This is a genomic window from Streptomyces sp. NPDC057950 (assembly GCF_042887295.1).
Classification (GTDB): Bacteria; Actinomycetota; Actinomycetes; order Streptomycetales; family Streptomycetaceae; genus Streptomyces; species Streptomyces kaempferi.
The window spans coordinates 740,757-798,427 of sequence record NZ_JBHVPP010000001.1 but is presented as its reverse complement, the minus strand read 5'-3'; the positions used below and the strand labels follow the sequence as shown (position 1 = coordinate 798,427).

41 protein-coding genes and 3 pseudogenes (2 of these 44 cut by a window edge) are annotated in these 57,671 nt (G+C 69.7%); 16 read left to right on the top strand and 28 right to left on the bottom strand.

The genetic code is table 11. The features are described 5' to 3' along the window. Together ACFVTC_RS03515 and ACFVTC_RS03510 are read left to right on the top strand one after the other, a co-directional pair. Window positions 1–1,074 carry the 3' portion of an N-acetylmuramoyl-L-alanine amidase gene (locus ACFVTC_RS03515; protein ID WP_390123456.1) on the top strand. The gene continues 906 nt to the left of window position 1, outside the view, so only the last 1,074 of its 1,980 coding nucleotides appear in the window; its start codon lies off the left edge, out of view; it ends in the stop codon at window positions 1,072–1,074. Window positions 1,075–1,307: 233 nt separating this feature from the next. Further along, on the top strand, window positions 1,308–2,327 hold the full coding sequence (locus ACFVTC_RS03510) for an LLM class flavin-dependent oxidoreductase (RefSeq protein ID WP_390123454.1): 1,020 nt from the start codon (window positions 1,308–1,310) through the stop codon (window positions 2,325–2,327). 57 nt (window positions 2,328–2,384) lie between these two features. Here the strand turns inward: ACFVTC_RS03510 and ACFVTC_RS03505 are convergent, their stop codons facing one another. Together ACFVTC_RS03505 and ACFVTC_RS03500 are read right to left on the bottom strand one after the other, a co-directional pair. Continuing rightward, window positions 2,385–2,882, bottom strand: coding sequence for a hypothetical protein (locus tag ACFVTC_RS03505; RefSeq protein WP_390123452.1), 498 nt, complete (start codon window positions 2,880–2,882; stop codon window positions 2,385–2,387). 58 nt (window positions 2,883–2,940) lie between these two features. Beyond that, the gene (locus ACFVTC_RS03500; RefSeq protein ID WP_390123450.1) at window positions 2,941–5,832 is read right to left on the bottom strand and encodes an ATP-binding protein; all 2,892 of its coding nucleotides are present in this window, start codon (window positions 5,830–5,832) and stop codon (window positions 2,941–2,943) included. 608 nt (window positions 5,833–6,440) lie between these two features. On the opposite strand from ACFVTC_RS03500, the gene ACFVTC_RS03495 reads away from it, so the two are divergent. Genes ACFVTC_RS03495 through ACFVTC_RS03480 form a run of 4 tightly spaced genes read left to right on the top strand, consistent with a single transcriptional unit; the run spans window position 6,441 to window position 8,012 of the window. Continuing rightward, complete coding sequence (locus ACFVTC_RS03495; protein ID WP_390123448.1) at window positions 6,441–6,563, top strand: 4-oxalocrotonate tautomerase family protein; 123 nt, start codon at window positions 6,441–6,443, stop codon at window positions 6,561–6,563. Continuing rightward, on the top strand, window positions 6,524–6,637 hold the full coding sequence (locus ACFVTC_RS03490) for a 4-oxalocrotonate tautomerase family protein (RefSeq protein WP_390123781.1): 114 nt from the start codon (window positions 6,524–6,526) through the stop codon (window positions 6,635–6,637). The genes ACFVTC_RS03495 and ACFVTC_RS03490 overlap by 40 nt, the downstream gene beginning before the upstream one ends. A 24-nt stretch (window positions 6,638–6,661) precedes the next feature. Beyond that, entirely contained in the window at window positions 6,662–7,009 is a 348-nt protein-coding gene (locus tag ACFVTC_RS03485) for a hypothetical protein (protein WP_390123446.1), read from the top strand. Continuing rightward, on the top strand, window positions 6,996–8,012 hold the full coding sequence (locus tag ACFVTC_RS03480) for a DUF6282 family protein (protein ID WP_390123444.1): 1,017 nt from the start codon (window positions 6,996–6,998) through the stop codon (window positions 8,010–8,012). Before ACFVTC_RS03485 ends, ACFVTC_RS03480 begins: the two co-directional genes overlap by 14 nt. A gap of 348 nt (window positions 8,013–8,360) precedes the next feature. Here ACFVTC_RS03480 and ACFVTC_RS03475 read toward each other — a convergent pair whose 3' ends face one another. From ACFVTC_RS03475 to ACFVTC_RS03455, 5 genes are all read right to left on the bottom strand, one after another. Next, on the bottom strand, window positions 8,361–8,603 hold the full coding sequence (locus ACFVTC_RS03475; protein WP_168526326.1) for a DUF397 domain-containing protein: 243 nt from the start codon (window positions 8,601–8,603) through the stop codon (window positions 8,361–8,363). Window positions 8,604–8,686: 83 nt separating this feature from the next. Further along, on the bottom strand, window positions 8,687–9,853 hold the full coding sequence (locus ACFVTC_RS03470) for a thiolase domain-containing protein (protein ID WP_390123442.1): 1,167 nt from the start codon (window positions 9,851–9,853) through the stop codon (window positions 8,687–8,689). Beyond that, a complete protein-coding gene (locus ACFVTC_RS03465) occupies window positions 9,850–10,905 on the bottom strand; it encodes a thiolase domain-containing protein (RefSeq protein ID WP_390123440.1) in 1,056 nt (351 codons plus the stop codon). Before ACFVTC_RS03465 ends, ACFVTC_RS03470 begins: the two co-directional genes overlap by 4 nt. Then, window positions 10,906–11,847, bottom strand: coding sequence for a Zn-ribbon domain-containing OB-fold protein (locus tag ACFVTC_RS03460; RefSeq protein ID WP_390123438.1), 942 nt, complete (start codon window positions 11,845–11,847; stop codon window positions 10,906–10,908). 50 nt (window positions 11,848–11,897) lie between these two features. After that, window positions 11,898–12,698 carry a crotonase/enoyl-CoA hydratase family protein gene (locus ACFVTC_RS03455; protein WP_390123436.1) on the bottom strand — a complete coding sequence of 267 codons (801 nt, stop codon included), beginning with the start codon at window positions 12,696–12,698 and terminating at the stop codon, window positions 11,898–11,900. 177 nt (window positions 12,699–12,875) lie between these two features. Between ACFVTC_RS03455 and ACFVTC_RS03450 the strand changes: the two genes are divergently transcribed. Further along, window positions 12,876–14,591, top strand: coding sequence for an acyl-CoA synthetase (locus ACFVTC_RS03450; RefSeq protein WP_390123434.1), 1,716 nt, complete (start codon window positions 12,876–12,878; stop codon window positions 14,589–14,591). 170 nt (window positions 14,592–14,761) lie between these two features. Beyond that, window positions 14,762–16,066 (top strand): phenylacetate--CoA ligase PaaK, encoded by a 1,305-nt coding sequence (gene paaK / locus ACFVTC_RS03445; RefSeq protein WP_390123432.1) that lies wholly within the window; start codon window positions 14,762–14,764, stop codon window positions 16,064–16,066. 38 nt (window positions 16,067–16,104) lie between these two features. Here the strand turns inward: paaK and ACFVTC_RS03440 are convergent, their stop codons facing one another. Further along, window positions 16,105–17,607 (bottom strand): acyl-CoA synthetase, encoded by a 1,503-nt coding sequence (locus tag ACFVTC_RS03440; RefSeq protein WP_390123430.1) that lies wholly within the window; start codon window positions 17,605–17,607, stop codon window positions 16,105–16,107. A 185-nt stretch (window positions 17,608–17,792) separates the two neighbouring features. On the opposite strand from ACFVTC_RS03440, the gene ACFVTC_RS03435 reads away from it, so the two are divergent. Further along, window positions 17,793–20,270 carry a penicillin acylase family protein gene (locus ACFVTC_RS03435; RefSeq protein WP_390123428.1) on the top strand — a complete coding sequence of 826 codons (2,478 nt, stop codon included), beginning with the start codon at window positions 17,793–17,795 and terminating at the stop codon, window positions 20,268–20,270. A 23-nt stretch (window positions 20,271–20,293) separates the two neighbouring features. Here the strand turns inward: ACFVTC_RS03435 and ACFVTC_RS03430 are convergent, their stop codons facing one another. Then, window positions 20,294–20,836 (bottom strand): ArsR/SmtB family transcription factor, encoded by a 543-nt coding sequence (locus ACFVTC_RS03430; RefSeq protein ID WP_390123425.1) that lies wholly within the window; start codon window positions 20,834–20,836, stop codon window positions 20,294–20,296. A 57-nt stretch (window positions 20,837–20,893) separates the two neighbouring features. Between ACFVTC_RS03430 and ACFVTC_RS03425 the strand changes: the two genes are divergently transcribed. Next, complete coding sequence (locus ACFVTC_RS03425) at window positions 20,894–21,799, top strand: S41 family peptidase (protein WP_390123423.1); 906 nt, start codon at window positions 20,894–20,896, stop codon at window positions 21,797–21,799. 213 nt (window positions 21,800–22,012) lie between these two features. Here the strand turns inward: ACFVTC_RS03425 and ACFVTC_RS03420 are convergent, their stop codons facing one another. The 4 genes from ACFVTC_RS03420 to ACFVTC_RS03405 all read right to left on the bottom strand — a co-directional run bounded on the left by ACFVTC_RS03420 (window position 22,013) and on the right by ACFVTC_RS03405 (window position 28,723). Further along, window positions 22,013–23,569: an acyl-CoA synthetase gene (locus ACFVTC_RS03420; RefSeq protein WP_390123421.1), complete on the bottom strand. Its 1,557-nt coding sequence runs from the start codon at window positions 23,567–23,569 to the stop codon at window positions 22,013–22,015. After that, on the bottom strand, window positions 23,566–24,678 hold the full coding sequence (locus tag ACFVTC_RS03415; protein ID WP_390123419.1) for an NAD(P)H-dependent flavin oxidoreductase: 1,113 nt from the start codon (window positions 24,676–24,678) through the stop codon (window positions 23,566–23,568). The genes ACFVTC_RS03420 and ACFVTC_RS03415 overlap by 4 nt, the downstream gene beginning before the upstream one ends. A gap of 54 nt (window positions 24,679–24,732) precedes the next feature. Continuing rightward, a complete protein-coding gene (locus tag ACFVTC_RS03410) occupies window positions 24,733–26,301 on the bottom strand; it encodes a phytoene desaturase family protein (RefSeq protein ID WP_390123417.1) in 1,569 nt (522 codons plus the stop codon). 91 nt (window positions 26,302–26,392) lie between these two features. Then, on the bottom strand, window positions 26,393–28,723 hold the full coding sequence (locus tag ACFVTC_RS03405; protein ID WP_390123415.1) for a tetratricopeptide repeat protein: 2,331 nt from the start codon (window positions 28,721–28,723) through the stop codon (window positions 26,393–26,395). On the opposite strand from ACFVTC_RS03405, the gene ACFVTC_RS03400 reads away from it, so the two are divergent. The 3 genes and pseudogenes from ACFVTC_RS03400 to ACFVTC_RS03390 all read left to right on the top strand — a co-directional run. Beyond that, window positions 28,659–29,312 carry a pentapeptide repeat-containing protein gene (locus ACFVTC_RS03400; RefSeq protein ID WP_390123413.1) on the top strand — a complete coding sequence of 218 codons (654 nt, stop codon included), beginning with the start codon at window positions 28,659–28,661 and terminating at the stop codon, window positions 29,310–29,312. The genes ACFVTC_RS03405 and ACFVTC_RS03400 overlap by 65 nt on opposite strands. Continuing rightward, a complete protein-coding gene (locus tag ACFVTC_RS03395) occupies window positions 29,281–29,727 on the top strand; it encodes a hypothetical protein (protein ID WP_390123411.1) in 447 nt (148 codons plus the stop codon). Before ACFVTC_RS03400 ends, ACFVTC_RS03395 begins: the two co-directional genes overlap by 32 nt. A 16-nt stretch (window positions 29,728–29,743) precedes the next feature. Next, window positions 29,744–29,848 (top strand): annotated as a pseudogene (locus ACFVTC_RS03390) (IS630 family transposase); the annotation flags it as partial. 74 nt (window positions 29,849–29,922) lie between these two features. Here the strand turns inward: ACFVTC_RS03390 and ACFVTC_RS03385 are convergent. The 3 genes and pseudogenes from ACFVTC_RS03385 to ACFVTC_RS03375 form a co-directional block, all read right to left on the bottom strand. Further along, the gene (locus ACFVTC_RS03385) at window positions 29,923–30,123 is read right to left on the bottom strand and encodes a hypothetical protein (RefSeq protein WP_390123409.1); all 201 of its coding nucleotides are present in this window, start codon (window positions 30,121–30,123) and stop codon (window positions 29,923–29,925) included. 195 nt (window positions 30,124–30,318) lie between these two features. Beyond that, window positions 30,319–30,450: pseudogene (locus tag ACFVTC_RS03380) on the bottom strand (ECF transporter S component); the annotation flags it as partial. Beyond that, window positions 30,408–30,830 (bottom strand): annotated as a pseudogene (locus ACFVTC_RS03375) (AAA family ATPase); the annotation flags it as partial. The pseudogenes ACFVTC_RS03375 and ACFVTC_RS03380, both read right to left, overlap by 43 nt. A 257-nt stretch (window positions 30,831–31,087) precedes the next feature. Between ACFVTC_RS03375 and ACFVTC_RS03370 the strand changes: the two are divergent. From ACFVTC_RS03370 to ACFVTC_RS03360, 3 genes are all read left to right on the top strand, one after another. Next, complete coding sequence (locus ACFVTC_RS03370; protein ID WP_390123406.1) at window positions 31,088–31,531, top strand: hypothetical protein; 444 nt, start codon at window positions 31,088–31,090, stop codon at window positions 31,529–31,531. Between the two features lie 63 nt (window positions 31,532–31,594). Continuing rightward, window positions 31,595–31,927, top strand: coding sequence for a hypothetical protein (locus ACFVTC_RS03365; RefSeq protein ID WP_390123404.1), 333 nt, complete (start codon window positions 31,595–31,597; stop codon window positions 31,925–31,927). Window positions 31,928–32,046: 119 nt separating this feature from the next. Beyond that, window positions 32,047–32,472 carry a hypothetical protein gene (locus ACFVTC_RS03360; RefSeq protein ID WP_390123402.1) on the top strand — a complete coding sequence of 142 codons (426 nt, stop codon included), beginning with the start codon at window positions 32,047–32,049 and terminating at the stop codon, window positions 32,470–32,472. Window positions 32,473–32,709: 237 nt separating this feature from the next. Here ACFVTC_RS03360 and ACFVTC_RS03355 read toward each other — a convergent pair whose 3' ends face one another. The 12 genes from ACFVTC_RS03355 to ACFVTC_RS03300 form a co-directional block, all read right to left on the bottom strand. Then, complete coding sequence (locus ACFVTC_RS03355) at window positions 32,710–33,525, bottom strand: hypothetical protein (RefSeq protein ID WP_390123400.1); 816 nt, start codon at window positions 33,523–33,525, stop codon at window positions 32,710–32,712. Between the two features lies 1 nt (window position 33,526). Beyond that, the gene (locus ACFVTC_RS03350) at window positions 33,527–37,906 is read right to left on the bottom strand and encodes an AAA domain-containing protein (RefSeq protein WP_390123398.1); all 4,380 of its coding nucleotides are present in this window, start codon (window positions 37,904–37,906) and stop codon (window positions 33,527–33,529) included. Between the two features lie 472 nt (window positions 37,907–38,378). After that, on the bottom strand, window positions 38,379–41,990 hold the full coding sequence (locus ACFVTC_RS03345) for a tetratricopeptide repeat protein (RefSeq protein WP_390123396.1): 3,612 nt from the start codon (window positions 41,988–41,990) through the stop codon (window positions 38,379–38,381). Window positions 41,991–42,396: 406 nt separating this feature from the next. After that, the gene (locus tag ACFVTC_RS03340; protein ID WP_390123395.1) at window positions 42,397–44,106 is read right to left on the bottom strand and encodes a hypothetical protein; all 1,710 of its coding nucleotides are present in this window, start codon (window positions 44,104–44,106) and stop codon (window positions 42,397–42,399) included. 386 nt (window positions 44,107–44,492) lie between these two features. Continuing rightward, window positions 44,493–45,011, bottom strand: a complete 519-nt coding sequence (locus tag ACFVTC_RS03335) for a PASTA domain-containing protein (protein WP_390123394.1) — start codon at window positions 45,009–45,011, stop codon at window positions 44,493–44,495. A gap of 179 nt (window positions 45,012–45,190) precedes the next feature. Next, on the bottom strand, window positions 45,191–50,410 hold the full coding sequence (locus ACFVTC_RS03330) for a sacsin N-terminal ATP-binding-like domain-containing protein (RefSeq protein WP_390123393.1): 5,220 nt from the start codon (window positions 50,408–50,410) through the stop codon (window positions 45,191–45,193). A 110-nt stretch (window positions 50,411–50,520) separates the two neighbouring features. Continuing rightward, on the bottom strand, window positions 50,521–50,880 hold the full coding sequence (locus tag ACFVTC_RS03325) for a hypothetical protein (RefSeq protein ID WP_390123392.1): 360 nt from the start codon (window positions 50,878–50,880) through the stop codon (window positions 50,521–50,523). A 373-nt stretch (window positions 50,881–51,253) separates the two neighbouring features. Beyond that, on the bottom strand, window positions 51,254–52,366 hold the full coding sequence (locus ACFVTC_RS03320) for an HNH endonuclease (protein WP_390123391.1): 1,113 nt from the start codon (window positions 52,364–52,366) through the stop codon (window positions 51,254–51,256). Window positions 52,367–52,386: 20 nt separating this feature from the next. Beyond that, window positions 52,387–54,021, bottom strand: a complete 1,635-nt coding sequence (locus ACFVTC_RS03315; RefSeq protein ID WP_390123389.1) for an AAA family ATPase — start codon at window positions 54,019–54,021, stop codon at window positions 52,387–52,389. 34 nt (window positions 54,022–54,055) lie between these two features. Beyond that, window positions 54,056–55,570 carry a class I SAM-dependent DNA methyltransferase gene (locus tag ACFVTC_RS03310; RefSeq protein WP_365781298.1) on the bottom strand — a complete coding sequence of 505 codons (1,515 nt, stop codon included), beginning with the start codon at window positions 55,568–55,570 and terminating at the stop codon, window positions 54,056–54,058. Further along, window positions 55,567–56,877 carry a hypothetical protein gene (locus ACFVTC_RS03305; RefSeq protein WP_390123387.1) on the bottom strand — a complete coding sequence of 437 codons (1,311 nt, stop codon included), beginning with the start codon at window positions 56,875–56,877 and terminating at the stop codon, window positions 55,567–55,569. The genes ACFVTC_RS03310 and ACFVTC_RS03305 overlap by 4 nt, the downstream gene beginning before the upstream one ends. A 35-nt stretch (window positions 56,878–56,912) precedes the next feature. Beyond that, window positions 56,913–57,671 carry the end of a DEAD/DEAH box helicase family protein gene (locus ACFVTC_RS03300; protein ID WP_390123385.1) on the bottom strand. 2,295 nt of this gene lie beyond the right edge of the window, so only the last 759 of its 3,054 coding nucleotides appear in the window; its start codon lies beyond the right edge, outside the window; the stop codon is at window positions 56,913–56,915.

Sequence of the window (57,671 nt, the reverse complement as noted above, 5' to 3'; positions counted from 1 at the left end):
CACGACACGGAGGGCGCCTGGGACGGCGTGCTCAACCTCGTCCAGGACCCGACCTACGTGTCGTGGAACTACACCCTGCGCTCGACCGACGGGCACATCGCCCAGCACGTGAAGGCCAAGGACGTGGCCTGGCACGCGGGCAACTGGTACGTCAACGCCAAGTCGATCGGCCTGGAGCACGAGGGATTCCTCGCCTCGCCGGACGCCTGGTACACGGAGGAGATGTACCGGGCCTCGGCACGGCTGGTTCAGTACCTCGCGAAGAAGTACGGCGTGCCCCTGGACCGGCAGCACATCCTGGGGCACGACAACGTTCCCGGTCCGACGACGTCCACGATCCCCGGAATGCACACGGACCCGGGTCCCTACTGGGACTGGGAGCACTACTTCGCGCTGCTCGACCACCCCCTGTACCACCGGACGAAGGCGGGCGGCGGCCTGGTCATGGTGCTTCCGGACTTCGCGTCCAACAAGCCGCAGTACACCGGATGCGTCACCAGCGGCCAGGCCTGCGCCGCCCACGGCTCCAGCGAGGTGCGTCTGCACACCCTGCCGTCCGACAGCTCACCGCTGATCAAGGACATCGGGCTGCGGCCGAACGGCGCCGGCTCGACCATCGACGTCAATGACGTGGGCTCGCGTGTCTCCACCGGCCAGCAGTACGCGGTCGCCGACCGTGACGGGGACTGGACGGCGATCTGGTACCTCGGTCAGAAGGCGTGGTTCAAGAACCCCAAGGCCCACCCGACGGCGGTGAGCACGTCGGGGCAGGTCATCACGCCCAAGGCGGGTCTCACGGACATCCCCGTGTACGGACGTGCCTACCCGGAGAAGGGGGCGTACCCGGCGGGCATCCCCGTCCAGACGGTGTCCCCGCTGTCGTACAAGCTCCTCGCGGGCCAGAAGTACGTGGCCGGTGACAAGGTGCCGGGCGAGTACTTCTACTCGCCGACCTTCGACACGACGTCGCACAAGGTCGTGACCGGCAAGGACATGTACTACGAGATCCAGTTCGGGCACCGCGTCGAGTTCGTGAGGGCTGCGGATGTGGAGGTGACGCGCTCGCACTCCTAGCGGCGGTGCACCTGTCCGCCCCGGGGGCCGGATCCGCGCACGGCGGATCCGGCCCCCGTGCCGTCTCTCCGTCCGGCCTCGCCGTCCGGCCTCTCTGTTCGGCCTCTCTGTTCGGCCTCTCCGTCCGGCGGCGGAATTCCTCGCCATGACCGGCGTGTTGATCTGATGATCGCCGGCCGTTGCCGTTGGGAACTGGCGTTCGACAGAGATGTCGTCAACGATGGAGGAGCCCCGTGCCACAGACCTCGACCCCCTTGCGGAAGCTGGGCTTCCTGACCATCGGGTTGTTCGACGAGGCCGACCCCCGTCGGGGCCACGAGTCGACGCTGGAGATCATCGCGCTGGGTGAGCGGCTGGGCTTCGACAGCGCGTGGGTGCGTCACCGGCATCTGCAGTACGGCATCTCCTCCCCCGTCGCCGTCCTGGCCGCGGCTTCGCAGCGCACCAGCCGGATCGAGCTCGGCACCGCGGTCATCCCGGTGGGCTGGGAGAATCCCCTGCGGCTGGCCGAGGACCTGGCGACCGTCGACCTGCTGTCAGGGGGCCGCCTGAATCCGGGCGTCAGCGTCGGGCCGCCGATGCACTTCGACCAGGTCAGGCACGCGCTCTATCCCGACACCGCGGAGGTGGAGGACTTCGGCTACGGCCGCGTGGAACGGCTGCTGGACTTCGTGCGCGGCGCTCCGGCCACCGACTTCAGCGGCGTCGAGGGCATCGAGGTCTTCTCCGACCGCGTCCAGCCGCAGGCGGCCGGCCTCGGTAACCGCATGTGGTACGGCGGCGGCAGCCTGCGGTCGGCGCGGTGGGCGGGGGAGCATGGAATGAACCTTCTGACCAGCAGTGTCGTCAAGGCGGAGGAGTCGGAGGACTTCGCCGAGGTGCAGCTGTCGCACATCCGGACCTTCCGTGCCCACCACCCCGACCGCGACCGGGCCCGCGTCTCGCAGGGCCTCGTCGTGATCCCCACGGACAGCGCCACGCCCGAGCAGCGCGAGAAGTACGAGGAGTACGCGCGGGGGCGCACGGCGCGTACCGCGACGCCGCAGGGGCCGGCCCGGATGATGTTCGCGCCCGACCTGGTCGGCACCTCCGCCGAGATCGCCGAACGTCTCTACGCCCACGCCGCGTTCCAGGAGGTCGACGAGGTCGCCTTCGCGCTGCCCTTCACCTTCGCGCACGAGGACTACGTCCAGATCCTCACGGACATCGCCCACGGGCTCGGCCCCGCCCTGGGCTGGCGGCCGGCCGACTGAACGCGCTGGTTCGGCCCCGCTGCGGGAGCCGGCTGCCGCACTGCGGGAGCCGGCCGCTCAGCTCTGCTGGAAGAGCTCCGGAGGCAGCGGCTTGAGCAGCGCGTACAGGTCGTCGGTGATGGGCCGGTCCCAGGCGGCGATGGTCACCAGCACGTTGTCACTGCGGTCGAACTGCACGCAGGAGATCCGGGTCTCGGAGAGCTTGAGACGGCGCACGATGAGGAGGTTGTCACCCTGCATCACCGGCATGTCCTCGACCCCGGTGACGGTGACGTCCTCGTCGTTCTCCAGCGCCAGGAGCAGCTGGGCCACCTCGAAGGGGATCTCCCCCTCCTCGACCTCCCGGGCCGGCGAACCCTCGGGCAGATTGCCGATGATCATCGCCGGGCCGCGCCCGCCGAAGAGGTCGTAGCGCAGGAAGACACCCTGGCAGCTGCCGTCGGGAGCGGGCAGCAGGCCCGCGCCGAGATTGCCCGGCCAGTCGCCCGGATCCATGGCCAGAACGTCGAAGTCGGGACCGGCGGGCGTGGCGCTGCGGCGGCGGAGGAAGGACATGCCGCAATGGTACGTGTCCGGCCGTGGGCCGGGGTCCGGGGGCGCCTCCCGCGCGGGGCTAGGTGGACGGCTGTTCGCCCAGCGCCGCCGCCAGTCCCGTACGGTCCGTGCCCACTTTCCGGTAGACCGCCGACATGAGCCGGGCGACGGCCTGCTCGTCGGTGTGCAGTTCCTCGGCGATCTGGTCCGCGGTGCGGCCCCGGGCGGTGAGCACGGCCGCCGTGCGTTCCCGGGCGGTGAGCGTGTCCGTCTCGGTGCTGTGCAGTCTGCGCGGGCGCAGCCCGGCGGCCGCCAGCTCGTCACGGGCCTCTTCGACGAGCCCGTCGGCGCCGCACTGCACGGCCGCGTCGAGACCTCGGTAGAGATGTTCGGCGGCTTCCTTGGGGCGGCCCGAGCGGCGCAGCTCGGTCCCCAGGGCGACCAGGGCGCACGCGAGTTCGTACGCGGCCGGGGAGCGCTCGAGGTGGCTCACGGACTCTTCGAGGAGTTTGACGCGGGTCGAGCCGGAGGAGACCTCGGCGGCGGCCCGCAGTGCCTGGCCGACGGCCGAGGGGGCACCGTACTGGCGGGCGCGCTGCACCGCTTCGGTTGCCGTGGCGACGGCGCGGTCCGGTGCGTCGTGGCTCTCGGCGCGGGCCAGGTGGAGCTGCCACGGGCACCAGGAGGGGTTGCGGATGCCGCGTGGGTCGAGGCGACGGCCGGCCGCCGCCAGCTCGGTGGCCGCGTCCTTGGTCAGGCCGCGGGCGAGCAGTAGTTGTCCGTACACGATCTGGGCGTCGGGGAAGGTCACGGCGGCGGGGAAGGGCGCTCCGAACGCGTACTCCTCGGCGGTCCGCGTGGCGTCGGCGACCCGGCCGCGGGCCAGCAGGATCTCGACGAGGGTGGCGACGGCGTACCAGTGGACGGGGGTGCCGGGCCCGACGCGCTCGGCGAGCCGGAGGCCGGCGCGGACGAAGTCCTCGGCCTCGGCGAGCCGGCCGCGGCGGTAGCGGACGTACGCGAGGATCGTGTAGCCGAAGGAGAGGTGGGCGCCGTGCCAGCCCTGGCTCTCGAAGTCGGCGATGCCGGCGGCGAACAGTTCCTCGGTACGGCCCGGGCGGTCCGCGTACATGAAGGTGAGGGCGACCAGGATGGGCACTTCGAAGCCGCGGTCGGCCTCGGCCCAGCCCAGGCCCCCGGCGAGGGCGCGCTCGGCGTGCTCCAGTGCGACGTGGGCGGGCTCGCCGCGCAGCGTGGCGTCCCAGGCGCGCAGGCCGATGACATAACGCTCGGTGAGGTCGCGGCCGGGCAGGCGGTCGGCGAGGCGGGTCAGCCGGCGCGAGCGGGCGGGCGAGTCGGGCTCGTCGGCCCGGAAGGCGTCCCACATGAACTGCTCGGACTGCATGCGCAGCCGTACCCGGGCGTCCGCGGTCATCCGGCTCTCCCGGGCGAGCGTCTCGGACGCCTCGGCGAGCCGGTCGCTGTGGGCGAGGACCTGGGAGAGCCGGTAGACGACGTTGTGGCGCAGCTCGGGGTCGGTGATGGGTTCCTCGAGGGCTGCCCTGAGGTGGTTGACGGTGGTCGCGGGTTCGGTGAGCAGGGAGGCGCAGCCCAGTTCGTACAGGACGGCCGCGCGCTCCTCGAAGGGCGGTGGTTCGCGCAGCGCGCGGGCGAGGTAGCGGCGGGCCGCGTCGGGGGCTCCGGCGCGCTGGGTCTCACGGGCGGCGGCGCGCAGTTGCTGGACGACCCAGACGTCGCCGTCGGGGTGGCTCTCCATGAGATGGCGGGCGGCGGCGGAGGGGCCCAGGCCCTCGTTGATCACGCACCACGCGGCCTGGCCGTGCAGGGCCACGCGGACGCCGCCGGGGATGGCGCGGTAGACGGCGGTGGCGACCAGCGGGTGCACGAACTCCAGGGTGTCGGCGCCGGTGAGGATCCGGGCGCCGCGCAGGGCGTCCGCCGCGTCGGCGGCCTCCTCGGAGCCGAGTCCGGCGACGGCCGCGGCCAGGGCCGGTGAGATCTCCGTGCCGAGCACGGCACAGGCCCAGGCGAAGCGGACGGTGGAGGTGCCCAGGCGTTCGAGGCGGGCGATCAGACCGCTGCCCTTGACGGCGGCGGCGAGGTCGCGCAGCAGATGAGCGCCGGCCTCCGTCGGGACCAGCCCGCGGTCGCGCACCTTCGCGGTCAGTTCCACCGCCTCGAAGGGGTTGCCCGCCGTGACCGCCCAGCACTCCCGGCAGAACGCGTCGTCGGCCTGGACGCCGAGGTCCTCGCGCACCAGCCGTGCGACGGCGGCGGCGCTGAGCGGTTCGAGGTCGACGGGCCGCTGGCCCGCGCGCCCTGGCAGGACCCTGAACGACTCGGCTTGGTCGGGGAGTTCGTCGGGCCGGTAGCCGACGACGAGCAGCAGCGGGAGTTCCTCGGCGCGGGGTGCGAAGGCGGCGAGCCAGCTCAACGACTCGAGGTCGGCCCAGTGCGCGTCGTCGAGGACGAGCACCATCGGGGCGCGCTGCACGGCGAGGTGGGTGAGGACCCAGTCGAGGCCGGCGCGCAGGCCCTGTTGGTCGGGCGGAGCACCGTCCGAGGCGGCGCACAGGCCGAGCGCGGGTCCGACGATGGCGTACCAACTGCCGAGCGAGGCGCGGAGCTCGGCCTCCGAGAATCCGGCCAGGTGGGGCTGCAGGAGCTGGCGGGCGACGTGGAAGGCGACGCGCTGCTCCTGCTCGCCGCCGCGTGCGGACAGCACGGTGCATCCTTTGGCGGCGGCGCGCCGCCGCACCTCGGCGAGGAGGGTCGTCTTGCCGATCCCGGCGCGTCCGGCGAAGGCGAGGAGCGCGCCGCGGGGCCGCTCGGGCGCTTCCGTACCGTCCCTGCGCAGGCCGGTGAGCTCGCTCAACGCCTCCTCGACAGCGGCGAGTTCACTCTCCCGTTCGAAGAGAGTCCTTCTGCTGCGTACGCTGCGCTGTCCCATCCTCCACCCCCTGGCCACGGTGGTGCGTCCTGCGCGGGGAGCGGGTGCGCACCGTGACCTCCAGGCACCTCAGCGTACGCCGATAGCGCCTTCCAGGGAGCCCTTCCGGCCGCTGACAAGCGGATCTTTCGTCAATTCCGCGCGACGGACGCGGACTTCCGTTCCCGAAGGGGTGACGGACCCCGCCGACGCCGTTCGGCAGGCCGGCGGACACGTCGGCGAGCGGCATGTTCACGTGGGCCCGTCCCCTCGCGGGTGCCGCCTCCCGGGCACACCAGGACCGCGGCCGTCTCCTCGCCCGTGGCGTCCCGTGCGTCCGTCACGGGGCTCTTCCTCGCGGCGCGATCACGGATCCCCAGTCCCCGGCCCCCGGCCCCCGGCCCCCGGCCCCCGGCCCCCGAGCACGGAACGGGGTCCGGGCGATCCGGCGATCCGGCGATCCGGCGATCCGGCGATCCGGGACGCATCACGATTCGTGATCGGTGCCGGATCGGATTGCGTCTTGGACGGCCCCCGGCGCGGTGTTGGACTGGATCCGCGGCGGTTCCCCCGCCCTGCGGCCCGGGACCGTACGGCATCAGTTCAACCTCGCTCCAGCGGAGAACACCATGCCTCTCATCCACGTGCAGCGGACCCCCGGCAGGACCGCCGAGCAGAAGGCCCAGCTGGTCCGTGACCTGACGACGCGTATGTGCGGGCCACCGGCAGCAAGCCGGAGAGCGTGTGGGTGACGGTGCAGGAGATCGGTACCGACAGCTGGTCGATCGCCGGCGAGACGCTCGCGGCCCGAGCCGCCAAGCGCTGACCCCACGGACCCGTCGGCCCACCGGTGAGCCGACGGTCCCACCGGCCCCACACGCAACCGCCGTTTCCGGGGCGGCGGTTCCTGGACGGGTGGTCGGACACTCCCGGCGCCCCCTACGAGGGAGTTCCCGACCGCATCCGGCGGGAGACCCGGCCCGTCCGTCCGGGCGACTGGATCTTCGCCGGCGACAACGGCGCGCTGCGCGTCCCGGCCGGCCTCGTCGAGGAGGTCGTCCGCCGCGCCGAGGCCGTGGAGCGTACGGAGTCCCGTATCCGGGCGGCGGCGCTCGGCGGCGACAGGCTGGACGAGGCACGCGCCCGCTTCGGCTACGCCCGTCCGTGGGAGGACGAGGGTGACCATGACGACCGCTGAAGCCACCGGGCGGCCCGGTCCCCCGCTCTTACGGCACGCCGGCTTCATCGACGTCCACTACCACGTAGGTCCGGACGCGTATCTGCGCCGTCACACCGCCGCCACCGCCGGTGCGATCTACGCGGGGCACGGGGGTTGGGTCGTCCTCAAGGACCACCTCGGCTCGACCGCGGCCCAAGCGTACGCGGGGCACGGGGGTTGGGTCGTCCTCAAGAACCACCTCGGCTCGACCGCGGCCCAAGCGTACGCGGGGCACGGGGGTTGGGTCGTCCTCAAGAACCACCTCGGCTCGACCGCGGCCCAAGCGTGGGAGGCCCGCCAACAGGGGCTGCCCGTCTCCGGCTCGATCGTCCTCAACGCCCTGGCCGGAGGATTCGACGCGCGGGCCGTGGGACAGGCCGTCATCCAGCACGGCGAGGACAGCGGACTGCGCCTGATCGTCCATCTGCCCACGGTCACCGGCCGCACTCAGCGCAGCCGGCTGACCCGCACCCCCTCCCATCCCCTCCTCGCCGGGGGCCTGCGCCCGCTCACCGTCGCCGACGACAGTCGGGTGCTGCGCACCGAGGTCCGTGAGGTCCCGCGCGCCGCACGGGATCTGCCGGTGGTCGTCTCCACCGGCCACGCCGACGCCCACGAGGTGCGACTCCTGGTCGACGAGGCCGTACGGCTGGACCTGCCACGCCTGATGCTCAACCAGCCCGCCAATCCGATGACCGGGCTGACCTGCAAGGACCTCGTGGAGGTGGCCGCGGCGGAGCCGGTATGGACGGAGCAGACCGCGCTCACCCGGCTCCTCGAGTACCAGGACCTGACCGGCTTCGCCGACGTCCTGCCCCTCCTGCCGAGGGTCGTCTACAGCTCCGACCTCGGCCAGCCGTCCCAGATGGACATCGAGCCATGGCTGGAGTGGAGCCGGTCGTCCTTCCACCAGGCCGGGTTGACTCCTGAACGGATCGCGGGGATCACCCTCACCGAGCCCCTGAAGATGCTGAGCCTGTGACCGCGCCCCCGGTCCTGCCCGACGTACAGACGGGAGGCCGCCGGCCCACCGCCTGCCGGTGCCGCATGCGACCACGACCTGAGAGCACGCGAGTGGCCGGGCGGCCGGTGGCGGGGCCGATACGCCGGAGCGCGTCGCCCCCGGTGCGGGCGCGCTAGGTCGAAGGGCCCCGCGGGGAACGGCCCTTCGCGGGCGGCGGCCGTTCTCCGTCAGGCGCGGGAGGTGGCGGCCGTCTCCCGGTTCCGGTGCGGTTCGGCACCGGCCGGGGGACGGGGTCACCGCTCGCGTGTTCCTTCTCCTCGTGCCAGGTGCCAGGTGCCAGGTCAGGTCAGGTCAGGTCAGGTCAGGTCAGGTCAGGTCGAACTCGCCCTCGCGGGCGCCCGACACGAAGGCGCCCCACTCGGCGGGTGTGAAGATCAAGGAAGGGCTCTCGGCGCGGCCGCTGTTGCGCATCGCGATGAAGCCCTCGACAAAGGCGATCTGGACGTCACCTCGCCCTCGGCTGCTGGACTGCCATTCGGCCTTGCTCAGGTCCAGCTCAGGCTTGTCCCAGCCCGCGAGCGGGTGTTGCTCGATGGTGCTCTCGGCCACGTCCGTGCTCCTCCCGGTTCGTCGTCCGCCGCCAGCCTAGCGATCGGTTCCGGTGGCGGACAGGCCACGTGAGGGGGACGGTTTCAGGAGCTGGGCGGCTCGGACCCGACCAGCCACATCGAGAAGAACTGGGAGCCGCCTCCGTAGGCGTGCCCCAGTACCCGTCGGGCCCCTTCCACCTGGTGTTCTCCCGCCTGTCCACGTACCTGGAGCGCCGCTTCCGCGAAGCGGATCATCCCGGAGGCCCCGATCGGATTGGTGGAGAGTACGCCGCCCGACATGTTGACGGGCAGGTCCCCGTCGAGCTCGGTCACCCCGGATTCGGTGAGTTTCCAGCCCTCGCCCTCGTCGGCGAAGCCGAGGTTCTCCAGCCACATGGGTTCGTACCAGGAGAAAGGTACGTACATTTCCACGGCGTCGATGTCCCGGCGCGGGTCCGCGATGCCGGCCTGCCGGTAGACGTCGGCCGCGCAGTCCTTGCCCGCCCGCGGGGACACGCAGTCCTTGCCGGCGAAGAGGGTGGGCTCGCTGCGCATCGCGCCGCCGTGCAGCCACGCGGGCGGACGGGGTGAACGGGCCGCGCCCGCGCGGTCGGTGAGGATCATGGCGCACGCGCCGTCCGAGGACGGGCAGGTCTCCGAGTAGCGGATCGGGTCCCAGAGCATCGGGGATGCCTGGACCTTCTCCAGGGTGATGTCGTGTTCGTGGAGGTGCGCGTAGGGGTTCTTGAGCGCGTTGCGGCGGTCCTTGTAGGCGACCAGGGAGCCGACGGTGTCGGGCGCGCCCGTACGCCGCATGTACGCGCGTACGTGCGGTGCGAAGAATCCGCCCGCGCCGGCCAGCAGCGGCTGCTGGAAGGGGATCGGCAGGGACAGGCCCCACATGGCGTTCGACTCGGACTGCTTCTCGTAGGCCAGGGTCAGGACGGTGCCGTGGACGCGGCCCGCGACGAGGTTGGTGGCGACCAGCGCGGTCGAGCCGCCGACGGAGCCCGCCGTGTGCACGCGCAGCATCGGCTTGCCGACGGCGCCGAGCGCGTCGGCGAGGTACAGCTCCGGCATCATGACGCCCTCGAAGAAGTCCGGCGCCTTACCGATGACGACGGCGTCGACGTCGGACCAGGTCAGCTCCGCGTCCGCCAGGGCCCGCCGGGCCGCCTCGCGGACCAGGCCGGCGATCGACACGTCCCGCCGGGCCGCCACGTGCTTGGTCTGGCCGACGCCTACGACGGCCACGGGCTCCTTGCTCATCGCGGATCCCCTTCGAGTACGGCGACCAGGTTCTGTTGGAGGCAGGGCCCCGAGGTGGCGTGGGCGAGTGCCCGGTCGGAGGTGCCCCGGTGGATGCGCGCGGCGGCCTCTCCGACGCGGACGAGCCCGGCGACCATGACCGGGTTGGCCGCGAGCGCTCCGCCGGAGGGGTTCACGTCCACGTCGTCGGCGAGCCGCAGCGCCTTGCGCAGGACGACCTCCTGCGAGGTGAAGGGGGCGTGCAGTTCCGCCGTGTCGACGGGTCGTTCGAAGGCCCCGGCGCGCTCGGCGGCGAGGCGGGTGGACGGTGAGTCCGTGAGGTCGCGCACGCCGAGACTGTGGGCCTCGATGCGGTGGTCGATGCCACGGATCCAGGCGGGCCGCTCGCACAGCTCGCGGGCCCGCTCGCCCGCCGCGAGGATCACCGCGGCGGCGCCGTCCCCGACCGGCGGGCAGTCCCCGGTCCGCAGCGGACGTACGACGTAGTCGCCCTGGCCCACCGAACCCCGCGGCTGCGCGTGGGGGTTGGCGGCCCCCGAGGTGCGGCTGCGGGACGCGACGGCGGCGAGCGCGGGTTCGTCGGTGTCGCCCGCGTCGATGAGTGCCCGCGCCTGGAGTGCGGCGAGCGCGACCGAGTCGGGCCACAGCGGCGCGACGTAGTACGGGTCGAGCTGCCGGGTCAGGACGTCCCGTACGGATCCCGGCGACGACTTCCCGTACGCGTACACGAGCGCGGTGTCGGCGTCACCGGTCAGGAGCTTCGTCCATGCCTCGTACAGCGCCCACGCCCCGTCCATCTCGACGTGCGACTCGGAGATCGGCGGCCAGGCGCCCACCCCGTCGAGCGCCATGGTGAAGGAGAAGGCGCGGCCCGCGAGGTAGTCCGTCGAACCGGAGCAGGTGAAGTCGATGTCGCTGGTCTTCAGGCCGGTGCTGTCCAGGACCTCGTGCAGGACCGGCATGAGCATCTCCACCTCGGAGAGTTCGTCGCTGGTGCGCCGGTGGTCGGTCTGCCCGAAGGCGACCACGGCGACGTCCCTGATGGGCCGCATCTACAACAGCTCCTTGTACGTCTCGTAGTCCGCGTCGGGTTCGCCGGCCGGCCGGTAGTGGTCGGGGTGACGGCCGTCCTGGGTCCACACGGGCTCGACCCGCAGCCCCATCCGCACCTGGTCGTAGGGGATGCCGCCGATCCGGCCGTGCAGCGCGAGGTCGGCGCCGTCCAGGGCGATGTGGGCGTAGACGTACGGCACTTCGATGTCCAGGTTCCGGGCCTTGATGTTGACGATGCAGTACGTGGTGACCGTGCCGCGCGGTCCGACCTCGACCCGTTCGGTGGTGGCGACCCCACAGGTGGGGCACGCGCCCCGGGGCGGGACGTACACCTTGCGGCACAGCGGGCAGCGCTCGCCCACGGTGCGCCGCTCGGAGAGGGCCTCGATGTAGGCGCTCTGGGCGCGGCCCGGCGTGTACACGTAGTCGAGGCGGGCGGGGGCGACGATGCCGGTCACCATGTCGGCGAACCGGCCGTCGTGAGCACCGGGTCGGCCCGGATCGCCGTCGTACGGTTCGAAGCAGGCGATGTCCGTGATGGCTCCGGAGCGTTCCCCGGCCCAGCGGACGCGCACCCGCATCCCGGTGCGCACGGCGTCGGGGCCTGGAGCGTCCAGGGCGTGCAGCAGGGCGGTGTCGGCGCCGTCGAGCCTGACCAGGACCCAGGCGAAGGGCGTGTCGAGCGGCTGGCCCCGGCGCGGGGCGTGGTTCCAGGCCCAGGTGGTGACGGTGCCGGTGGGGGCGACCTCGACCAGGTCGCGGAGCTCGTCGGCGGTGACGGGGTCGTACTCGACGGGCGGGACGAGCGTCCTGCCGTCGGTGGTCCGTACGCCGAGGACCACCCGCTCGCGCAGACCGGTGAGGAACGCGCTCTGGACGGGGCCGAGCGAGCGGGTGAAGGGGAACTCGACGACGAGGGGGGCTTTGAGGACTTCGGGCATCCCGGATGTCTCCTTCGGAGGTCAGGCGCGCACGTACGGGAGCTCGGGGGTCAGGCGCGCCGGTAGACGGGCGGGCGCTTCTCGGCGAAGGCCCGGGAACCCTCCTTGGCGTCGGCGGTGTCGAAGATCGGCCAACCGCGCGTGAGTTCGGCGGCGAGGCCCTCGGCCTCGGTCATCCCGGCGGTCTCGTACACGGACGCCTTGACGGCCTCGACGGCGAGCGGGCCGCAGGCGTTGACCCGCTCGGCGATCTCGAGGGCCTCGGCGAGCGCCGTTCCGTCCGGCACGACCCGGCCGACGAGACCGATGCGGGCGGCTTCCGCGGCCGGGTAGGAGCGCCCGGTCAGGAGCATCTCCAGGGCGTGCGTGCGCGGGATCTGGCGTGGCAGCCGGACGGTGGAGCCGCCGATCGGGAACAGTCCGCGTCTGACCTCGAAGAGGCCGAAGAGCGCCGACTCGCCGGCGACCCGGATGTCGGTGCCCTGGAGGATCTCGGTGCCGCCCGCGACGCAGGGTCCCTCGACGGCGGCGATCACCGGTTTGCGGGGGCGGTGGTGGCGCAGCATCGCCTTCCAGTGCAGATCCGGGTCGGCCTTCAGCCGGTCCCGGTACCGCTCGCCCTCCATGCCCTTTCCGGCCAGTGCCTTGAGGTCCATGCCTGCGCAGAAGGCGCCGCCCGCGCCGGTGAGCACGATCGAGCGGATCCCGTCGTCCGCGTCGGCCTCGGTCCAGCCGTCGTACAGGCCGACCAGCATCGGCAGCGAAAGCGCGTTCTTGGCCTCGGGCCTGTTGAGCGTGAGCACCAGCGTGGCGCCTTCGCGCCGCACGGTGAGGTGTTCCGTCCCACCCATTGCCGTCCTCCCGTCGCAGGAACGAGAACAGGTTGCAGGAGGCGCGGAGTCAGTACAAGGGTTTTCTGACAGACAGTCAGATTTCTTCTGCGCGGGCCCTTCCCAGTTGTGGCGGGCTTTGCTCTGATGACCGTCGAGCCGAGGGGCGGCCCCGGACGTTCGGCGTCAGGAGGAGCGGTGGAGTACAACCTTGCCGACCTGTTCGAGTCGGTCGTCGACGTGGTCCCCGACCGCGAGGCGCTGGTCTACCTCGACCATCCCGGCACGGGCGCGGAGCGCCGGCTGACGTACGCGCAACTGGACTCGGCGGCGAACCGCATCGCCCACCACCTGATCGACAGCGGCATACGCCCCGGCGAACACCTGGGGCTGCACCTGTACAACGGGATCGAGTACGTGCAGACGGTGCTGGCCTGCCTGAAGGCGCGGATCGTACCGGTCAACGTCAACTACCGTTATGTGGCCGACGAACTGGTCTACCTCTACCAGGACGCGGATCTGGTGGCCCTGGTCTTCGACGCGGAGTTCACCGACCGGGTGACGGCGGCACTTCCGCGAACCCGCGCTCTGCGCCACCTCGTACGCGTGGGAGCCTCCGGCTCCGGGACGGCCGCCACGCCGCGCACCTCGGCCTCCACCTCCATCTCCACCTCCATCTCCGCCTCCGCCTCCGCCTCCGCCGATGCTCCCGCTCCTGATCCCGCGCGTACTCCGGCCCTCGTGGACTTCGCGGAGGCCGAGGCCGCCGGCTCCCCCCGGCGGGGTTTCCCGGCACGCTCGGCGGACGACCAGTTCATCATCTACACGGGCGGTACGACCGGTATGCCCAAGGGCGTCATGTGGCGGCAGGAGGATCTGTTCTTCGCGGGCCTGGGCGGCGGCGCGCCGACGGGTGAGGCGGTGGCGAAGCCGGAGGAGCTCGCCGAGCGGGTCGCGGCGGGCGGTGAGGGCATCACGTTCTTTCCCACTCCCCCGCTGATGCACGGCACCTCGACGCTGACGGCCTTCATCGGGTTCAACTTCGGGCAACGGGTGGTGATCCACCGCAAGTTCGTGCCCGAGGAGGTACTTCGGACGATCGAGCGGGAGCGGGTCACCAGCGTGTCGCTGGTCGGCGACGCGATGCTGCGACCGCTGATCGACGCGCTGAAGGGGCCCATGAGGGGCACGGACTGCTCCTCCATGTTCAGCCTGTCGTCGTCCGGCGCCATCATGTCGGAGACGGTCCGCGCGCAGTTCCAGGCGCTGGTCCCGAACGTGATGCTGCTCAACAACTTCGGCTCGTCGGAGTCCGGGTTCAACGGCACCGCCACCGCCGACTCGGGCCCCGGCAGGGGCTTCCGGGTACGCGTCAACTCCCGCACCCAGGTGGTGGATCCGGCGACCCACGAACCGGTCGCCGTCGGCGAGCCCGGACGCATCGCACAGCGCGGCCACGTGCCCCTCGGCTACTACAACGACCCCGCGAAGACGGCCGAGACCTTCTTCCAGAAGGACGGCGAGCGATGGGTCCTGCTCGGCGACATGGCGACCGTCGACGAGGAGGGCATCGTCATCGTCCTCGGCCGAGGCTCCCAGTGCATCAACACCGGTGGCGAGAAGGTCTACCCGGAGGAGGTCGAGCAGGCCCTCAAGTCCCATCCGGACGTGTACGACGCCCTGGTCGCCGGGGTGCCGGACGAGAAGTGGGGCAACCACGTGGCGGCGGTCGTACAACTGCGCCAGGGTGCGCGCCGGCCGTCCCTCGAGGACATCCAGGCCCACGTCCGGGACCACCTCGCCGGCTACAAGATCCCCCGCCAGCTGGTCATCACGGACACCATCCAGCGGTCGCCGAGCGGCAAGGCCGACTACCGCTGGGCACGCTCGGTGGCGGCGGAGGCCGGCGGCTGAGCCCCGCGCCGCCCTCGCGTCCCGCGCGTCGAGGACATCGCGCACGGATCGCGAAGAAACTGGACGCCGACCCCTTGCACGAGACGGACCGGCCTGAATTACTGATCCCGAACAGCACGACCGAATGATCGGTCGCCCGGATTGGTACGGTTGGTGAGGGAGGAGTCCCCATGGCGGATTCCACGGTGTCGAAGGACCTGCTGGACGCGGGCGAGCGGCTGGACGCCGACGCGCTGCGGGCGTTGCAGGAGGAGCGGCTGCGGGCGTCCTTGCGGCACGCGTACGAGAACGTGCCCTTCTACCGGGAGTCCTTCGACAAGGCGGGCGTACGGCCGGACGACTGCCGGACCCTCTCCGACCTGGCGCGTTTCCCGTTCACGACCAAGGCGGACCTGCGCGAGAACTATCCGTACGGGATGTTCGCCGTGCCCCAGGAGCGAATCCGCCGCCTCCACGCGTCGAGCGGGACCACCGGGCGTCCCACGGTCGTCGGCTACACGGACAACGACCTCTCCATGTGGTCCGACATGGTGGCCCGTTCGATCCGGGCGGCGGGCGGCCGTCCGGGCGACAAGGTGCATGTGGCGTACGGCTACGGGCTGTTCACCGGCGGTCTCGGCGCGCACTACGGCGCCGAACGGCTCGGTTGCACGGTGATCCCCGCGTCCGGCGGCATGACATCACGTCAGGTGCAGCTCATCCAGGACCTGCGCCCCCAGGTCATCATGGTGACCCCCTCGTACATGCTCACGCTGCTCGACGAGTTCGAGCGGCAGGGTGTCGACCCGCGCGGCACCTCGCTGCGGGTCGGTGTCTTCGGCGCGGAGCCGTGGACGGAGGAGATGCGGCGCGAGATCGAGGAGCGGTTCGCCATCGACGCCGTGGACATCTACGGCCTGTCGGAGGTGGTCGGCCCGGGTGTCGCCCAGGAGTGCGTGGAGACCAAGGACGGGCTGCACATCTGGGAGGACCATTTCTATCCGGAGGTCGTCGACCCGATCACCGGCGAGGTGCTGCCGGACGGCGCCGAGGGCGAGCTCGTGTTCACCTCGCTCACCAAGGAGGCCATGCCCGTGATCCGTTACCGGACGCGGGACCTGACCAGGCTGCTGCCGGGCACCGCCCGTGTCTTCCGGCGGATGGAGAAGATCACCGGACGCAGCGACGACATGGTGATCCTGCGGGGGGTCAATCTCTTCCCGACGCAGATCGAGGAGATCGTGCTGCGCACGCCGGGCGTCGCGCCGCACTTCCAGCTCCGGCTGACCCGCGAGGGCCGTCTCGACGCGCTCACCGTACGGGCCGAGGCGCGGCCCGGCGCCACACCCGGGATCCGCGAAGCGGCCGCGCACTCCATCACGGCCGCCGTGAAGGACGGGATCGGCGTGTCGGTCACCGTCGAGGTCGTCGAGCCGGAGTCGCTGGAGCGGTCCGTGGGGAAGATCAGGCGGATCGTCGACCTGCGGGAGCGCTGAACCGGGTCCGGTGTCGGGCGGGCGGCGCCCGGCGCGGTCTACGAGTCCGCCGCGAACCGGTCCCTCAGTTCGCGCTTGAGGATCTTCCCGCTCGCGTTGCGCGGCAGCTCGTCCACGAACAGCACCCGCTTGGGCGCCTTGAAGTGGGCGAGCTTCTCCCGTGCGTGCGCGACGAGTTCGTCCCCGCTGATCTCTCCGCGCGCGACGACGACCGCCGTGACCGCCTCGATCCACCGTTCGTCGGGCAGTCCGATCACCGCCACCTCGGCGACCGCCTCGTGGGTGTAGAGCGCGTCCTCCACCTGCCGCGAAGCGACCAGCACACCACCGGAGTTGATGACGTCCTTCACCCGGTCCACGACGGTGAAGAATCCGTCCCCGTCCTGGACCGCGAGGTCGCCGGAGTGGAACCAGCCGTCGCGGAAGGCCTCGGCCGTCTCCTCCGGTCTGTCCCAGTAGCCCTCGCACAACTGCGGTGAGCGGTAGACGATCTCGCCACGCTCCCCGTCGGCCACGTCCTTGCCGGTCTCGTCGACGACCCGTGCCTCCACGAACAGCACCGGCCGTCCGCAGGAGTCCATCCGGCCCCTGTGCTCGCGGGGGCCGAGGACCATGGCCAGCGGGCCGATCTCGCTCTGGCCGAAGCAGTTGTAGAACGCCAGCTTCGGCAGCCGTTCCCGCAGCCGCTCGAGGACGGGAACCGGCATGATCGACGCCCCGTAGTACGCCTTGCGCAGCCCGCTCAGGTCGCGGGTCGCGAAATCGGGCCGGTTGGACAGGCCGATCCATACGGTGGGCGGGGCGAACAGGCTGTCCGCACGGCCCGCCTCGACCAGGTCGAGGATCTCGCCGGCGTCCGGCGCGTCGAGGATCACGTTCACGGCGCCCACGGCGAGATACGGCAGCAGGAACACGTGCATCTGCGCCGAGTGGTAGAGCGGCAGCGCGTGCACGGGCAGGTCGCCGGCCTGCAGGTCGAGGGCGGTGATCGCGCTCAGGTACTCGTGCACCAGCGCGCGGTGCGTCATCATCGCGCCCTTGGGCAGCGCGGTGGTGCCCGACGTGTACAGCAGCTGCGTCAGATCCTCACCGCGCGGCTCCGGACCGTCGTACGGCGGGGTCTCGGCCAGGCGCGCGAGCAGCGAGTCGCCGGCGTCGCGCAAGGGCAGGGTGCGCGTCCCCTCGGGCAGGTTTCCGGCCAGATCCGGATCGGCCAGGACGAGTCCGCAGCCGGCCTGGCCGACGATGTACGCAAGGTCGTCGCCGGTCAGGTTCTGATTGACCGGCACGTGTACCAGTCCGGCTCGGGCGCAGGCGAGGAAGCCGATCAGGTACGCGTCCGAGTTGTGGCCGTAGGCGCCGACGCGGTCGCGGGGTGCCAGTCCCGCGGACCGCAGGGCCTGGGCCGCACGGGAGACGGCCTCGTCGAGTTCGGCGTAGGTCCACGAGCGGTCGCGGTAATGGACCGCGACGCGCTCCGGGGTCCGCCGGGCGCTGCGTCGCAGTACCCCGTCGACCGTGACGCTTCGTCCCGCCGTCATGACCTGCTCCTTCGTCCGTCCGCCCTGGCGTGATCCTCGTTGCGGTCCCTGAGCGCGGTCAAGCGTCCGGCGCGTTTGACGCGAAGACGCTCCACCGTCGCGTGGGACGCGGTGACACCCGGTCAAACGTCTGTGGCCGTTGTTACGCTCAACCGCCCCTTCCCTCACTGATGTCGGGAGGCACGATGCGCACCCGCCCCGGACGGTTCACCGTCCTGGCCGCCGCCCTGCTCGTCGCCACCACGGCGCTGCCGGCCGCCGCCGCGGACGGTCAGGGCCCGCGGCACTCCCTGTCCCGTCCGTCGTCCGGTGATCTGTCCGCCGTGATCCGCTACACCGAGTACGGCATTCCGCACATCCTCGCCAAGGACTACACGGATCTCGGCTTCGGCACCGGCTGGGCGCAGGCCGCCGACCAGGTGTGCACCCTCGCCGACGGCTTCGTGACCGTGCGCGGCGAACGCTCCCGGTTCTTCGGGCCCGACGCGGCGCCCGACGGCTCGCTGTCGTCGGCTACCGGGAACCTCTCCAGTGACCTGTACTTCCGCGGTGTCCGCGAGGCGGGCACGGTGGAGGAGCTGCTCGCCCGCCCCGCGCCGAGGGGGCCGAGCCGGCAGGTCCTGGACCTGATGCGCGGTTGGGCCGCGGGCTACGACGCCTGGCTCGCACAGCACCGCGTCACCGACCCGGCCTGCCGGGGCGCCGCCTGGGTCCGCCCCGTGACCCCGGTGGACGTGGCCGCGCGCACTTTCGCGCTGGCGGTGCTCGGTGGCCAGGGCCGCGCGGTGGACGGCATCACGGGTGCGCGACCGCCGGCGACGACCGCCACCGTCACCGGCGCGCCCGCTTCCCCGGGCGCAGTCGCCTCCTCGGGCGCGACCGCGCCCCACCGGCGCGACACCGCAGCCGCGAAGAGCTTCGCCCGTGCCGCGCGGGAGGCCTTCGACAGCGCCGACATGGGATCCAACGCGGTCGCCTTCAGCGGTGCCACGACGGCGAACGGCCGCGGTCTGCTGCTCGGCAACCCGCACTACCCCTGGCAGGGCGGCCGCCGCTTCTGGCGGTCTCAGCAGACGATCCCCGGCGAACTGGACGTCTCGGGCGGCTCCCTGCTCGGTTCCGCGACGATGTCGATCGGGTTCAACGCGCGGGTGGCATGGAGCCACACGGTCGCGACGGGCGTCACCCTCGACCTTCATCAGCTGACCCTGGATCCGGCCGATCCGACGACGTACCTGGTGGACGGAAATCCGGAGCGGATGACGAGTCGGGCCGTCACCGTGGGGGTCGAAGGCGGCACCCGCGTCACCCGTACCCAGTGGTGGACCCGCTACGGCCCCGTGGTCACCTCGCTCGGCGCCCAGCTCCCGCTCCCCTGGACCACGACGACGGCGTACGCGCTCAACGACCCCAACGCGTCCAACCTGCGGACCTCGGACACCTCCCTCGGTTTCAGCAGGGCACGCAGCACGGCCGACATGATCAGGGTCCTGAGGACCACCCAGGGACTGCCCTGGGTGAACACGATCGCCGCCGACTCGGGGGGTCACTCGCTGTTCACCCAGTCGCAGGTACTCCCCCGGATCACCGACGAACTGGCCCGGCGCTGCTCGACACCGCTCGGCAGGGTCACCTATCCGGCGTCCGGGGTCGCGATCCTCGACGGCTCGCGCGGCGACTGCGCGCTGGGCAGTGACCAGGACGCCGTGCAACCGGGGATCTTCGGGCCGGGGCGGATGCCGGTCCTGCGGGACGCGCCCTATGCGGAGAACTCGAACGACAGTGCCTGGCTGGCCAACGCGGACCGGCCGGTGACCGGGTACGAGCGGGTCTTCGGGACGATCGGCACCGCGCGCTCGATCCGTACCCGGGGCGCGATCGACGACGTCGCGGCGATGGCCGCGAAGCGGGATCTGTCCCAACGGGACCTGTTGGCCCAGCAGTTCACCAACCGTGCCCCTGCGGGTGACCTCGCCGCGAACGACGCGGCCAAGGCATGCGCCGCGCTGCCGGGCCGCAGCGCGACGGGCGTCGACGGCGGCTCGGTCGACGTGAGCGCCGCGTGCCGCGCGCTCGCCGCGTGGGACCACACCATGAACACCGGCAGCCGGGGCGTACTGCTCTTCGACCGCTTCTGGCGCAGGCTGACCACCCTGGTGCCCGCCGCGCGGCTCTGGAAGGTTCCGTTCTCGGCGGCGGATCCCGTGCACACCCCGAACACGCTCGACACCGGGGTCTCGGGGTTCGCGACCGCCCTCGCCGACACGGTGACCGAGCTGCGCACGGCGGGCATCCCGCTCGACTCCCCGCTCGGCGCGCACCAGTTCGTCGTGCGGGACGGCCGGCGCATCCCGGTGCCGGGCGGCACGGAGTCGCTGGGAGTGTGGGACAAGGTCGAGCCGGTGTGGGATCCCGCGGCCGGCGGCTACACCGAGGTCACCACCGGGTCCTCGTACATCCAGGCGGTCGGCTGGGACGGAAGCCGCTGTCCGGTCGCCCGTACGCTCCTTACGTACTCCCAGTCGTCCGACCCTGCCTCGCCGCACTACAGCGACCAGACGCGGCTGTTCTCCGGCGAGCGGTGGGTCACCTCCCGGTTCTGCGAGAGGGACATCCTGTCCTCGCCCGGTCTGCGGGTGATCCGCGTGGGCGGGCGCCGCTGACAGCTGTCCTGTCCCAACAGCGCTCAGCCGGAACCAGTGGTGCCGGTCGGCAGGGACTGCCGACAGAACGCCACCAACACGCCGTGCACGGGCCGGCCCTCCGCATCCTCCTCGGCCTCGTCGACCAGTCGGGCGAGGGCCTCGCCGAGTTGTCTTGCCTTCGCAGGGCTCAGCCGCAGGTGGCGAAGTGTCAGGTGGGTCTCGGCAGGAGCGCGGTCCAGCTCCTGGGCGACCGCCGCGAGCATCGCGGCGGTGCCCTTCGCGCGGGGTTCGGCGACGACCGTCCGGCGGGCCGTGCGCTGGTAGTACCGCTCGGTGCCGCCGTGGACCTGGCGCGTCTCGGCGACGTGGACCAGCCCGGCCGCGCTGAGCGCCTTGGGGCGATGGGCCACGCTGTCCTTCAGCGCGTCGACCCGCGCCGCGAGCCGGCTGGTGGTGGCAGGCCGGTGGCCCAGGGCGAGGAGCGACCGGTGACGCAAAGGGTGAGAGAGCGCCGCGAACCGCTCAGGCGCACCGATCTCCAGGACGTCCTCAGGAGGCGTCTGAGAGGGGGGCTGATCACGCACACCGAAAGGGTCCAAACCCTTTGACGCTTTCGCAACGGCAGTGCTCTACTCCCTGCCATGACGACTCCGACGAAGCTCGCGCCGGCCCCTGTCATCGACGAGACGGCCCGGCTGCTGGCCGAGCACTACGTCTTCCCCGAGACAGCCGAGCAGCTGGCCGGCCTGTTGCGACGACGCCTTGCCGAAGGCGCCTACGACGTGGACGACGCGGAGGAGCTCGCCGGCCTGGTCACCGCGGACCTCCAGTCCGTCAACGGTGACCGGCATCTGAGGCTGAAGCACCACGCCGCCCTGGTCCCCCCGAAGCAGGGGGCGGCCACCCTGGACGCCATGCGCCGGGACTTCGACTCCTCACTGGGCGGTGCGCCCCGGGTGCAGCTGCTCGACGGAGGGGTCGCCGTGGTGGAGCTGGCACCGATGCTCTTTCCGCTGGAGTGGGCCGCCGAACCGCTGGGCGCCGCGCTCACCCTGGCCTCCCGCGCCCAGGCGCTGATCGTGGACCTGCGCGGCAACCGCGGCGGCGACCCGGACACCGTCGCCTTCGTCTGCAGCTACCTCCTCGACGAGCGCACGCACCTCAACACCATGCACTGGCGCGGCGGCGAGCGCAGCGAGCAGTCCTGGAGCCTGCCGCACGTTCCCGGCGCGCGCTTCGGCGGCAGCAAGCCGTTGTACGTGCTGTCCAGCGACAGCACGTTCTCGGCCGCTGAGGAGCTGGCGTACGACCTCCAGCAGCTCGGCCGGGCCGTGGTCGTCGGCGAGCCCACCCGCGGCGGCGCGCACCCGTGCCAGGGCTGGACCCTGCACCCGCACCTGGAAGCCACCGTCCCCGTCGGCCGCGCCGTCAACCCCGTCTCCGGCACGAACTGGGAGGGCGTCGGTGTGCAGCCGGACGTTCCTTGCGCCGCTGCTGACTCCCTCGACCACGCTCACGCCCTGGCTCTCGCCCGACTGGCAGGCTGACCCGGTCCGGCGCATCGACGGCACCGCGCGCGTCGCCTCCCCCCATCACCCCGGCGGCCGACTTCACCGGCGGAGGTCCCGTCGCGGGATCCCAGCGCGCTCGACCGCACGGCCGGATTCGCCGGGACACGGGGCCCGAGCGGCTCGGTTCGTCGAGAATCGACTCGGTCGAGATCGACTCGGTCGAGTGGGCCGGGACCCCCGGGAGCCGTGTCACACGGCTCGGGTACGGCCCTCCCAGTACGGGTCGCGCAACCGCCGTTTGTACAGTTTCCCGTTCGGGTCGCGGGGCATCGAGTCGATGAAGTCGACGCTCTTGGGACGCTTGTACCCGGCGAGACGCTCCGCGCAGTGACGCAGGACGTCCGCGGCGAGGGCCGCTCCCGGTGTGTGTCCGGGCGCGGGCTCGACGACGGCCTTGACCTCCTCGCCCCAGTCGTCGTGGGGGATGCCGAAGGCCGCCGCGTCGGCGACGGCGGGGTGGGCGAGCAGGGCGGCCTCGATCTCGGCCGGGTAGATGTTGACGCCACCGGAGATGATCATGTCGATCTTGCGGTCGCGGAGGAAGAGATAGCCTTCCTCGTCGAGGCAGCCGAGGTCGCCGACGGTGAAGAAGTCGCCGATGCGGTTCTTGCGCGTCTTGCTCTCGTCCTTGTGGTAGGAGAATCCGCCGGTGCTCATCTTCATGTAGACGGTGCCGAGTTCGCCGGGCGGCAGCCGCCTGCCGTCGTCGTCGAAGACGGCGAGTTCGCTGATCGGCCAGGCCTTGCCGACGGTACCGGGCTTCTTCAGCCAGTCCTCGGCCGTCGCGAAGGCGCCCCCGCCCTCGCTGGCGGCGTAGTACTCCTCGACACTGTGGCCCCACCACTCGATCATGGCTCGCTTCACATGGTCGGGGCAGGGGGCGGCGCCGTGGATGGCGTGCCGCATCGACGACACGTCGTAGCGGGACCGGACCCCCTCGGGGAGCGCCAGCAGCCGGTGGAACTGGGTCGGGACCATGTGGGTGTGGGTGCACCGGTGGGTGTCGATGACCCGGAGCATCTCCTCGGGTGTCCACTTGTCCATCAGCACCAGACGGTGGCCGATGTGCAGGGAGGCGCCCGCGAACTGGAGGACGGCCGTGTGGTAGAGCGGTGAGCAGACGAGGTGGACGTTGTCGTCGAAGGGCTTGATGCCGAAGATGCCGAGGAAGCCTCCGAGGTAGGTCTCCTCGGGGAGCTTGCCGGGCAGCGGTCGGCGGATGCCGCGGGGGCGGCCCGTGGTGCCCGAGGTGTAGTTCATGACCCAGCCGAGGGTGCGGTCGGCGGGAGCCGATCCGTCCTGTCCGGCGAGGAGTTCGGCGTACGGCCGGAAGCCCGCGGCCGGGCCGACGGCGTAGCGGTTCGCGGGCGGCAGTCCCGCCTCGTCGGCGGCGTGGCGGGCGGCGTCGGCGAACCGTTCGTGGGTGATGAGCACCTTGGCGCCCGAGTCCGAGACGATCCAGGCGATCTCGGGTCCGACGAGGTGGTGGTTGACGGGGACGAGGTAGAGGCCGGCCTGCGAGGCCGCGAGATAGGCGACGAGGAACTCGACGCCGTTGGGCAGGACGACGGCGAAGGCGTCGCCGCGTCCGAGACCGGCGGCGCGCAGCCCGTGCACCAGTTGGTTGGCCGCGGTGTGCAGTCGGCCGGCGGTCCAGTCGTCCCCGTCCGGTGTGACGAGGACCGTCCGCCCGGGGTCTGCGGTGGCCTGGGCCCAGAAGCCGTTCGGTGGGGTCGAGGTGGTCACGGTCGGGCGCTCCTTCCGGCGATCCGGTTGACGCGGTCGACGGCGTGCTCGAAACCGCGGGTCAGGTCGTCGAAGACGGCCTGGACGCTCCGTTCGCTGTTCATCCGGCCGACGATCTGCCCGACAGGCGTCCCGAGCAGCGGCTCCACCTCGTACTTCTGGATGCGGGAGACGGCGTCGGCCACCAGCAGCCCCTGCAGGGGCATGGGCAGGGTGCCGGGACCCTGTGGGTCGTCCCAGGCGTCGGTCCACTCGGTGCGCAGCTGGCGGGCCGGCTTCCCGGTCAGCGCGCGCGAGCGGACGGTGTCTCCGGACCCGGCGGCCAGCAGCTTGCGGGTCACGGCCGGTGAGTGCAGGTCGGCCTCGGTGACGGTCAGCCACAGCGAGCCGAGCCATACGCCCTGGGCGCCGAGGCTGAGCGCGGCGGCCACCTGCCGCCCGCTGCCGATGCCGCCCGCCGCGAGGACGGGCAGCGGGTCGACGGCGTCGACGACCTCCGGCGTGAGCACCATCGAGGCGATCTCCCCGGTGTGGCCGCCCGCCTCGTAGCCCTGCGCGACGACTATGTCGATACCCGCCTCGGCGTGTTTGCGGGCGTGCCGGGCGCTGCCCGCGAGGGCCGCGACGAGCACCCCTTGTTCGTGGGCGCGGTGCACGACGTCGGCGGGCGGTGAGCCCAGCGCGTTGGCCAGCAGTCTGATCGGATGGCCGAAGGCGACGTCGAGCTGGGTGCGCGCGACCTCTTCCATCCAGCCCGTGATGCGCCAGCCCGCGGCCTCCCCCTCGGCGAGTCCGGGGACGCCGTACTTGGCGAGGGTGTCCGCGACGAACTGCCGGTGCCCTTCGGGGATCATCGCCTCGACGTCCGCCTCGGAGACTCCCTCGACCTTCTTGGCCGGCATCACCACGTCCAGGCCGTAGGGCCTGCCGTCGACGTTCGCCTCGATCCAGTCGAGGTCGCGCTCGAGGTCGTCGGGGGCGGTGTAGCGGACCGCGCCGAGCACGCCGAGACCGCCCGCGCGACTGATGGCCGCGGCGACGGCGGGAAACGGCGTGAAGCCGAAGATGGCGTGCTCGATCCCCAGTTGCTTGCTCAGCTCCGTCTGCATGGCCGCAGGATGCCGCAGTCGTCCGGCCGAGGGAAGACCTTTTCTGATGCTCCGTCAGTTTTCTCGGGGGCCGTCCTCCTCCAGCACGGCCATGGCGGCGTTGTGCCCCGGCACCCCGCTCACCCCGCCGCCGCGCACCGCGCCCGCGCCGCACAGCAGGACGTTGGCGTGCGCCGTCTCGACGCCCCAACGGCCCGTGCCCTCCTGGACGTAGGGGAAGGCCAGGTCGCGGTGGAAGATGTTGCCGCCCGGCAGGCGCAGGTCCCGTTCCAGGTCGAGCGGGGTCTTCGCCTCGATGCACGGGCGTCCGTCCGCGTCGGTGGCCAGACAGTCCGCGAGCGGCTCGGCGAGCTGGGCGTCCAGCTGCGCCAGGGTCGACTTCAGCAGCTCCGCGCGCACCGCGTCGTTGTCGTGCGTGAAGAGCCGGGCGGGCGTGTGCAGGCCGAAGAGCGTGAGGGTCTGGTAGCCCTGCTCGACCAGCTCCGGGCCGAGGATGCTGGGGTCGGTGAGTGAGTGGCAGTAGATCTCGGAAGGCGGGGCGTCGGGCAGCCGGCCGGCGGCGGCCTGCGCGTGAGCGGTCGCCAACTGCTCATAACCTTCGGCCACATGGAAGGTCCCCGAGAACGCCTCACGCGGGTCGACGGAGCTGTCGCGCAGCTTCGGCAGCCGCTTGAGCAGCATGTTCACCTTGAGCTGCGCACCTTCGGCCGGGGTCGGCGCCGGCTCGCCCGTGAGGGTCGCCAGCTCCTGGGGCGAGGCGTTCACCAGGACGTGCCGGGCCGCGACGACGCCCTCGCCGTCCGCGGTCCGGTAGGTGACCTCCGCGGTCCGCCCGTCGGTCTCGACGCGGATCGCCTCGTGGCCGGTGGCGATCACGGCGCCCGCGCCGCGCGCCGCGCCGGCGATGGCGTCAGTGAGGGCGCCCATGCCGCCGACCGGCACGTCCCAGGCGCCGGTGCCGCCGCCGATCACGTGGTAGAGGAAGCAGCGGTTCTGCCGCAGCGAGGGGTCGTGGGCGTCGGCGAAGGTGCCGATGAGGGCGTCTGTGAGGACGACACCGCGCACCAGGTCGTCGCTGAAGTTCTCCTCGACGGCGACGCCCACCGGCTCCTCGAAGAGCACCCGCCAGGCCTCCTCGTCGTCGATCCGGCCGCGGAGTTCGTCGCGGGTGGGCAGCGGTTCGGTGAGGGTCGGGAACACTCGCTGGGCGACCCGGCCGGTCATGCCGTAGAAGCGCTGCCATGCCTCGTACTCGCGGTCCGATCCGGTCAGCCGCCGGAACGCCTCGCGGGTGCGCCGCTCGCCGCCGCCGACGAGCAGTCCGGTGGGCCGCCCGTCGCGTTCCACGGGCGTGTACGAGGACACGGTGCGCCCGCGGACCCGGAAGTCGAGGCCCAGATCACGCACGATCTTCCGGGGCAGCAGGCTGACCAGGTACGAGTAGCGCGACAGTCGCGCGTCGACCCCGGCGAACGGCCGGGTGGACACGGCGGCGCCGCCGGTGTTCCCCAGGCGCTCCAGCACCAGGACGGAGCGTCCGGCACGGGCCAGATAGGCGGCGGCGACGAGACCGTTGTGGCCCCCGCCGACGATCACGGCGTCATATCCCTCATGTACAGGCATGGTTCTTGGTAGCACGCGATGATCTAGGTCTGCCAGAGGTACGCGGCAGCCGGCGGGCGCCCGGATGGCCGCTCGGGACGGGACGGAAGACTCAGAGCCCCTCGGCCGCCCGCTGCTGTCGCATCACCGCGACCCGCCGGTACAGCTCCACCGCCTCCTGGGCGCGCCCGAGCTGCTCCAGACAGTGTGCCTCGTCGTTGCGGCTGGCCAGGGCGTCGGGATGGGTCTCGCCGAGGACGTGCTCGCGGGCGACCGCGACGGCACGGTACTCGGTGAGGGCGTCGGCCCAGCGGCCGAGCCAGCCGAGGCCGACGGCGACCTCGCGGCGGCTGACGAGGGTGTCCGGATGGCCGGGGCCGAGGACGCGTTCGCGGATCGCGCACACGTCGCGGGACTCCTCGAGCGCCTCCTCCCAGCGCCCCATGCGGCCGAGGTTGACGCCGAGTCCGTGCCGGGCGCGCAGGGTCTCGGGGTGGGCGGGGCCGTGCATCCTGGTGCGGTCGTCGATCAGATCGCGGTACAGCTCCAGGGCCTGCGCGCTGCGACCGAGCCGGCCGAGGCTGATGCACACCTCGTAGCGGGCGGAGAGCGTGTCCGGGTGGTCGGGGCCGAGCGCCCGCGCCCGCGCCTCGGCCACCTCCCGGTAGGTGCGCAGCGCCTCCGGCCAGCTTCCCAACTGGCCCAACGCGTAGGCGACTTCGTAGCGGGTGAGCAAGGTGTCGGGGTGGTCCGGGCCGAGGACCCGCGCGCGGGCGTCCGCGACCTCGCTCGCCATCCGGTAGGAGTCCTCCAGACGCCCCAGTCTGCTCAGGTTGAAGGCGAGGTTGTGACGGCAGCGCAGGGTGTCCGGATGATCGGGGCCCATGGCGCGTTCCCGGGCGGCGAGCACGGTCGTATAGGCATGGTGCGCCTCGAAGTGACGGCCCAACCGGCCCAGGACGTAGGCCGTTTCCTGCCGGGCGGCCAGGGTGTCGGGGTGGTCGGGGCCGAGCACCCGTTCCCTGGACCGGGCGACGTGCGCGTAGGCGTGCAGCGCGTCCGCGGGCCGGCCGGTGCGGCTGAGCGTGAAGCCGACCTCGTACCGGCTGGCGAGGGTGTCGGGGTGGTCGGGGCCCAGGACGTGTTCCCGTTCGGCGGCGACCGCGCGGTGCACCTCGCCCGCCTCGGTCCACCGGCCGAGCCGGCCCAGGCCGATTCCCGCGTTGTGCCGTTCCGTGAGGGCGGTGAGCACCTCCGGTGACGGCGTGGGGAGTTCGGTGCGGTCCGGCGTCGCGGGGTCCGTCGTCGCCGGACCCACGGTCCACTCGCCGGTCAGTCCGGCCGCGGCGTCCGGCGGTGTGACCCGCGGCCCGGCTCCGGTCGCCTTGTGGCCGGTGGTCATGCCCCGCGTCCAGGAGGGCAGCACCGGGTCCTGGGACGGCGGTTGCGGTTGCGGTTGCGGTTGCGGTTGCGGTTGCGGTTGCGGTTGCGGTTGCGGTTGTGGTTGTGGTTGCACCGAGGACGCCAGGCTCCGCCGGCCGGGGTCCGGCCGGCGGAGGACCGGGGACACGACCGTCGGCACGTGCACCGGCGTCGTACGGCCCGCGCTGAGCCGGCGGCCGAGCTCACGCGCGTCCTGCGGCCGCCGGTCCGGCTCTTTGGCCAGCAGGTCCAGGATGATCCGCTCGACGTACTCGGGGAGCTCGGCCCGGCGCCCGCGCGGCGGCTCGGGAGAGGTGTCGCGGTGGCTGATGAGGACCGCCCACGCGTCGTCGAGGTCGAACGGCGGTGCCCCGGTGGCGATCTCGTAGAGCACGCATCCGAAGGAGTACAGATCGCTGCGCCGGTCGACCTCGACACCGCTGATCTGCTCCGGCGACATGTAGTGCGGGGTTCCCATCGCGATACCGGTGCCGGTCAGCCGGGCCGTGAAGCCGACGTCGTGGCCCAGCCTGGCAATGCCGAAGTCGCAGATCTTCACGGTGCCGTCGGCGAGCCGCATGATGTTCGCCGGTTTCAGGTCCCGGTGCACGACGCCCTGCTGATGGGTGTACGCGAGCGCGGCCGACACCTGGTCGGCGATGTCCACGACATCGGCGACCGGCAGCGGACGCTGCTCGTTCTCCCCCAGCAACTGACCGAGGTTGTGCCCCTCCAGCAGCTCCATGACCAGGTACAGCACGCCGTCGGACTCACCGAAATCGTGCACGACGGTCACCCCGCGGTGCTGCAGCGCGGCGGCCACCCGGGCCTCGCGCCGGAATCTCTCCCGCAGGACACCGGTGAAGGACGGGTCGTGGTGCGGGCCGAGAGGCTTGAGGCACTTCACGGCGACCTGCCGACCCAGCGACTCGTCGCGGGCACGCCACACCTCGCCCATGCCGCCACGCCCGATCAGATCGAGCAGTCGGTACCGGCCCTGGATCAGCCTCGTCTGCGCCATCTCGTGCGATCGCCCCCGTCGCTGCTCGCCGCGCCCTCCCCTGGCCCGTCCAGTATGGCGAGTTATCTGCCGACTTTGTACGGCACCCGGCGCGAGCCGGGGCCGAGCCACGCCATGCGCCGCGCACCCGTGGGGACGGGCGCCACCGGCGAAGACGTGCGGGAACGCGGCGCGGTTCGGCGCCCGCGCCACGCGCCCGCCGGGTCACCTTGGCGGGCGGCAGGGCCGGTCCGCGGTGCGACACGTGGGCGTACGGCGGCGGCTCGGCGTACGCCGGCCGCACCACGCGCCGTGTCAGCACGACGCGCGCCGGGCCGACGCGCGCCGAGCTGACATGTGCGGAGCTGACATGTGCGGAGCTGACATGTGCGGAGCTGACATGTGCGGAGCTGACGTGCGCCGAGCTGACGTGCGCTTCGGCCGACCGGCGGGACCTGTCCGTCCCGCCTGCCTCGCACTCGTCGACGCCCCGCGGGTCCCGGCGTCCGTGCGGTCGCGCGCCGAGCGTTCCGGTCCCGTCCGCGGGGATGCCGGTCGGGGGTGCCAGAATCGGCGGCATGACGCTGTGCGACTACTTCTCCGCCGCTGACGATCAAGCCGCCGTCGCCGTGGGCGGATCGCCCGGAGGGCCGGGGCCGGCCGGGCTCGACGTGGTCTCGCTGAAGGGCATCGACCCGGTGGTCGCCATCGCCCGGCTCGAGGCGATCGCGACCGACTGCAGCTACGAGGAGGCCGGTCAACGCCCCCGGTCCGGGCAGCTGTTGTCCGAGGCGGACGGCCAAGGCCCGCTCGTGTTCAGCCTGTCGGACACGCTGGTGACCGCCCTCGTCACCGCGACCCGAGGTGATTTCCGGCGCTTCGCGGAGTCGTGGTCCATGACCGCCGAACTGCGGCACAACCAGGTCGACGCCGAGACGGCCGGGGGCGCCCTGGAAGCCTTGGCCGGCCTGGCCCGACGCGCTCAGCCGGCCGGCCTTCGCCTTTACTGCCGGTGGGCACTGTGACAGGCCGGGCCCCCACAACGGCAGTGTGACCAGGATCGGCCGCGAGGCGTTACGGTGCCTGCTCGCCCGCCGCGGCATCACCATCCGACGCCCTGAGATCTGCAAGGAGTCCCCGGACCCCGCCTGGACAACCTGTCCGCGCACAAGGGCGACACCATCGGAAGCCGGGCGGCTTCGTTCGATCGGACAAGGAACTCAGCGTCGTCGCCGGCCGGGGAACAGGGCGCTGAACGTCGCGCACACGATCGCCCCGAACAGCAGCCCGCCCCAAGGCATCCCGTCCGGACGACCGGTCGTCGTCACGTAGAGGAAGGAGCCGAGCCCACCGGCCACGAAGAAGACAGCGAAGCCTCGAAGCGCGTACCACCATCTCGGGTGGGCTGTGTCTGACGTCACGGGAGGCATTATCCACTCGCGACAGCGGGCGACCAGACCCTGGGAGTGGGTGTGGGCCTACCCGGGCCTCCCAACTACCGTCCTTGCAGACTTTGTCGGCCACCGGGTCCCCGCAACGCGGCTTTGTTCACGACTGCGTAGTCGGACGCCCTGGTACATCCCAGGACCCGAGCCGTGTCCGTCGGGTGTTTCCCCCTAGCGGGGGTCGGATTCGGCCGTTCGGGGCGCCGCGAACCGTACGGGTGCCCGGAACCGTGCACGGCGGGCGGCACGCCGGAACGTCGTCAGCACGGCGGGGCCGGCCGGCATGACGCACACGAATCCCGTCTGACCTGATTGACTGTCAAAAAAAGCGCTGGGGCGAGGATCTTCGCCGTCTGTGGAGCGAACACGGGCGAGGAGACGATGACTTCCGTCGTGGGACCGTCGGCGACGACGTCGCCTTCGGCCATGACGACCACGCGGTCGGCGGCGCGCGCCGCGAACTCCACGTCGTGGGTGGAGATGACGACGGCCCGCCCTTCCGCCGCCAGAGCGTCCACGATGCCGATGAGCTGGGTCTTCGCCCGGTAGTCCAGGCCACGGGTCGGTTCGTCCAGGAGCACGATCCGGGGTGCCGCGGAGAGCTGGACCGCCAGGACCAGGGCGAGCTTCTGCCCCTCCGACAGGTCGCGGGGGTGGGTGGCGTCGCCAATCCCCGGCGCGACCGGCGGAACGCAGTCACCCCCGGCGGGCCGAAGCCGGACAGATCCTGGTCACAGCAGTGTGACCGGGCTCGCTAGTTGACACCAGGCCACGTTCACGACCTGCACTGATGCCAAGTAGCTTCAGTGGCCGGAGTCGCAGAATCAGCGAAATAGTTGGCACTTTGGTACAGCACAGGTTATGAGGACGTTTGTCGCCATAGCGGGGCCAGAGATCTCCGGCGGCGACAGCGGCCCGGCTGTTGGAGTGAGGGGCGCGGGTGAACGGGGAGCCGCTCGCCGAGTCCCGCATCACGATCGGCGCCGCCCGCACAGTCCAGGCGGACGCGGTACGCGCGCAGCGGGAGAAGTGGCGTCTCACGGATATCCCCGTGGACACTGCCAACCGTCTCCAGGGCCGTGAGTTCGACATCACCCTCGTCTGGCACCCGCTCTCCGGCCGCCAGGCCGCCTCCACCTTCCTTCCGGAGACCGGCCGAGTGTGCGTCCTGCTCTCCCGCCGCTCTTTCGCCTGCATCGTCGTGGCCCGCGCCGGCATCACGGACCTCTTGGACCGGCATCCCCGCAGCAGCCCGGTCTACCTCGACGTACCTCCGAAGCCTGAGCGGTGGTGCGACATCACCAAGGCCGAGCCCTTTCCCCGGTTTCAATGCCGACTCCCCCTTCAGCAGCGGACTCGTCTTCGACGACGCTCTCGTCCGTGAGATCTCCGAACGCCACTGCACCGCCTGGCAAGCGCCGACATCGCCTCCGCCACAACCGAGGCAGTGAATATCTACGCCGACGCCGCCCGGTCGCTGGCCGAGACCGGGCGCTGCCGGGCCGTGATCTGTGCCCGCCCCGAGGAGCTCAACGACCGTGAAGACCACCCACCGTCATCGGAAAGCCCCGCCGAACACGAGGAAGAGCAAGTTGAGCGCAACAGCAGAGGGGACTTTCATGATCTGCTCAAAGCAGCCGCGCTCACGCAGTCAGCGCGGCTGCAACTGATACACAAGGAGACGTGGACCGGGATCCCGGCCAGGAGCAGCGGGCAAGCCGTCCGGCCTCTGCAGGACGAGGCCACCAGAGCCTGGAACCTCCACACCGCCCTGTATTAGAAAGCCGGCGGGGCACCCTGGCGCATGCCACGTCACAGCTCAGACCTGGCCACCTGCTAGATCGCGTCAGTTTTTACCGCAGCGCGAGCGGGAACGAGCTGCACACCGCCGTCGCCCAGGTGTTCAACGAACGCGGCGACGGCGTCGTCGTCCGCGGCGGCACCGCGCAGATCTCCAAGAGCGACCGCCAGCCCCACCTGACGCTCGCCGATGCCCGGCAGCTGCTGCTGGACGCGCTGGCCGAATACCGCACCACCCACGGCCACCAACCCGCACGCATCGTCGTACACAAGACCTCGAACTTCACCACTGGTGAGATCGACGGCTTCCACGAGGCCGCCGACCTGCGCGACATCGACCACGTCGACCTGCTGTGGATCCAGCGGCGCGGCGCACCACACCTGCACCGCACCGCACCGGGCAACTCCCACCGCTGCGCGGCACCAGCGTCCAACTTGACCACCGATCCCTGCTTCGGTACACCTGCGGCTCAGTGCCGTACTTCCGGACCTACCCCGGCCTGTACGTCCCCCAGCCACTGCTGATCCGGCCGGCAACGCACGGCACAGATCTGCTGACCGCCGGCGCCGAGATCCTCGCGCTGACCAAGATGAACTGGAACAACGCCCAACTCGACGAACGTGACCCCCTCACCCTGCGCACCGCCTACGAGTCCGTTCCATCCTCAAACACGTCCCACTCAAGGCTCGCATCGCCACCCGCTACGCCTCTACATGTAGCGCTCAGGACGCCTCACAGCTGAAGCGCCTCTTCACGCCGTCTCATTGAGGGGCACTCGCCGCCAAGTCGTTGAGGACAGCGTTGACCGTCGACCAGCACAGATCGGCCGTGTCGAAGTCTGCGCTGTGCTTGGCTCGCTTCTCTGCGAGAGGGTGGACCAGGTTGCGGTAGGTCCGGAGCAGCTCCGAGGCCATCTTCGCGTCCTGGTCGATCCACCCATTGGTGTGCGCGTGCTGGACCAGATCCTGTAACCCGGTGGCGCGTAGCGGCTTGGGAAGGGGCACACCTGCGGTCCTGACTTCGGCTGCGTGGACCAGGACGCCTTCGAGGAGGCTGCCGAGCATGATGACCGCGGACGTGTAGGCGCCGTGTTCTTGGCAGATGTGCGCCTCATCGAGGCGCAGTTGAACTGCGCGGGCCAGATCCGGGTCGGACACGATATCGGTGATGGCTACTTTGAGTGCCACCCGCTGTAGGCTGCGCGGCTCGTCGGGGTCGTACTCGACGAGCACGGGCTGGCCGTTGCGGTAGTCGATGCGGCGGCCTTCCAGCGCCAGGACTTCCTGGAGGCGTTCGAAGACAGGGACGTACTCGCTGGCCTGTTGCTGATACTCCCGACGGTCGGCCAGTCGCAGGACGACGCGTTCTATGTCACCGGCATCGTCCTCCTTCCGTCCACGCAGGAGGTCCAGGATCCAGCGCTGCCGTGGACTGCCGTCGTGGTCGGGGACATCTTCCCAGCCGGCCCGCCGGAGGAAGAGCGCCAGCTCCCATCCACGCCGTCGTTTCATGCCGGGCTCATCTCCGCAGATCATGGCGGCGAGTTCGTCGAGTGTGCTGTCGTCGAAGTTCTCCATGTCAGGCTGCCTCACTGTCGTCGTCGAGCTCGCCGTCGTAAGGGTCCAGGTCTTCGTCGTCGGGCTCGCCCTCGGCCAGTCCGGCCGGTGTCCATGCCGCATGAGGTTCGGTGTCATCCGAGAATGCGGCTGGCGTGGTGCGCGGGTGGATGCCCAGGTCGGTCAGGCGTTTCCACAAAGGGGCCAGGGCCTCTTCCGGTGAGAGCGCGAATGCGCTGCTGCGTACGCGCCAGAATGTCCAGCCGGCGCGGCGCAGTTCGCGTTCTCGCTCGGCGTCGTCGTGAATCTGCTGCCTGGTGGAGTGGTGGGGGCTTCCGTCGCATTCGACAGCGAGGCGCCCGTGGTCTCCGGTGACGACGAGGTCGATCTTTTTGCCGTTGACTTCCCACTGCGGCACCACGTCGTAGCCGCGTTCCTTGATGTGCAGGAAGACGCGCTGTTCGAAGAGCGAGTCGAAGGGTTTGCAGCGTTGGTCTGCGCTGACGTTGGTCGGCTGGTGGGCGTGGGTGTAGGGCGGGGGCGGGCTTTGCATGTAGGTGAGCAGGGAGTGTCGCAGGTCTTTGCTGCTGAGCTGGTCGGCGGTCATGGAGTGGAAGAGCCACATCTGGTCGCGGGCCCGGCTGGCGGCCACGTTGAAGCGTCGTTCGTGGTGGCGGCCGGTCGCGGCGATGACGTTGGCCCCGTCGACGACCATCGACAGCAGGATGACATCGCGTTGGTCACCTTGGAATTCTTCGGGGGTGCCGATCCGGATGTTGTGGCGTTCTCGGGCGGGCATGTCGATGCGCTGGTCAACGAGATCTTGTACGAGCCGGGTCTGGGCGCCTTGGCGCAGGATGATGACGCCCATGCTGCGGTCGGCGTAGGCGGGGTCCTGAGTGAGGCGGTGGAGCTGGTCGACAACAGCTTCTGCTTCTGGCCGGTTGATCAGGCTGTCCCTGCGTCCCTCGCAGTGACCCTCGGACACGTGGACCACTTTCAGCGGGGGAAGCCGGTCCGAGCCGTGCTGACGCAGCAGGACGAGCTGGTTGTCGGGGTAGAACTGCATCGAGGACCACTTGATGATCTCGGGCATGGAGCGGAAGTGCTCGGTGAGGCGGATCACCTCGGTGAAGCGAGATGAGAGCAGTTCATACAGGTTGGACTTGGGGTCGAAGCCTTCGCGCTGCCAGGGTTCGAGCGCAGCCATGCGTTCGTCGAAGATCTGGGTGATCCGGTCGTGCTTGCTGCCGGTGTAGTAGGGCGCGCACTGGCGGTCGTCTCCGACGACGATGATCCGCGGGGCGAGCCAGAGCAGCAGCAGTCCGTTCAGACCGACCTGGCTTGCTTCGTCGACGATCACGACGTCGAAGGAGTCCGGTTCCGGGCTGATCGTTTCGGCTACCTGCCTCAGCGGCATGATCCACGCGGGTACCGCACCCTGGGCTGTTTGCATGGCTGAACGTGCGTGGCGTTGATGGCGTTTGCCGTACTCGGTTGTCCCCTGGCCGGCGTTGGCGATGGCGCTGGCGTAGGCAGCCAGGGCTTGCTTGTGCTTCGTGGTCATACGGCTAATGCAGTGGAAGGCCGCACGGTCACAGACGAGTTGTTCCACCAGATCATCGAGCCGGGCTTCGACCTGGGCCAGCTCCCCCTCCACCTGCCCTTCACGTCCAGGAAGCAGATAGGTGTCAAGGAAATCCTGTGCCTGCCGCCATGCCCAGGCCTGGGGCAAGGCGGTGAACCGGGCGCGCCAGTGCGCCGTGTGGGGATCCGCAGCGAATGCCTGTGCCAGCTCGGGGTGGGCTTCGCTCAGGCGCTGGAAGAGTTTGCCGGTCTCGCGCCGGTCCGCCTCGCGCTGGTACGCCGCTGCCAGTGCCTCCACGGCCAGTGCGTAGGCCTGCGCGTCGCGGGCAGCTGCCGCATCAGCCGCGTGCTGGAGCTCCTCGACACTGTGTGATTGTGGCTGGGGAAGGCTGGCGAGGAGCTCGTCGAGCTGTCGGCCTGCCGTCCTGACCTGCAGCAGCTGCCGGGCCCGTGCTGTGGCGTGGCGAATGTCCTGCCATTGGCCAGGGGTGGTGACCGATGCCGGGATGCCGCTGGCCAGCAGGGTTGAGTGGACTTGGCGGATGACCTCAACACACGTGTCGACGGCCTGCAAGACAGCTGCTCTGTCCAGGAGTTCGGATACCAGCAACTCGGCCGTGTCCTGTCCGACGGTCGATCCGACGCCTGCCCATCGGCCGCGCAGGGTACGGGCATGGGCGCGCATTTCCAGATGGCGAACCACCGCGGCGATCCGCTCTCGGCCGTCGGGAGCCGTGCCTTCGACACGGCACTGTTCCAGCAGGACACGGGCTTGTTTGAGAACGGCCGGCCGTGGCCAGCGCTTGTTCAACTGCCCGCCTTGCAGGACGTACTGCTCCACGTTGCGGCCGCTGATCAGGAGCTCTTTCTCCTCACTTTCGGAAAGCTGCGGTATTTCCACCTCGAGGAAGGAGGCGGCCGCTATCTCCTGCTGGGTCTGCTGGGCACGCCGTGAGGCGTTTCGGACGCTGTCCCACATTTGCTGCCATCGGCGTGCGATGCCGTCTTGAAGTGCACGAGTGGACCACATCTCTTCGTGCCATGACGCAGGATCCGCGGACAGGCCCACACTCTGCAGGGCCTGTTGGGCTTGGTCGAGCAGCGTTTCCAGCACCGTGAGTTCCGCGTCGCCGTGGTCGGCCAGCGTCTGGGCCAGTGGCGTGAAGGGCTCCGGGCCGAGAGCTTCCTCAGCCGCTTCCAGTTCCCTGAGGCGGGCGGCGACATCTGTGGGGTTCGGCAGGGTGGCGGGATCGGGGCAATGATGGATGTGCGCGTCGAGGATTCCCGGACCGTGCATGGTAACCAACAGCCACAACCGCTGAGCCTCATCCGTGGTCAAAGGCGGCAGCGGCTCCGGCTGCGCGGGCAGGGACGGCAGCCACTGGTATTCAGCTGTGCCGCGCTCGACTGCCTGCACAATCTCGTCGAGCCGGCCACGATATCCCGGCGCGATCTCAGGGTGCTCGTACCACTCGACTTCTCGCACCGCCCGCAGGCGCTCCCGCAACTTTGCCTGTTCCGCCATGAGCTGGTGCCGCTGGGTCTGCTGGTCCTCAATACGCTGCTGCAGCCTGTCGGGATTCGTGGTCGCGCTCAGGTGGGCCAGAGCACCGAGCGACTGGCGCAGATCGGTACTGCCGCCCTGCCAATGGTCGCGCTGGATGACGCACATGCTGCGCAGCTTGGCGGGCAGCTGGTCCCGGAGCACCTTCAAGGCCTGGCCCTTTTCACTGGTGACCAGAACTCGCTTCCCATCCGCGAGGAGAGCTGCGATCAGGTTGCTGATCGTGTGGGTCTTTCCGGTCCCAGGCGGTCCCTGGACGACCACACTGGTGTCGTGCTGCAGCCTGTCCAGGACATCCAGCTGGGCCGCATTCGTAACCATCGGGAACAACGGTTCCGGGCCCAGCGCCGGAGGGACGAAGCCGCTCCTGCTCCGCCAGGCCATACGCTCTTCCGGTTCGAGGTCGTACAGCAGCTGCGCCAGCCCCAGAGGAGCTTGTGTTCCGGGACGTTTCAAGGCTCGGGCGATGCCTTCGAAGAAGCCCAGCACCGAGCGCTGGCCGTGTTCGCGGAGGATGAGCGCCGGCGCGTGATGCAGCGAGCGCGTTCGCGGATCCGCAGTGAGGTCAGGATGCTCCCTCCCGGAATCGAACGGAAGCGTTCGTTCGACTCCGAAGGCTCGCTGTGACCACGAGCGCAAGGCCTCCGTCGCCCGGTCCGACAACGGGTGGAAGGCAACGTCATCGACATCGGAACGCACGACCCCCAGCAACTCTGAGGTGTAGCCATCGGACTCGCTGAGGAACTCCGTGTCTTCCAGACGGCCGGACAAACCCGGCACCAAGGACACCGTGATGTTGACCCAATTCGCATCAACCGTGAGCGTGACGGGGGCCGTGACGATGTGCCTGCGCACCCGAGCCGAAACGCGCTCGGCCCCCAGTTGCAAGAGTCCTACCGCCAAGACGACTTCGAACGTGTCACCGTCCTGCTGGATCTTCTTGGCCATCCGGTATAGCTGCTGATGCAGACGACGCTGCGGCTCGGCCGCCAGCTCTTCCTGCGCCCACCGCCTCCATCGCCCGGCCCAGGCATCGTAGGCCTTGCGCACCTCCGACGTACCGATGTCCAACGCCTTTGGAATCTCGCCCTCGCCAGCGGGGACTTCGGCTTGTTCGCCATCGGTCGACGTGTCGTCCATCAGCTGGGGAGGCTCCATAGCAGCAGTGGCAGCGGCCTCGACCGACACGCGGCCGTGCAGGATCGCAGGCAGCCGTGGTGCTTCCAGAGGCGGACGGTGCTTGACCACCATGATCCGGGAGTCCGCGTCCTTGGAACGGCGGACGAGCCCTGCGGGAACGTCCCCGAACCACACCACCTCTGAATACTTGGCACAGTTCCTGACGGGCCGGTAGGCGCCTCGCACCAGCTCCTGCAGACAGTCGACCAACACACGAGTGTCACGGATGGCCTTGGGGTCACTGCCATCGCGTACTGCCGGGCGGGCCATTCCATCCCCCAAACGCCTGCCACCGTGGCAAGCCTTTCAGGCTCCATGACCGACACGAGTCAGGCAATAGGCAGGTCTCAGCCAAGGCTATTTCTCGACACGCAGCGCCTTCCTGCACGAACGCTCCTCTTGGCCGATGGAGCCGACCGATGTCGTTGCTCGGACAGCCGACTCTTTTGACGTCCTTACCTTGGGGGTGCCCTCCGCCTCCACGTCGTCGGTGTAGGCGCCGGACTGCGGGGCGGCCTTGCCAGGCGCCGCTGCTTCCTGCTGTCTACCGAGCGCGGTGGGTCAGCACGGTCCGCGCCGCGGTGGCTTTGTCCTTCTCGTCGGTGAGGGCGAAGAGACTCATCAGTGTGCTGGCGGCGGCGATGTGGCCCACCTGGTCGATGAGGGCGCCGTAGTACTGGGTGAGCGCGGCCTGCAGCGCGGCCTCGGTATCGGCTACGTCCTCCCTGCCGGCGTGCAGGCCTGCCAGAACGAACGGGAGCGATGAGGCCGAGATCCATGGCTGGGTGAGGACCTGCCAAGAAAAGACCTGGAGGTTGCGCGGCCGGTGCGAGGGCAGCGTTGCCCGATACAGGCCGGCGTAGGCGGCGCTGAGCCATGACGAGGCCTCATGCGGCAGGGATCCGATGATCTGGGAGGCAGCGTGTAGGGCGAATGCCGCTGCGGCTTGTGCGTCGGACCATGCGCCTGGCCGTGACACAGCCACGGCGACCGCCTTTGCCTGCCAGCTGTCGGCCCGGGCCGCAGCACCGTAGAGGTCGGCCGAGAACGGGATGTCGACGTAGTAGTTTCGGAGCAGCTCGGCCTTGATGACCAATCCCTCCCGGGGGGCCATCAGATTGCCCTGCATGCAGGCGTCGATGAGAGCAAGCGTGCCGAAGGCGGCCACGCCCTGCGACCGTGCGACAGCGCGCAGGACTCGGTCATCGCACCACAGGATGTGGCCGTGTTCCTTGGCGTAGTCAACGGCCGTCAGCCATGCCGTGCCACGACGGCCGCTGGGCAGTCGCGGAAGGCTGCGCAACTCCGGCCGTGACACTCGAGGAGCGGACTGCATGATCTCCACCAGCCGCGCCGCGGTGGACCGCAGCGCGGCCAGCTGCTCGGGCGTCGAGGTCAGGACGGCGGCATTCGCACTGCGCTCATCCCAAGCCAGTGTCATATCGGACCGCAGCGCAATAGACTCTTTGGCCTGCAGCGCGTCAGCGAGAAGCTGGTCAGTCGTCATCACCACCTGCGAGTGGCCAATCAGCTGCTCGGATACGCCGCCCTCCAGCAGAGCGAGCGTAGCGGCCGCACTGGTGTCCAACATCACCCGTCCGTTCCGCGCAGTCTGCACCGCCAGCGTCTCGGCCGGGTCAAGAGGGATGTCAGCGGCGTACGCCACCGGCCGTTCCGCGGTACGGCGCATGCAGGCCTCGGCGTAGCTCCGACCCGCGGCCAAGGCGAGCATCCCTACAGGCAGCTCACCGCTTGTGACCTTCTCCCGGATCTCCCTATTGTTCTCGTGGTGGAGGCGTAGTTCCTCGGCCAGGTTTTCGAGAGGGTTCTCCGGCGTTCCCAACGAGACGGCCCGAAAGACAGTGCTGTCCGGGAAGCGCTCCAGATAGCTTGCCGTAGCTTCGCGAAGTTGTTCTCCCTCCTCCTCGGACAAAGGCTCCGCAGGTTCCGCAGCACGCCAATGGAGCGCGCCCAGAAGCCGGCCAAGGAGTTCCTCGTCCTCCGGCCAGCGCTGCATCAAGGCGAGGGCACGACCGGTGAACTGCGGGTCCGCAGAGAAACTTGCGCCCAACCCGACCCATAGCAGAGCTTCGTCCCGGCTGCGGGGATCCAGCGGCTCGCCCTGCTCGGTGAGAATCTGCCAGGCCTGTTCACCCAGCGCTCGGGCGGCGTAGCACTTGACCAGAGCCCAGCGGGCCTCGGGATCCAAGGGATCGAGAGCAAGTAGTCGGATGGCCGCGTCCGTGGCACGGTCCATCCGCCCATCCGCCGACTCGACCTCGACGAGCAGGGCGTACATGCGGCCCTGCCCCGCCCAGCCGTCCCCGGCCGTCCTGAGCGCAGCGTCGGCGCACTCCCGAGCACGGGAATACTCCCTGGCCTCCTGGAACAACCCTGCAGCCATGGCCATCAGTCGGGCGTCACGCCAGTGATCAGCCCCGTCTTTGAGGGTCTCGGCCGCCAATACGAGATTCCCACCGCGGTGATAGCGCTCGGCCAGCTTCACCACGATCACCGGGCTTTGGGCGACGTTGGCGCGCAGCACCGCCAACTCGTCGCCCCCGCTGCCCCGTAGTGCCCGGGCGAGCAACTCGATCTCAGCGACAAGGTCAGAGAAGTCCGCCTTGAGATGATCCAGCTCTGGCAGGTCCGCCCCCGCCGCGGCCAGGCCCGCAGCCGCGGTCAACTGCTCCCCCTCAGTGTCCGCAGCCTCCCAGGCCTGAAGCCACAAGCCCTTCACCTCCGAAGTGCTGGTGTCGTCTGCGAGAAGCGACTCCGCGAGCACCGCCCTGACGTGGGCCCGGCCAAAGGCGTTCGTCATGCCGGCCAGCAACTGCTCAGCTTCCTGCTGACGCCCCGTCATGGCCGTGACCAGAGCGGTCTGCTCCCTCATCCGGTGGTCGGCCGCCTCATGCGGCTGGGCCTCACCATCCGGTTCCGGCTGGGTCAGCTTCCACGCCCTGGACAGATCTCCGCTCAGCACGGCCGCTTGCACGGCCAGCAGGGCCGCTTCAGTGCTGTCGCCGTACCAGATGCGGCGGCTGTTCCTGGCGCGGACCGCCACCGCCAGAGCCTCTTGGCCAGCAGCCAGTCTGTTCGAGGTGCGGCTCTGAACGGCATGCTGAAGAAGTGCGCTGGCCAGGCTGACAGCGACGCCCGTGAACTTTCCCTCCCGGTCCGCAGCCCGCAACTGGGCCAGCGCCTCGGCCGACCGACCCATCTTGATCAGTGCCTGGGCTTCGAGCTGGACCTTCATGGCCAGTGCCAGCTCGTTGTGCGGCTCCCACCGGCCCAACTGCTCGATTCCCTCGGCCCAGTCCTCGTCCACACATGCCCACAGCGCATTCAGCAGCGACGAAGTAGCGTCATGATGCGCCGCGAGGTAGTCCCGCACCCCTTCATCCGTGCGGGAGCCGGCCTGCAGCGCCGCACGCGCCACGAAGAAATCACGGGGGTATCCGCCCTCGCGGGCACACCGCTCGAAAAACAGGCGGGAAGCGCCCTGGGCGTCATAGTCGGCAGCAAGCTGACCGAGCCAGCCCAACGCCTCAGCAGGCGCCCCCTCTAGCCACGTCGGCTCCTGATCGACCCACTGCTGAATGACGGACCCGCGCGCCGCCTCCACCCCGGCCAGAATGCCCGCCGCTCTCTCTACGGCCGGCCACGCCGGGCGAAGACGCCGCGCTTCCTGCGCCGACCAGGGGCTCAACGTGCGCAGAGCATCATCGAAATCCGTGCGGACGTCCATGCGGCCGAGGACATTCTCCCGCAGTTCCTGAACCTGCTCCCGGGTCTTGGCCCCGTCCTCCCGCGTGGTCTGCCGCCCCCAGTCACCGGTGACAAGCGATGCCTCCGAGGGAACTGCCGAACGTACATACTCCTCCATCACGATCTGAAGGACCAGCAGCGCACCCACCTGTCGCTGTCCAGCTTCCCTGCCGGGGATCACATACGTCAGCTGCCGAGCAGCCTCATCGAGAGAGTGCTCGGTGCACTGGCGCAGCTGCTGGGCCGTGTCCGCCCGCGACAGCCACACACGCAGCGACTTCGCAGTGATCGGCACTCCGGCCGCCGCCGCCCTCTTGGCGGCAGCGCGCGCCACTCGCCGATTGCGGGTGAGTTTCTGAATTCCGTTCATGGCGAACCGGCTGGCCATGGGCCCCGCCCACTTGGCCAGTACAGAGGGTGAAACCGGATCCACGCGCTCTCCCAACACAGTACGCGGGCCGCCCACGAGTAGCGTACGGCCCAGCTAGGACCCTACTGGCGGGCACTGACAGTGCCCCCTTTTCGCAGCCGCGGCACAAGATGCGGGCTTCATCACGCATACGCGCCAAGGCTGTTCATCCCGGTCCCCTCTCAACCGACGGTTGAGAGAGCGCAACCGGCTCCGAGGCGGCGCTTCGCGGGGCCGCAGCATTGGCCAGTGCTCCCGGCGCCGATCGATAACGTCAATCTGCGGCACAGCGACAGCTCCATCCCGTCCGAACCACGGCGGCAAGGTCACACAGGCCCCCACGATGTTCGTTCAGCCTAAAGATCCTCGGTACAAGGTGCACTAGCTATGACTGCCCTTTGAGTGCAAAAATTCCACCAACCTCACCGACCAGTCGACGCACTTCAAGAGCTAGCTTGAGCACCGGCGTCTCGATTCTGTCTGCCGCATATTCTGCCTCACACTTGGCAAGTAGAACGGGCCAGAGTAGCTGGGCCAGCTCGACCTTTTCTTCAGCCACTCGCAATCGACCAAGGGGAACCTTGATATCGTAGTGCTTGGCTCGAGCCTCTTGGAGCTGCGCCCGAAGATCCTGCTCCCAGCTCGGTGATGCAGTACGAGGATTCGATTGCATGGCGGCAATTTTCGTGATTGCCGGAACCAGTTCGTCATCCGAAAAATTGGCAATCTCGTACTTATCCTCACCCCAAACACGGACATGCACCAGAGCGTCAAGCTCCGCTTGACTGATGTCGGCATCCTGATATTTCACTTCTTCGCGAATAGCTTCTTGAAGCTGACGCCGCACCTTGTCCCGCTTAGCTTGGGTTTCAAAGTCGTTCTCGGCATCCATGGCAATCAAAAGCGCAGTCAGCGAGGCGTCAAGCATCCACCGGTCATGAAGCCTCCGCCCAACACGCGGTGTAACACCGTAGCGCGCAATGAGATGGGCATTAATCTTCGATCCCTTTGTACGCTGCACTCGCACTTGCTGCGGCTGCGTGAGCCCGAATTCCGCCAGTAGTCGCGGCACATGATAGAGCTCGGTTTCACCTTCGACCAGCAATATCACCTTCGGATGGGGGGAGATTCCTAATTCGGCAAGCGCCCGCTCCAGGGTCTTCGCTTCACCGTAGCGAGGAGTCAGCCGGTCATGCTGCGAAGTCCACCATGTTGTTCCCGTGAGATCAGGCAATGGATCAACAGTGCCATCCGTGACAAGATCTTCATGAGCCCGCAGGAGAACCTCTGCAGCAACGCGTCGCCACATAGCGTCAAGCGGTTCCCCCTGCAGTTTCGACCAACCTTCATAGCTGGCATAGCGCATAAGAGACAACCATTTGCCAAGCGGTTCGTTGTGGGCTTGCGCTAACAGGCCGTCAGCTTTCCCCTGAAGGCGTGACGGGTCAAGACCTGCACGTTGAAGCAAATCGTGTACATCCGATACGGCTCGGTACCTCCGCAGGCCGCTTTCGTCCACACCCATGGGCATGTTGAGCCGACCAAGAATACTTGGAAGATACCGTGTCGCCAGAGCCGCCAAGGCGAGGGTAACTTTTCGTTGACGTATCCGGCCCGCATCACCAGATGGGGAAAAGTGGCCGTGTTTGACGAAGCTGTACCGGCTCAACGCCGTCTTTACATCGAGCAACTGCCACGTTGAGTAGATGAATCCATTCCACCACCTGCTATGTTGTTCATTTGGGGGCCGTTTATACGGCCACGCCACCGAATACCCCTCATTGGCTGGATCTCGGAGGCGTCCTTCAGCGGCAGCTTCGAGGACCCAGCCTCGAGGATTCATTCCGTAACTGGGTTCGATATTGATTCGGCGCCCTTCGACCGGCTCGTCACTCACACGGTAGAGCGGCAGAAGCAAACGATGACTGTGAAGCTCTTGAAGAAGATCAAGCGTCAGCTTGTAGCCACGCTCTTTCGCCTTCTTAATGAACCCCTCGGCTGTTAGCAAATCGTCCTGGGTATAGATGTACGGAACTGTGAGCAGAGCGAGAGATCCGCCAAACGGCGGGGAGATATCCTGCGGCGCGTTCGTCACCGTCACATCATAGAAGCGGGGCAGCGCCTGGTCCGCCTTTGTTTTAACGACTTCGCACCTGGTCGCCCGTCGGCTACGGCTTGTATCTCGTCCTCCAGCGCCCACCCGAACGCCACCCCACCGTTCGGGAAGGTCCAGCCCTCGTGGGATGCGCTGGAGCGCATGGTGGGCTGCGCGAAACCTTCTGGCCAGCGGAAGCGGTCACGCCGTTCACTTCTGGGACCCGACTACCGCCGAACTCCTCCACACGCTGGTCACGGCAGCACCGGTCGAAGCCATCACCTCCCTGCGCGACAAGGACGCCCTTCTCATCGGGGTCGGAGGGCCCGCCGGCATCGCCGTTCTGAGCCTTGCCCCCCGACTCTCATGACCGACCGCCCAGCCGGTCAGGCTCGGCGGCTTCGGTATCGACGGGTCTTCACTGACTGCTGGAGTCGTCGCCGTATCGCCAGCCGTTGTCCCGGCTCGCCAGGCGTGTCCTCGGTAACTACGACCACCGTGCTCCCCTCCCTCACCTCACTCCCGCTGCCCGGAATGCTGAACGTCACCACGACGTCGGATGCCTGCGAGTAGCCGGTGGTGACGCTGAGGTGGAGTCTGAGCGCCCCCAGTTCGTCCTGGACCGCGGCAAGAGTCTTGCCCACGATGCCGGTGGGGATCCAGACGGTCGCGGCAGCCTTGGCGAACTTGATGTCGACCGTCGTCCCCGGCTCGACCTCGCCACCGGAGGCCACCCTCTGTCCGACGACGGTCCCCGACTCGGCTCCTCTCTCGGCCCCGGTCGTATCCCCCAGTCGCAGATCATGATCGGTCAACAGCTTCCGGGCGTCACTCACCGTGTGGCTGGTGAGGTCGAGCACCGTCCTCGCAACTGTGAGCTGGGAGTCTGTGCCGAAGGTCGTCATCGGAACGGACGCGCGGACCGCCCGGTGGAAAGAGATCTGCGAGAAGCCTTCTCCAGACAGGGTCTGGATTCGCGAGCGGGCTGGCAGCTCTCAAGGGCTCGCGGTCCCTACCCGTTGTCGACAGGCATGTGCTGGCATGGGCGCAGTTCGACCTCGTTTGCCTACGGGGAAGGTTCCGGTCACCCCGGCGGTAGTTCGAACCGCAGGCGCAAGGCCGTGCCGACGAGGCGGTAGCCGGCGAGACCAGGAGCGCTGAACGGGTTAGGGAGGGGCGTTATGCGTCGGTGGGTGCTGACGAGGACGTGGGTGACGTAGACGATGGTGTAGGTCTCGTCCGGGCGTAGGTGACTGGCTCGTTCGACTTCGGACTCGCCGAGTTCGAACTCGCCCCGGTCCCCGGTCGAGGCCTTCACCTCGTACAGGAGGGTGCGATCGCCGTCGTGGATCAGGAAGTCGTAGCCGAGGCTGTCGTCGCCCGAGCCGTCGGCTAGGACGTGCTGGCGTAGCCCGGACTTCCAGGATTCTTCGCGGGGGACGCCGTACTGCCGCTCCAGCCAGGCGGCCACGGCCACCTCTCCGGCGAGTCCGACGGCCCTGTCCCTCTGGGGGTCCCGGGGGACGGCCCGGTATCCCCCGCCACGACCGGCGACCGCGGAGGTGGTTCGTTGTCTCGGGAGGGCGGGTGCCGACGGTGTCCCGGGCTGTGGGGAGGCAGCGAGTTGGTCGGGGGTGAGGTCGGCGGCGACCTGTCGGGCAAGGTCGCGCAGGTGGTCGGGGCTGATCGGAAGGGCACGGCCGTTCAGGAGAAGTGACGGGCCCAACGGCGCGGCAGGGAGCGAGGTGCTACCGACGGGCGGGCTCGGCGGGAGGGGCGCGGGTTCGCGCAGACCGAGGTCAGCCGCCCGGTCCGTGGCGGGCATGTCCGCGGGCCAGTGACCGTGGGTTTGGAGCCAGGCGATGAGCGTGCGGGTGCCGATCGGCTCGAAGTCGAGCAGGCCCTCGGCGTCCATCGCCGACGCGACCTCGGTGGCCGACGGCAGGGAGGGGATCTCACGGCCCTGGCGGTTCAGCCAGGCTTCGATGCGGACACGCAGGCGGGGAAGGCGCGCGTGGATGGTGTCGACGCAGTCCTCGTGGATCTCGGCCACCGTGCGCGGGTGGTGCTGCCGGGCCGGTGTCGGGGGCAGGTGCGTGACCGTCCATTCCTCGGCGTGGGCGTCGAGGAGGTCAGCAGGAAGGTCCCAGTGTTCGAGTCCCCACCGGGGGTCCGGCTCCAGTCCGGGGAGCGAGCGCAGCCGAACGTACTCCGTGAGGGGGGCGCCCCCCTTGTGCGTGGCCACGTAGGCGTCACGGACGCGGTCGGCCATTCGGGCCCGGTTCAGCTGCAACCAGGCCTGGAACTGGCGTTGGTGGGTTTCCGCGTTGTCGACGGTCAGCAGACCCAGTGTCTGCCAAGCCTGGTTGGCCTCGGCCAGGGGCACTTCCAGTGCGGACAGCATCCGCTGCCAGTCGGCCTCCTCCACGAGTCCCAGCAACTGGTCGGCGCGGTCGACATCGAGCCGGGCGACCAGCCAGTCGTGGAGTTCGCCGCGATCGTGCAAGGTCTCCTGTCCGCGTTGCAGTTCCTCGGCGAGGGCGAGGTTAACGCAGGCGAGAAGGGGGACGAGTCGGGCGCTGCCGGAGCGGATCGAGGCACGGTCGGCGAGCACCGCCTCCAGGCGCTGTTGCGGGATGGCGAGCACGGAGGCAATGTCCGCCTCGGTGACGTCCGCGACGGTCCGGTCCAGCCGGTTCAGTGCGATGAACGCCAGCTGTACCGCCGTGCTCAGGTAGGGGGCACCGATCAGGGTACTCAGGGCGGTCGCGGCTACCTCCAGCACATGCCAGCCGGAGCGCTGCCCTGCGCACACCACGACGAGCCGGGGTTCGTCCGGATCGTCGTGGAGGAGGGAGCGGTCATCGCCGGAGGCGTCGAGGGCGTGCCCGGCGATATGAGTGACCGCGGTCCGCGCCACGACGACGCCACAGGATCGAAGCCGTTGCTTGACGCGGCGCGCCGCGGGGACCGTGGCGCGGGAGGACCGCTCCTCGTCGAACTCGACCAGCGCGACCATGAGGGTCTCCAGCCAGGGCCCGGCCAGGGCAAACAGCGGTACTCGGGGTGCGTCGGCGATCGGCAGCTGGTCGACCCGCACGTCGAGTTCCGCCTCGCTCGTCGGCCGGATCACGAAACGGCCCTGCGCCTCCAGGTGCTCGTGAACGCGCTGGCCCAGAGCTCTGTCGTCGACCGGCAGGAGCAGCAGGGGTGCCTCGTCGAGCAGCCTCCGCTGCTGGGTGCCGCGGATGTCGGCCACGTAGACCGGCTCCGGCTCAGAATCGGCTGCCAGCACATCCAGTGTCCCGGCCCGGCTCACAAGGAGTTCGGGGAGGACCCCGGACCGCCACCCGCCGCCGAACCCGCCCGGAGGAAGGAGGTCCGCCCAGGCCTGTTCGTAGTCCCGCCGCAGCAGATGCCCAAGGCGTCCCTGCCGTAGCCGGGGCACACGGCGGAGTAGGGCGGGCAGGTGGCGGAGCCGGTCCGCGGCGGTCTCGGGATCGTCCCAGCGACGTACGCCGAGCAGCTCCAGGCGTTTGAGCACGCGGTCCGACTGCCGTCTGCGCAGCGCGGCGGAGGCGACGGTGAGGAAGGCGGGCGGCGCCTCCCCCGAGGCCCACCACCACGCCTGCCTGGCCGTGGTGAAAGCGGGGGTGTCTTCGTCGTCACCCGTCTGGGGAATCCACGGGACTCGGAACAGGAAGGCCGCCAGCGGGGTGGGCCACGGTGTGCCCTTCTGATCCGAGCCGCCCGCGAAGCGGAACTCGAGTGCCTCGGCGTCCCAGGTATCCAGGCCGTGGACAATCAGTTCGGCGTAGAGCCGACGGCTCTCCTCGACGAACGCGGCGTATTCCCGCTGGCCGGGAAGAACGGCCACCCTCTTGCGGGTCGGGCGGTACTCGACGGTCAGGTAGAGATCGTCGCGGCGCTTGGGCCAGCGCTGGGCCGTCGACTGCCATTGGGTCCGCTCATCCGGGTCCAGGTTCAGGGCCCACAGTCCGGGAAAGCTGGACGGACGGTTGAGATGCTGCCCCTTCACCGCCTGGGACGTTGCCACGTAGGTCGGTAGCAGGCCGTGGCGGACACCCTGGTGTTCGAGGAAGCGCCGCAGAGTCTGCGCGTCGGTGCGGGTGCCGGCGCAGATGTCGTGGGCGGGGCGGACGACCCGATCGGCGGCGGCGACAAGGTCACGGGAGACAGCTTGGGTACGGTCGAAGAAGCGGACCAGTGCCCGGTCGATCCCGCCGTGCCCGCCTGTCCAACCATCTCCAAACATAGCCTCCGTAACGGGCACCCAGGTCTTGCGGCCCGGCACCAACAGCCCCTTGATCACAGGCCGCTTGCCGTGCCGGTCCACGGAGGACGCCCACAGGGCGCAGGCGAACAGGAGGTGCTCGCGCAGAGCCTCGTCGTCCTCACGGACCTTGCGCATGGCGTCGCCCAGCACTTCCAGCAGGGCTTTCGGGCTGTAGTCCCGTACCAGCCCCTGTTCCTCCAGCCAGGTACGACCGCGGGAGCGCCGGCTGGTCTTCCGTCCCGCCCAGGCGATCTCCGTGTGGACGAAGGAGATGCTCTTCGCGAGTCCAGGTGGCAGGGCGGGCAGCGCGGCCGACGGGCCGTCCGAACGGCGGAAGAACAACCCGGGATCGCCGGCCGGAACCCGCTTCCCGTCGACCGTGAGGACGATTTTCCTCCCCTTCAGTTCCTCGCCAGTGCGAGCGAAGCAGACCGAGAGGTCGTGGTAGTAGTCCGCCCACTTTCCGGCGTCGAACTCCCCCTGGGCGAGGGCCGAGGCTACGCTCTCCGCCCAGTCGGCGAGCACGCTGACAGGCGGGACGAGACCCAGTCCACGGGCCGTACCCAGCGCCGCCAGCCGCTCGGCGCGCCGGGGATGGAGTTTTGGGTCGATGACGTGCTTGACCCCAGCGGCAGCCACGGCCTGCGGTGTCAACACGCGAGCCTGGTCGGGGCCACGCCACAAGTAGCCGCAGCGGTAAGCGGTGCGGGTGCCCGCGGGGTGCAGTACCGGCATGAACGGAACGGCGTCGAACTCACGGTCCTGTGCCTTGAAGGCCAGCTCCAGGCGCCGAACCTGGTCGTGTTCCCAGCACATCAGGTCGATGAGGGTGCCTGCGGGCAGCACGACGCGTCCTTCGTCGACCAATGCGGTCGCCCGTGCGCAGGCCTCGGCCGCGGTGTCGAGCAGCAGGTCATTCCATTGCGTGGACTCCGCCATGGTGCGTCGGCTCACGTCCGTGTGGAATGGCGCGTTGACGAACCCGCGCACCGGGCAGATCCTTTGTGTCCCCATGGGCAGGAACGTGTAGAGCCTGCCGCGCTCCAAAGGGTCGCCCGCGGGTACCGCCACGCTGACCACGGCCGAGTTTCCTAGTGCCTGCCAGCCGTCCTTCAGCGGTCCGGATCCCAGGCCGGCGGCGATGGCTTCGCGTGCCCGCTCGCTGTCCACTGCGGCCGTCACCATGATCAGGCGGGTGCGACGGCGCAGCGTGATCTGCTGGATCTTCAGGTCACGAGAGGTGAAGAGGGTGTCCACCTTGCGTGTGTAGACGCTGGGGCGCCCCCGGCCGCCCACCCGGTGCGTGACGGTCACTTTGCCGAGGCGGTCCAGGAAGAGTTCGAACGGCGCCCCGTCATCGGTCAGTTCCCGCAGCTGGCGTACCGCTTCCAGCCTGGCCTCGGCGGACCGCAGCGGGAGCCGGACCACGGTCACCATTCCCCGTCGGCGGAAGGGAGCCACCGCAGCCGGGACGTCGTCCACCGGCACTGGAACCTTCAACGATGACAGGTTCGCGCGCAATTGGTCGGCAGCCTCCGGGTGGCCGGGCGCGACCTGGTCCGCCAACCAGTCGAAGTCGTCGTCCCGGGCGAAGCGGAAGCAGAACCCGTCGAAGGCCTTGGACGCGGGGCTCGTGACGCTGTACATCTCTGGGGCGGAGGTGAGCTGAAGCACGCTCTTGAAGCCGACCCCCTTGTGGCCGATACCCTCGTCGGGTCGCTTGCTCGACAGGCCGATGCTGCACAACGCCTCGAAGTTCTTGTACCCGAGAGGCCTTCCGCCGTTCGCCACGTAGAGGACGCCGTGTTCGCCCTCGTCCTCGTCGAGGACAATCTCTACGCGGCCATCGCTGTGCCGGGCGCGGTGCGCGTCGTGGGCGTTCTGAAGGAGTTCGACCAGCACGCGCCCCTTGTACTCAGGCGAGAGCATCTGTTCGGTGACTTCTTTGAGTTCGCGAGCGGCACGGCGCCCGCGCTTCAGGTCGGCGAGACACCCCTCGGCCTCCATGACCGCCGTCGCTACGACCCGTTTGCGCCTGGCCGAACCGACGCGACCCGTGGACCGCCCTGCTCGCTTCTGTCCGTCGGTCACTCTTCCCCCCGGAAGCCTTCTGACAACTACTCTTCCCGACGATAGGGGTGACCACTGACTTTCGGACGCACAACCCGAAGCACGGTGGTCGGCGAGGAGTCATCGCCCCACCGACCAGTACGAACGCCGGTGCTGAAGGAGTGGCAGCCGGTTCCCGTGAAGGCGTACAGCACACCCCAGGCGAAGATCTCCGTGCGACCCGCTGTGGCGTCCCGGTGGTACTCGGGGCTCAGCCAGCCCGGAGTCCCGGTCGGCGCGCCAGGACGGATGACCGCGGTGCCGTCGGCGACGTGGGCGATGCCGAAGTCCAGCACCCGCTCCCCGTCCGGGGCCAGGATCACGTTCGCGGGCTTCAGATAGCGGTGGACCGCCCCATCAGCAGGCACAACCACCTCCTCCTATCACGGCAGTTACCACTTTGATCTGCAAATTTGCAATCTCTGCCGCTACACCAGTCGCAACCACCGCGTCCGGCATTCTGAACGCACCCAATCCACGAACCCTGACTGAAGATCCGGGCCCAGTCCGGAACGTCCGGAGCAACAAGCAGTGTCCGAAAGCGGTGAGTGAATCACCGGCGTGAGCCTCGTCATGGTGCACCTCGCAGCGCCTGTGCCTCGTCACCCGACGGCGCGGCATCACTGCGATGGGCCAGCGCGCCGCGACCGCCGCCAGCCCTGAAGGGCTGTCCGTCCTTCGTCTGGCCTGTTCGTCCGGCCCCCAGGCGTGTCAGGGCGAGCATCAAGCGGGCCTACCCGCTCAGGCCGGTGGGTCGGGCGTGGTGTGTGCGGCGCGGAACTCGGCGAGCGACTGCTCGACACCGGAAATGGTCAGCCGCCAGAATTCCCAGCCGTCGATGTCGTCGCTGCCGGTGGCGGCCCGGGCCGCGGAGTTCGGGGTACCCCAAGGGCGCTTCCAGACGCTGATGCGGCCGTCCGCTTGCAGAACACCCGGGTGCGGCTTGTTGTTGTGACGGCCGATCAGTGGGATGCCGGCGGTCAGTTCGGCCGGGTCCAGGTGCTTGAGCAGGTCCCGCACGTCGACGGTCGAACGCCCCGGGTCGATGACCGGGGTGTCGGGATGCTCTGCCGGGGACTGGTCGGGCTCGTTCCTCGTCAGAGCACATGCACGGTGCAGGGCCAGGGCAGCGGCGGCTGCTGCGCTCCATTGCGCTGTTGTCGCAGTTTTCCCGGCAATCAGTGCCTGGACGCTGGGCAGGTCGCCCGGTATCTGGGCAAGTACCGCGATCTCCTTCATCAGGAGGCGGCGTTGGTCTTTGATCTGGGTGGCGTTGAGCGCCAGGATCCGTATGGTCTCGTCGGCGCGGCAGACCCCGCAGTGTGCCTCGGCCTTGGAGTAGGGGGTGTGACTGCGCCGGGCGTAGCCGGCGGTGTCGAACCCGAGCAGGTCGGGATCGCCGATCCGGGCCGGGTCAAGGAGCATCGGCTGCTCCAGGCCCAGGTCGTCGTGCTGGCGCCAGGCGCGCGGCCCGGCCAGCAGCGGGAACCGGCTGCCCTTGGCACGGCCTTCTCGCGCACCGTTGAACCGGGCCCCGCCGCTGTTGCAGTGCTTGCATGCGATGCGGTAGTTGTCGATCGTGTAGGCGAGCCACCAGTAGCCGTCATGGCTTGGTTCGCCGAGCACTTCGGACTTCGGCCGGAAGTGGTCGACGGTGACATCCGCGCGCTGGATTGTGGTCTCGCAGTACCAGCATTTTTGTCCGACGAGCGCGAGCAGGGGGTCGCGTACCTCGTCATCGGTCCAGTGCTCCGTGAAGGCGCGCTTGGTGTTGCTGGCCATCGCGGCCCGCACGGCGTCCAAGGTGGTTTTGGTCTTGGCCGTCCACGCCTGTGGAGTGGAGAGTCCGCTCATGTCCACGTGTCGCATCGGCGTCAGATCACCGACGAGAAGTGCTCGTTGAACAGCTCGGCGACCATGGCCTCCAGGACCTGCGGCGGCGGAGGGTTGGTGCTGGTGGCGGCCTCGACGAGAGCACGGCGCCTGCGGTGGAGTTCGGCGAGGAAGGCCGTCACGAGAGGATCACGGTTCGCGGTGGTAAAGCCCAGTGCGTCGAGCTCGTCGGTGACCTCGCGGAGCTCCGTCTGCAGCACCGCGTCGTGGGCCGCCGCCGGCAGCAGCGTGTACTGGCGGTCGATCAACTCCTGGGTGTGTTCGTCTAGTTGGCTGGGCAGCCCGAACAGATCGGTGGTCAGCAGACCGCCTGCGCCCTGTCCCCGCGGGGTGGCCTCGGGAATTACGGCCGTGGCCTGACCTTCCTGATCGGTGGCGATGATCCGGATCTGCTGGCGGGTCATGTTGGATACCAGCAGGGGTTCGTGGGTGGCCGTGATGAACTGCGAGTCCTGATGTGCCCCGAGCACGGTGCGCACGGAGCTGTACCAGCGCCGGCTCCACTCGGGGTGGAAGTGTGAGTCGGGCTCGTCCAGGAGGAAGAGCGACTCCTGTGCGCGCTGGAGCCGCAGCAGGCCCAAAATGGTCAGAAGTTGCTGCTCTCCGGAGCTCAGGTCGTCCAGGCCGAGCATCACCGCGCCGGTCTTGTGCAGGCGGACGTCGACGGTGAGGTATCCGGCGTCGAGCAGGGTGGCGAGCAGCCCGAACATCGACAGATCACTGTCGAAGAGGTTGCGGAAGGCCCGGACGTCCTCGGTGGTGCCCAGCACGATCCGGAACCCGTCGGCGGGACTCCCGGCACCGTCCACCGGGTCGGCGTCGGGAATGGGGCCGAACCGGCCGGACTCGGCCACGGCCGCGAACAGCGTGCGGGCGGGCCCGCCCAGGCCCCAGTACGGCAGCTCGGCCAAGGGCGCCCCCCGCACGGTGTGGGGCGCTTTGACGCGCAGGACGGCCGAGGCGACGTGCTGGATGTAGGAGTGCTCCCGCAGGTAGGTACCGAACGAGTCGGCCCAGTGGGTGGTCTGCGCCAGGAGCAGCAGCGGCAGGTGAGCGGGGGTGCACAGGAAGACAGGGGTGTACAGGGGACAGCGGATGGGCAGGGTGAGCTGTTCCGGCCACGCCTCCTCGGGCGACCGGCTGGCAAGCCACTCGTCAAGGGCCTCTCGCCACTGCCGGCGCCAATCGCCCAGGCGGCGCGTCGCGAAGCGGCGGTGCTGGTCGAACTCCGCAGTCCAGGGGGCATGGGGGTGGGCCTGATAGCCGAAGACGTGATTGGGAAGGTGTTGCGGCCAGTGTGCCCTCGGCACTCTTGTCGGCTCGCGGCCCTCCTGCGCCACGGTCAATTCGGGGGCGGCTGCGTGGGTGGTCTGCACAACCCTCACGGTTGTGCCGCGCAACTCGTAGTGGACGTCGAAGGGGAATGCCGTGCGGTGTTTCGGCCGGTGCAGGGCACCGAAGATCTCAGCGAGCGCGTGCAGGGCCCGCGACTTGCCGCCGCCGTTGGGGCCGATCAGCGTGGCGATGGCATGGCCGCCGTCCACCGCGTCGGTGAGGTCCAGGTGGAAGTCGCGCAGCCCGCGGTAGTCGGGAAGGCTCAGGCGCAGCAGCCGCATGCGGTCCCCCCAGTCGCAGCAGAAATGGTCACGGTCACGTCGCCGGGCCCAGATCCGGGCCGTCGCCGTGTGCACCGTAGGGCCGCAGCGCTTCGGTGAGAGCGGTCAACTCCTCCAGGGCCGAGCGGAGTTCACCGGCGATTTCCTGGGCCATATGGTGCAGGTCGGCTTCGGGCTCGGCGGGGGCGAGCGGATCGTCCGGTGGGTCTGCGGCCAGAAGATCGAAGTTGGTGCGGTCCCGGGCGAGCAGGTCCTCCACGCTGAAGGACCTGAACACGTGGGACTCGACCCGCTCGCTGCGGGGCCGTCCTGGCCGGTAGGCGGACACGAAGTCGTCGTAGTCGGCGCTGGTCAACGTGGTCGTCTTGGTGGACGCGGGGCGGTGGGAGCGCAGGTCGTACACCCACAGCTGCTTGGTTGACGGCCTGCCGTCTGGCCGGGGAGCGGCCTTGTCGAAGAACAGGACGTTGGTCTTGAGGCCGGTTGCGTAGAAGACGCCTGGCGGAAGCCGGAGCAGGGTGTGCACATCGCACGCGTCAAGGAGTCGGCGCCTGACATGCTCGCCGGCTCCGCCTTCGAACAGCACGCTGTCGGATACCACGACGGCGGCGCGGCCGTTGAGCTGCAGCAGGCTGTGGACATGCTGGAGGAAATTGAGCTGCCGGTTGCCGGTCTCCGCCCAGAAGTCAGGCCGATAGTACGCGTACGTCTCCCCGGCGATCGTGGATCGCCTGCTGAACGGGGGCGTGGTGAGGACCAGCGTCGCGTGCCGTGTCGGAGTCTGGGCGAGCGCATCGCCGACGGCGATCAGGGGCTGGGCGTCGGCCCGCGTCAGTCCGTGCAGGACGAGGTTCATCGTGGCCAGCCGCGCTGTGGCGTCGACGAGTTCAGTGCCGCTGAACGCGCCCGCAGTGAGTCGGGCGCGCTCGGCAGGGGTGACGCCGGGGGGAAAGTGCTCGACCAGGTACTCGAATGACTTGGTCAGGAAGCCGCCGGTGCCGCAGGCCGGATCGATGATCGTGTCGCCTACGCCCGGCTGGACACACTGCACGATCGCCTCGATCAGCGGGCGAGGGGTGAAGAACTGTCCGGCGCCCGTCTTGGTATCGGCGGCCATCCGGGCCAGCAGGGCTTCGAAGACCGCGCCGCGGCCGGGGCTGCCCTCTCCTGACCAGGGGTAGCTGTCGACCAGGTCGATCAGTCGGCTGAGCTTGGCGGGGTCCGGGATGCGGTTCTGCGCCTTGCGGAAGAGCAGACCGAGGTTGCCCGGACCGTATGCAAGGCGGTCCAGGGCCTGCTCGTAGCGCTCCTGCTGGCCCTCACCGGCGCTCCAGCGGATCTCTGCCCACGCGTCGTAGCCGGTCACCTCCACGGGGTTGAGCGGACGCCGGCTCTGCTCGTCGGCCAGCTTGAGGAAGATCAGGCAGGCGAGCTGCTCGACGTACTCGATGCCCGAGACCCCGTCTTCTCGCAGCACGTCGGCAAAGGACCACAGGACCTTGGCCAGGTCCTGGTCGGGGCCGGGGTGCGAGGAGGCAGGTGGGTTCACAGCGAGGACTCCTGGGGCCCGAACGGGTGGGCGGCGTGGGACAGCTGGCCGGTGAACGCCCGCTGCAGGAGGTTGCTCCGCAGCCGGTCGGCGACGTCAACCGCTCGTTCGGCCGCGGCGGAGGCGGTCTGCAGGGTGGTGAGGTGCGCGTCGACCAATGCGACCAGCCGTTGCTGCTCGTCGGCCGGCGCGAGGGGGACCGGCATCAACCGGATTTTCCCCAGACCGATGGACGCCAGCCCGGTGACCTGCGTGGCGTTGCGCTGGCACCATTGGCGGCCGAATCCGTTGGCGTGCCAGGCCAGCAGTTTCGGGTGCAGCTGCCGGTCGGTGATGCGTGCGCGGAACAGGTGGTTTTGGTGGACGCAGTCGGGCACCTGCTCCTCCCAGATCCATCCGCGGCCCAGCTGGCCGCGGTCTCCGCCGCCGGTCAGGAGCACGTCACCAGTGCGGAGGCGGGCGGCCTGAGCCCGCTGCGCGGGTACCCGGATCACCTGGATGTCGTCCAGGGCCAGTCGGCCTCGTTGCACGTTGGCGACGCGAAGGCAGGGAACCTCCACGTCTGCGGGATCCCACTGCCGTCTGCTGTTCTTGGCTACCCCGAGGGTCAGCTCGGCGACGGTCTCCAGACGGGTCCACCGCCAGTCGACGGGCAAGGCAGGCAGGGCGCCGTCGTGGGTGCTGGCAGCCGGCAGGCTTCCTGCTGCACGGTCGGTGCCGGACAGGCGGCCCAGGCTGGCCTGGGCGCTCATTGCGTGGACCAGTTCGCCAGCCTGGTCCACTGCCCTGCGGGTGCGGGTCGTGGTGGCGTCGATCCGAGCAAGATGGTCCTCCACCAGGCTGGTGATCCGGGCCTGCTCGCCAGGTGCCGGGAGCGGAAGCAGGATCTCCGCCAGATCACGGTGGTTGATCCGGTATAGCGCGGCGCCCCCCTGCCGGGCCCGGTCCGCGATCTGGCGGCGCACGATCGGCGAGTTCCACAGGTGCGCGAGGTATCGCGGGTCGACCAGGGAAGGCTGTACGCGCACGCGGATCATAGTGTCGGGGAAGGTCGTCGCACGGGGCGGGACGTCCACCAGGGCGCCCTCGCCGACCAGGGACCGGGAGCCGCTGACCCGGCTGACCAGCAGGTCACCGGGTTCGGCCAGGACGGGCGGGCTATTGTGGGCTGTCTCGTCGCCGCCCTTGGTCTGGGTGAAGTCCACCGTCACCGGGCGAAGGGCCGTCGCCCGCAGCACGGGGAAGCCATCCTGGCGGGCGGGCAGGGACCGGCCGTTGGCCAACGGTTCGTACAGGACGTCAGCCAACTTCACCAGGGTCCAACCGGTAGGAAGGTCACGGTTCAAGCGAGCGCCTCACCCAGGTCGTCGAGGAGGTCAATCGCGGCGTCGGCGCCGAACGTGCCAAGGAAGCCGTCGGTGCCACCCCGGCCCGAGAACGGGACGCTGTCGAGGTCCCGGGGGTCAAATCGGTCCTCGGCTGCGGCAGCCGCCTCCACGATGTTCTCGATCCACCACACCTGGGCCGGGGTGAAGGGCCCGGCCTGCTGCAGGAACGCGGCCAGACGCCGTCGCATGTCCTCGGCGGCCGCACTCTGTCCGGTGGGCTCCCCCGCATCCGGTGTGGCCGGTCGGTCGTAGAGGCGGAGCAGCATCTGCCGCAGCGCAGGCCTGTTGCCCAGCAGCGCACCGGCATCGCGGACTTCCTCCTCGAGGGCCTCCGGCCCCCAGGCTGCGCGGACCTGCGCCACGTGGTCCGGATCGACGGTGCCGAGAAGCCGGGCTACCAACCCTTCCAAGGAAAAGCCGGCCAGTTTCCGCACGGCAGCGCCATCGGCGTCGCTCAACACGGGAACGAGCCGGGCAAGCCGCACCCCGAGTTCGGCCGTCTCGTCGGCGGTCATGCCGGCGTCCGCCGTGCGGTTCAGCAGGCGCTCCAGGGCGCGTCGGCCGGCCCGGCCGGACGCATCAGTGACGTTGACGAGCCGTCGGTGATGGTGACGCGAGGTTCCCACCGCGTCGATCACCACGAACTGGGTCTTTGCGAATGCTCCTGGGGTGACCGCGCGGAGCACCGCCGGTGCGATGCGCTGCGCCCCTTG

What these genes read in the sequence shown, in the direction of transcription:
- paaK (WP_390123432.1), top strand. Translation starts at nt 14,762, where the DNA reads ATGGCGGATTCCACGGTGTCGAAGGACCTGCTGGACGCGGGCGAGCGG.
- ACFVTC_RS03505 (WP_390123452.1), bottom strand. Translation starts at nt 2,882, where the DNA reads ATGTCCTTCCTCCGCCGCCGCAGCGCCACGCCCGCCGGTCCCGACTTC.
- ACFVTC_RS03415 (WP_390123419.1), bottom strand. Translation starts at nt 24,678, where the DNA reads ATGCAGACGGAGCTGAGCAAGCAACTGGGGATCGAGCACGCCATCTTC.
- ACFVTC_RS03455 (WP_390123436.1), bottom strand. Translation starts at nt 12,698, where the DNA reads ATGGGTGGGACGGAACACCTCACCGTGCGGCGCGAAGGCGCCACGCTG.
- ACFVTC_RS03400 (WP_390123413.1), top strand. Translation starts at nt 28,659, where the DNA reads ATGCCGCCACGCCCGATCAGATCGAGCAGTCGGTACCGGCCCTGGATC.
- ACFVTC_RS03405 (WP_390123415.1), bottom strand. Translation starts at nt 28,723, where the DNA reads ATGGCGCAGACGAGGCTGATCCAGGGCCGGTACCGACTGCTCGATCTG.
- ACFVTC_RS03440 (WP_390123430.1), bottom strand. Translation starts at nt 17,607, where the DNA reads ATGACGGCGGGACGAAGCGTCACGGTCGACGGGGTACTGCGACGCAGC.
- ACFVTC_RS03410 (WP_390123417.1), bottom strand. Translation starts at nt 26,301, where the DNA reads ATGCCTGTACATGAGGGATATGACGCCGTGATCGTCGGCGGGGGCCAC.
- ACFVTC_RS03345 (WP_390123396.1), bottom strand. Translation starts at nt 41,990, where the DNA reads ATGGCCAGCCGGTTCGCCATGAACGGAATTCAGAAACTCACCCGCAAT.
- ACFVTC_RS03480 (WP_390123444.1), top strand. Translation starts at nt 6,996, where the DNA reads ATGACGACCGCTGAAGCCACCGGGCGGCCCGGTCCCCCGCTCTTACGG.
- ACFVTC_RS03470 (WP_390123442.1), bottom strand. Translation starts at nt 9,853, where the DNA reads ATGAGCAAGGAGCCCGTGGCCGTCGTAGGCGTCGGCCAGACCAAGCAC.
- ACFVTC_RS03500 (WP_390123450.1), bottom strand. Translation starts at nt 5,832, where the DNA reads ATGGGACAGCGCAGCGTACGCAGCAGAAGGACTCTCTTCGAACGGGAG.
- ACFVTC_RS03495 (WP_390123448.1), top strand. Translation starts at nt 6,441, where the DNA reads ATGCCTCTCATCCACGTGCAGCGGACCCCCGGCAGGACCGCCGAGCAG.
- ACFVTC_RS03425 (WP_390123423.1), top strand. Translation starts at nt 20,894, where the DNA reads ATGACGACTCCGACGAAGCTCGCGCCGGCCCCTGTCATCGACGAGACG.
- ACFVTC_RS03320 (WP_390123391.1), bottom strand. Translation starts at nt 52,366, where the DNA reads ATGAGCGGACTCTCCACTCCACAGGCGTGGACGGCCAAGACCAAAACC.
- ACFVTC_RS03350 (WP_390123398.1), bottom strand. Translation starts at nt 37,906, where the DNA reads ATGGTGGTCAAGCACCGTCCGCCTCTGGAAGCACCACGGCTGCCTGCG.
- ACFVTC_RS03435 (WP_390123428.1), top strand. Translation starts at nt 17,793, where the DNA reads ATGCGCACCCGCCCCGGACGGTTCACCGTCCTGGCCGCCGCCCTGCTC.
- ACFVTC_RS03465 (WP_390123440.1), bottom strand. Translation starts at nt 10,905, where the DNA reads ATGCGGCCCATCAGGGACGTCGCCGTGGTCGCCTTCGGGCAGACCGAC.
- ACFVTC_RS03315 (WP_390123389.1), bottom strand. Translation starts at nt 54,021, where the DNA reads ATGCGGCTGCTGCGCCTGAGCCTTCCCGACTACCGCGGGCTGCGCGAC.
- ACFVTC_RS03395 (WP_390123411.1), top strand. Translation starts at nt 29,281, where the DNA reads ATGACGCTGTGCGACTACTTCTCCGCCGCTGACGATCAAGCCGCCGTC.
- ACFVTC_RS03330 (WP_390123393.1), bottom strand. Translation starts at nt 50,410, where the DNA reads ATGGAGGCCGAGGGGTGTCTCGCCGACCTGAAGCGCGGGCGCCGTGCC.
- ACFVTC_RS03335 (WP_390123394.1), bottom strand. Translation starts at nt 45,011, where the DNA reads ATGACGACCTTCGGCACAGACTCCCAGCTCACAGTTGCGAGGACGGTG.
- ACFVTC_RS03355 (WP_390123400.1), bottom strand. Translation starts at nt 33,525, where the DNA reads ATGGAGAACTTCGACGACAGCACACTCGACGAACTCGCCGCCATGATC.
- ACFVTC_RS03460 (WP_390123438.1), bottom strand. Translation starts at nt 11,847, where the DNA reads ATGCCCGAAGTCCTCAAAGCCCCCCTCGTCGTCGAGTTCCCCTTCACC.